This is a genomic window from Streptomyces albidicamelliae (assembly GCF_025642175.1).
In the GTDB taxonomy this organism is placed as follows: domain Bacteria; phylum Actinomycetota; class Actinomycetes; order Streptomycetales; family Streptomycetaceae; genus Streptomyces; species Streptomyces albidocamelliae.
The window spans coordinates 6,164,923-6,221,859 of sequence record NZ_CP106795.1 but is presented as its reverse complement, the minus strand read 5'-3'; the positions used below and the strand labels follow the sequence as shown (position 1 = coordinate 6,221,859).

Below are 56,937 nucleotides of genomic sequence, written 5' to 3'. Positions count from 1 at the left end.
GGGGTCAAGGCGGTACCGCCTTCGGTGGGTCAGCCGTGCGCCCGGTGGTACCGGTGAAGATCTCGTGCCCCTTGTCGTGGTGGCCGGCCTCCGCGGCCTCCTGGTGTGCTCCGCCGCTGGGCCACTCGGTGTACAGCAGTGCCCGAGTGCCGTCGGCGCTGTGCCGCAAGCGCGCCCAATCTTGCCCCGGGTGCCCGCCGTCCCTCGACCGGGCCGCGATCACGGCGTCCGTGTAGGCGCGCTGCCACTCGACTCCATGACGTCCAAGGCCGCGGTGAACAGGCAGCCGGGCGTGTGAGTCTCGTCGGCTACGGCGGGATCGAGGTACCGGCGGCATCGAGACGGCCCCGCGAGGGCGGCTGTCAAGCCTCTGCCCCGCAGGTTCGGGTCGTAGGCGGCGTCACCGGCTCCCTGTGCGCAGGGCAACACAGTGTCACCTTCGGTGGTCGGTGCTCAGGAACCAGGACAGTGCGGCGAGCCCGTGGCCTTGACCGTGGCGGCCTTCACCGCGCACCACATCGCCATCGCCCTCGCCGTCTACCGACCACAACAGCACGCGCATTCACTGCTGCGGCACGGTGCTCTCGCCGCACCAGCGGCCGGATCAACGACTGGGGCCGTGTCAGGGGATGCCTGGAGGGGAGGCGGCGGCGCCCGGGTTGGGAGCGTGCCGGCCGCCTCACCCTTTCGTGGCGGCGCCGCGGCCGGGGCCGGAGGTGAGCGACTGCTGGTGAAGCCCTTCGGACACGAGCACCATCTCTGCGCGCTGCAGCTCGGCCACGCGCGGGTGTGACAGCCCGCCGATACCGGCGGGCCCGCTCACCTCAGGCTGCGGCCGATGGACTGGACGATCCGCCGGTGCGCCGGTATTCGGCGTTGATGCGCTGGGCTTCCTCGAGCTGGTCCTCGAGGATGATGATCCGGCATGCGGCCTCGATCGGGGTGCCCTGGTCGACGAGCTCACGCGCGCGGGCCGCGATGCGAAGTTGGTAGCGGGAGTAGCGGCGGTGTCCGCCCTCGGAGCGCAGTGGTGTGATCAGTCGCGCTTCGCCGATGGCGCGGAGAAAGCCTGGAGTGGTACCGAGCAACTCGGCAGCCCGGCCCATCGTGAAGGCGGGGTAGTCGTCGTCGTCAAGACGACTTAGCGACTCGTCTGCTGTCATCTCACCTCTCTGTGGAACGCGTGGAGGGGCCTTGGTGCCATGTGGCACCAAGGCCCCGAAGGAAATGCAACACCATCTGCCGACCCTAGTGCTGCGTCGGCCTTCTGTTTCCGCCCAGCCGCCTGATACTCCGACGGGGGTGCGGGGATCGCGAATGCGTGACCGGAGACCACCTACCTATCGATGTCCTGCGGTACCCGGGCTCGTGTCTCCCGCCCGGGCGATCCTGATGGTGCTCGACTCCTCCGTTCTTCCCTCGGAACCAATCACTTGCAAACAGGGACTGCACACTGCTGGTACTGCAACCGCGTCAACCGCGGTCCTGCTCACGGCGGCCCCTCGTCACTTCAGGCCACCCGGTCCGGTCGTCAGTCCCGTCGCCGTCGTACAACAACCTGGCTTCGAAACTCCACCACCGCACCGTCATACGCGGACTGCTGCCCGGCAGTTCGTGTCTGCCGGGCCTTGCTCGATCTTGGCTACGAGAGAAACCATAATCACGAAGCCATCGAATGTCTACTCCAGCCAGCATAGATTTTCTGCGGCTCGACGAGGAGGTCTTCCGCTGTGCGGATCTGCGCATACTGGGGCCGTCCGCAGCGCAGGTCCCGGCACGGCGCGTCGACCGCGATTCTCGGCCCCCTCCGGCGAGCACGGTGGCTCGGGTGGGTTGGCGGGCGGGGCACAGGGCGCCCCGGAAGGGAAGCCGTATGCGCCCGTCTCGCTCGGTTGCGCCACCGTCCAAGCCGCCCGGGCGGGCCGGTGCATAGAATCCGATCCCATGCCGAAACCTGACGAGCTGCTCCTTGCGACAGCCGCCCTCGTGGAGTCCGGGCAGAGCAATCAGATGTCCCTGACCGTGGTCACCAGTGGTGCTGTCGTCACCGGTCGGCTGGCTCCGGAAGCCATCTGGAGGCAGCGGGTGTCCGAGGTGCTGACGGACTCCGCCGACCTGGGCGAGTTCTCCGCCGTCTTCGACGCCCCCGCGAAGAGGGACGGACCGCCCACGCATCTGCATTTCCACGTCGCCCGGATCCTGCAGGGTACGGTGGGGATCCCGGAGACAGGCGGGATGTACCGCGTCGCGATCGAGGACATCAGTGCCTGGACCGTGGGCGACTTCAGCTACTCCGACCACTGACCGACGGCACACAGTGAGGCCCCACCGGCGCGCTTCCGTTCCAGTGGTCGTCGCAACACCCCGGTTCAAGGGGTGCGATGGACTTCGAGTCCCGGAGGATCAGCGGCCTCAGGGGCCCAGGAGGTCGGACCGTGAGCGGGAGGACGCAAAACGCTCGACCGGGAGACCCCAGCCGAGCGCCTGCACAATCTGCTCGCGGCCTGATCAACTCACCGCGGTGTTGCTACGACCCCTGGAATTCGCCAACGCCGGTGGGGCCTCACTGCTCTGTTCGGCTCACACCTTCGCCGGTGCCGAAATCGCGGCGGTCCTGGCGGGTGATGCGACAGAGGGCGACGACGCCCAGAGCGTTGCCGTGTCCGTCGACCACGGGCGGGGTGCCGAGCCGGCGGCAGCGCATCGCACGCTCGGCTTCGGCCCTCGTGGCCGGCGGCGAGGCGAAGGGCCCGATGACGTCGGCGATGTCACGCAGGCGGATCCGGTCCGTGTACGCGGAACCGTCACGAACGGCCGTGAGCCGGTCCCGGGTGACCAGGCCGGTGCCCACACCGTCCTCGTCGCAGACGACCAGATGACCTGTACGGGCGGCGGCCATCACGGACAGTGCCACCTCCACGGTCATGTCCTCCCAGACCTGCGGTCCGGCCGCGTCCGCAGGATCGGCCGCCGTCTGCCGGGCGTTGGTACGTGTTGAGCGGAACTGCGTCTGGTCCAGCGTCAAAGGGTGCCTCCTGCGAAGTTGGGCCGGTTTCCTGATCACCAAGGCTCTATGCCGCCGCACCGCCGGTGGACTGCCGTACGGCCGCGCGACGGGCCGCCGAGAGGGGGCGGCGTCGGCCGCGTGAGGTGGCGCCGCGCTTCTTGGGGCGCTCGACCACCGGTGCGGTGATGACGACCGGGATGCCGGAGGGGGCCTGGGCGCCGGTGATGCGGTGCAGGGCCTCTTCGCCGACGCGGACCTGGGTGGTCTGCGGGACGATGCCGGCCGCTGCCATGAGGCGGGTCATGCTGCGGCGCTGGTTGGGGGTGACCAGAGTGACGACGCTGCCGGACTCTCCTGCGCGGGCGGTGCGGCCGCCGCGGTGGAGGTAGTCCTTGTGGTCGGTCGGCGGGTCGACATTGACGACGAGGTCGAGGTTGTCGACGTGGATGCCGCGCGCCGCGACGTTGGTCGCCACCAGCACGTTGACGTGTCCGGTCTTGAACTGTGCCAACGTGCGGGTGCGCTGTGGCTGTGACTTCCCGCCGTGCAGGGCGGCGGCCCGTACCCCGCTGTTCAGGAGGTGCTCGGTGAGGCCGTCGACGGCGTGCTTGGTGTCGAGGAACATGATCACGCGGCCGTCGCGTGCGGCGATCTGGGTGGTTGCCGTGTGCTTGTCCGCGCCGTGAACGTGGAGCACGTGGTGCTCCATCGTCGTGACCGCGCCGGCCGAGGGGTCGACGGAGTGCACGACGGGGTCGCTGAGGTAGCGGCGCACGAGCAGGTCGACGTTACGGTCCAGAGTGGCGGAGAACAGCATGCGCTGGCCTTCAGGGCGGACCTGGTCGAGAAGGGCGGTGACCTGCGGCATGAAGCCCATGTCGGCCATCTGGTCGGCCTCGTCGAGGACGGTGATGGAGACCTGGTCCAGCCGGCAGTCGCCGCGGTCGATGACGTCTTTGAGGCGTCCCGGTGTGGCGACGACGACCTCGGCGCCACCGCGCAGCGCGCTCACCTGCCGGCCGATCGGCATTCCGCCCACCACCGTGGCCAGCCGCAGCCGCACGGAGCGGGCGTACGGGGCGAGCGCGTCGGTGACCTGCTGCGCCAGCTCACGCGTGGGTACGAGGATCAGCCCCAGCGGCTGCCTGGCCTCAGCGCGCTGCCCGGCCGTACGGGCCAGCAACGCCAGCCCGAAAGCGAGGGTCTTGCCGGAGCCGGTGCGGCCACGGCCCAGTACGTCGCGGCCGGCGAGGGAATTCGGCAGGGTCGCGGCCTGGATCGGGAAGGGTACGGTCACGCCTTGCGAGCTGAGCGCGCCCAGCAGCGCCCCGGGCATGTCGAGATCGGCGAAGCCCTCCACGGCGGGGAGCGCGGGAGTGATCGTCCTGGGCAGCGCGAACTCCCCCTGGACCGCGGCGGGCCGGCGGCCGTAACCACCGGAACGGCTCGACCCGGCGGAGCGGCTCCTGGCCGACGAACCGAATCGGCTGCCACCCCTTCCGGATTCGGCACTGCCGTTACGGGTGCGGGTGAACCGGTCGTTCGTGCGTGTGCGGTTCATGCGGAACCTTCCTCGATGCGGCACATATCAAGGAATTCCCGCAGCGATCAGCAGCACAGAGAATTGCAAGAATGGACCGGTGAAATACGAAAGCGAATCTGGCCGACGAAAAATCCGTACGGACACAGGGCGCTGGAATGAGCGGCGCGAAGCGGACGCGATGTTCGGGAGTCCACCGCGATGAAGCCGTGAAGGGATGCGCAGGGATGCGTGCACCCCTGAAGGATGCTCCGTAAGCGGTGCGCCTGCGGGTTTCCTGGTGGGCGTCCGCAGGCGAAACCACTGCGGGAAAATGCGCGTAGCTGGGGCCCGCACCCCGAAGGACGCGGGCCCCAGCTACGAGTACGCGACAGTCAGCGTCAGGCGAGAACGATGTTCTCGGCCGTCGGGCCCTTCTGGCCCTGGGCGATGTCGAAGGTCACCTTCTGGCCCTCCAGCAGCTCGCGGAAGCCCTGGGCGGCAATGTTCGAGTAGTGGGCGAACACGTCAGGGCCGCCACCGTCCTGCTCGATGAAGCCGAAGCCCTTTTCCGCGTTGAACCACTTCACGGTACCAGCAGCCATGTCATTTCTCCTTTGGGGCAGTGCATCGGGATCCGCACTGCGCGGACCCCGTGTCGCCGCGATGATCACCCCGCCCGGAAAAAGAACCGGATAACAAAAGCGCCTCCGGTGGCACAGATACCGACCGGAGGGCACTTGAAGTTTTGGGAACCACAACTGCAACTGACATCGACAGTAGCACGCTGCAGCGGCCTGTGCACGGTGAAGAATCCCCCTGCACTTAATGCGATAGAGAATCTGTCTGCCTGTTCCGTTGAAATCTCAGCTCGCGGGCACAGATATTGACCCAGCCGAAGCGTAAGGTTTCGGGAATCATTGGATCCTGGGGCGGGACCGGACCTGGGCTCGCAAACCGAGGGGCTGAAGGTCGGTGAGCGCGTGGTGACCGCTGCGATCCCGGCTGTACCCGGGCCCCCTGTAGCAGGCACCTGGCACGTCCATGGATTCCGGCTCGACCGCTGGTTCGGCAACGCCTCGCCGGAGGACGCGCTGCACGCGCCAGCCCAGGTGCGCGGTCTCGTCGCCGATGAGGTGCTGAGCATCCCCCAGGCTCGAAGCCTTCGCAGAAGCCGTCGCGCTACCCGAAGCACCCGCACACGGCACCAAAGAAAGCCGCAGTTCAGAGGCCCTTTTCAGCAGGCTCCAAAATCGCCACGCACTCCACGTGGTGCGTCATCGGGAACAGGTCGAACGCCCGGAGCATCCGCACCTGGTAGCCGCCGTCGCGGAAGTACCCGAGGTCCCGGGCCAGCGCGGCGGGGTCGCAGGCGACGTACGCGATGCGGCGGGCGCCCAGGGAGGCGAGGTGGGCGACCGTGTTGCGGCCGGCGCCGGCGCGGGGCGGGTCCAGGACGATCAGGTCGACCTCCGTGATGCCGGTGCGCGGCAGCACGGACTCGACCTTGCCCTGCTCGATGCGGACGCGGGGGAAGTCGGCCAGGTTGTGCCGCGCGTCCTCCACCGCCCGCTTGCCGGACTCGATGCCGAGGACCGCGCCCTTCTCGCCGAGCCGGTCGGCGAGGGCGCCGGCGAAGAGGCCCACGCCGCAGTAGAGGTCGAGGGCCATCTCGCCCTTGCGCGGCAGCAGGCCCTGCATGACGGCCTTGACCAGGGTGTCGGCCGCCTTCGGGTGGACCTGCCAGAAGCCGCCGCTGCCGACGCGGTAGGTGTGGTCGTCGGCGCGCTCGCGGACGAACGCGCGGCCGTGGACGCGGTGGATGCCGCCGTCCTTCTCGTCGACGCGCATCACGGAGACGGGCCGGTCGAGCTCGACGAGCGGCAGCCGCGCGCCGGGCTTCGGCTCCAGGATCACCATGCGGTCCTGGGAACCGGTCGCGGCGATCGCCTCGACGGAGGCCATGCCGGCCCAGTCCCGGTCCTCGATGCCGAGTTCGCTGACGCCGGCCGCGGCGATCATGCAGTGGTCGATCGGCTCGACCTCGTGCGAGCGGTGGCGGCGCAGTCCGGCGTTGCCGTCGGCGTCCACCGCGTACTGCACGCGCGTGCGCCACTGCGGGACCTGGCCGGCGGGCAGCTTGTCGCCCTCGGCGGGCACCACCGTGCCGTCCCAGCCTGCCTCCTCGGGCGTGAGGCCCGCGAGCCGCTTGAGCTGCTCGGCGATCACCTCGCCCTTGAGGCGGCGCTGCGCTCCCGGCTTGGCGTGCTGCCAGTCGCAGCCGCCGCAGCGACCGGGGCCGGCGAAGGGGCAGGGAGCCTCGATGCGGTCCTTGGACGCCTCCAGGATCTCCACCGCGTCGGCGCGCAGGAAGCGCGCGCCCTCCTCGCCCTCGGTCACCCGGGCCACCACCCGCTCGCCGGGCAGCGCGTGCCGGACGAACAGCACCTGGCCCTCGGAGGTACGGGCGATGCAGTGGCCGCCGTGGGCGACGGGGCCGATCTCGACCTCGTACTCCTCGCCCACCAGAGACTTCGTAGGTTCTGCCTGCATGGCGGGGTGACTCCAGACGGAAGAGAGATCGAGGACGGCGACGGTACGGCCGCACACAGCTGGGCCGGACACAGCCCACCAGTCTACGGCCTCCCCCCGGCACCTCCGCCCCACCGACCGCCGGCGCCACGGGCAGGCCACACCGGAAGCCTCCGGCGCATGGGGCACACCCACTCCCGCCACCGCACCCCGGCACTCCAGGGCCAAGCCCCGCCAGCGAAGAACGCCCGCGCCCGGCCTCACCACCGGCAGACCGCCGACACCCCCAAGGGGACGTTCCGGAAGCCTCCGGCGCGTGGGGCACACCCACTCCCGCGACCGCACCCCGGCCTCCAGGGCCGAGCCCCGCCAGCGAAGAACGCCCGCGCCCGGCCTCACCACCGGCAGACCGCCGACACCCCCAAGGGGACGTTCCGGAAGCCTCCGGCGCGTGGGGCACACCCACTCCCGCGACCGCACCCCGGCCTCCAGGGCCGAGCCCCGCCAGCGAAGAACGCCCGCGCCCGGCCTCACCACCGGCCGACCGCCGACACCCCCAGGTAGGCCGCACCGGAAGCCTCCGGCGCATGGGGCACACCCACTCCCGCGACCACACCCCGGCCTCCAGGGCCGAGCCCCGCCAGCGAAGAACACCCGCGCCGCCCGGCCTCACCACCGGCCGACCGACGACACCCCCAGGGGGACGTTCCGGAAGCCTCCGGCGCCACCGTCGTCTCCGCGACCGCCCCCGGACCTCACAGCTCCGCGGCCGGGGCCGGCCCGCGACGAACCCTGCGGCCCGCCTCGACCGCCGGCGCCGGGCGCCGCCGCACACCTCACGCCCGGGTCTCGGCCCCCGAGTGCCCGATGGAGAAGCCCCGGATATCCGGCTGCGAAGCCCGCGGGTGCCCGACAGCAAACGCCCCGGGTGCGGACAGCGAACACCTCGGGTGCCCGACAGTAAACGCGCCAGGTGCCCGGCTGCGAAGCCGCCCGGTGCCGGGTGCGAAGGACGCACGAGCCCGGTCTCAGCCGCACATCCGGCCGCCGGACATCACCGTCGGGCCGGCGCCTCGGCGCCCCAGGAACCCGGGGCGCCGAGAAGCGCGCGCTCGGCCGCCCGGGACCCCGCGCCTCACTCCTTCGGCGCGGAGGACTCCTTCGGGCGTTCGGTCGCGGGGCCGCGCCGGACCGCGCCCGGGGCGTTCCATTCCTGGCGCTTGCGGGCCCGCTGCTTGGCCGCCTCGGAGGACTGCAGCTGGTAGGGCACCGAGGTCACCATGACGCCCGGTGTGAACAGCAGGCGGCCCTTCAGGCGCAGGGCGCTCTGGTTGTGCAGCAGGTGCTCGTACCAGTGACCGACCACGTACTCCGGGATGATCACCGAGACGGCGTCGCGCGGGGACTCCTTGCGCAGGCCCTTGACGTACTCGATCACCGGGCGGGTGACCTCCCGGTACGGCGAGTCGAGGACCTTCAGCGGTACGTCGATGCCGCGCCGTTCCCACTCGTCGCGCAGGGCCTTGGTCTCGGCCGCGTCGACGTTGACCGTCAGCGCCTCCAGGGTGTCCGAGCGCATCAGCTTGGCGTAGGCCAGGGCGCGGAGCGTCGGGCGGTGGATCTTGGAGATCAGGACCACGGAGTGGACCCGGGACGGGCGGACCATGTCGTCGGCGGGGCCCTCGGGGGCCGCGATCTCCTCGGCGACGCGGTCGTAGTGCTTCCGGATCGCGGTCATGGTCGCGTAGAAGATGCACATGCCCAGCAGGGCGACCCACGCGCCGTGCGTGAACTTCGTGACCAGGACCACGACCAGGACCAGGCCGGTGAAGAAGGCACCGAAGGCGTTGATCGCGCGGGAGCGGATCATGTGGCTGCGCTTGGAGGCGTCCTTCTCGACCGCGAGGTGGCGGTTCCAGTGCCGGACCATGCCGGTCTGGCTGAGCGTGAAGGACACGAACACGCCGACGATGTAGAGCTGGATCAGCCGGGTGGAGTCCGCGCCGTAGATGACCACGAGCAGGGCCGCCGCGCCGGCGAGCAGCACGATGCCGTTGGAGAAGGCCAGGCGGTCGCCGCGGGTGTGCAGCTGGCGCGGCAGGTAGCGGTCCTGGGCGAGGATCGAGCCGAGCAGCGGGAAGCCGTTGTAGGCCGTGTTGGCCGCGAGGAACAGCACCAGGGCGGTGGCGGCGGCCAGCAGGACGAACAGGAAGCTGCCCTTGCCGAAGACCGCCTCGGCGACCTGGGAGATCACCGGGTTCTGCACGTAGCCGGAGCCGACGGGGCTGCCGTTGTGGATCAGGTCGGTGGCCGGGTGCTCGGCCATGCGGACGTTCGTCGCCATGGCGAGGGCGATGATGCCGCAGAACATGGTGACGGCCAGCAGGCCCATCATCGCGAGCGTGGTCGCCGCGTTCTTCGACTTGGGCTTGCGGAAGGCCGGGACGCCGTTGGAGATGGCCTCCACGCCCGTCAGGGCGGCACAGCCGGAGGAGAAGGCGCGCAGGAGCAGGAAGACGAGCGCGAAGCCCGCGAGGCCCTGGTGCTCGGCCTTGATGTGGTAGTCGGCGGTCGGCGCGGACATGGTGTCGCCGAGGACCAGGCCGCGGAACGCACCCCACGCGATCATGATGAAGACGCCGCCGACGAACACGAACGTCGGGATCGCGAAGAGTTTGCCGGACTCCTTCACGCCGCGCAGGTTCATCAGCGTCAGCAGCACGATCACGGCGGTCGCGCAGAGCACCTTGTGCTCGACCACGAACGGGATCGCGGAGCCGAGGTTCTCGATGCCGGAGGCGATGGAGACGGCGACGGTGAGGACGTAGTCCACGAGCAGGGCGCTGGCGACGGTCAGGCCGGCCTTGGGCCCCAGGTTGGTGGTGGCGACCTCGTAGTCGCCGCCGCCGCTCGGGTACGCATGGACGTTCTGCCGGTAGGAGGCGACGACCGTGAACATCAGCACGACGACCGCGACGGCGATCCAGGGGCTGAAGTGGTACGCCGACACGCCCGCGATGGACAGGACCAGCAGGACCTCCCCCGGCGCGTAGGCGACGGAGGACAGCGGGTCGGAGGCGAACACGGGCAGTGCGATGCGCTTCGGCAGGAGCGTCTCGCCCAGCCGGTCACTGCGCAGTGCGCGCCCGATCAGAATCCGTTTGGGCACGTCGGTCAGTTTGGACACGAGAGAGGATCGTAAGCCTTCGAACAGGCTGCCGCCCAGTCGCCGTCCCGTATCTGCCCCACGAGTGAACTCAAGCATCACAGGAACTGCGGATTCCGCGGTCGGGCCGCCTTCCGTGCCTAGATGGCAAACCCCGCCTGTCACCGCACTTCGGAGGTTCCATGCCCGCGACTGCTGAGCTGATCGGCGCCACGGTCGCCCTCGTCGGCCTCGGAATCCTGACCCTGTGCAGCGTGCGCAGCATCACTCGACGGAAGGCCCAGCCGCTGATCACCGAGGGTGATCGACGCCGGTGACCGGGGACGCCCGCGCAGCGGGGCGCCCGGCCGCAACCGCCCGTGTACAGCTTTGGGCGCCGGTCTGAGACCCTGATGGCGAGCAGCAACTTTTGGACACCGGAAGGACGGTCGTGCACATCGTCATCATGGGCTGCGGAAGAGTGGGTTCCGCTCTTGCCCAGACCCTGGAGCAACAGGGACACACGGTCGCAGTGATCGACCAGGACCCCACCGCCTTCCGCCGGCTCGGCCCCGGTTTCGGGGGCCGCCGGGTCACCGGGGTCGGCTTCGACCAGGACACCCTGCGCGAGGCGGGCATCGAGGAGGCCGGCGCCTTCGCCGCCGTCTCCAGCGGTGACAACTCCAACATCATCTCCGCCCGCGTGGCCCGCGAGATGTTCGGTGTGGAGAACGTGGCCGCCCGCATCTACGACCCGCGCCGTGCCGAGGTCTACCAGCGCCTGGGCATCCCGACCGTGGCCACGGTCCGCTGGACGGCCGACCAGATGCTGCGCCGGCTGCTCCCCTCGGGTGCCGAGCCGCTGTGGCGCGACCCCACCGGCGGGGTGCAGCTCGCCGAGGTGCACGCCTCCGCGAAGTGGGTCGGTCACAAGATCAGCAAGATGCAGGACGAGACCGGTGTGCGGGTGGCGTTCCTGACCCGCCTCGGTGAGGCGATCCTGCCGACCTCGCAGACGGTGCTGCAGGAGGGCGACCTCGTGCACGTGATGATGCGGTCGGACGACGTCGAGAAGGTCGAGGCGGCGTTCGCCGAGGGCCCGGAAGAGGAGGGCGGTCACTGATGAGGGTCGCCATTGCCGGAGCCGGCGCCGTCGGCCGCTCGATCGCGGGCGAGCTGCTGGAGAACGGCCACGAGGTCCTGCTGATCGACAAGGCCCCGACCGCCATCTCGGTGGAGCGGGTGCCGCAGGCGGAGTGGCTGCTGGCCGACGCCTGCGAGATCACCTCCCTGGACGAGGCGGCGCTGCAGCGCTGCAACGTCGTCATCGCCGCGACCGGCGACGACAAGGTCAACCTGGTCGTCTCCCTGCTCGCGAAGACGGAGTACGGCGTCCCGCGCGTCGTGGCCCGGGTGAACAACCCCAAGAACGAGTGGCTGTTCAACGAGGCCTGGGGCGTCGACGTGGCCGTCTCCACCCCGCGCCTGATGTCCGCCCTGGTCGAGGAGGCGGTGAGCGTCGGCGACCTGGTCCGGCTGCTGCGCTTCAGCCACGGCGACGCCAACCTGGTCGAACTGACGCTGCCCGAGGAGTCGGCCCTGGCCGGCACCCAGGTCGGCGACGTCGAGTGGCCGCAGGACACCTCCCTGGTCACGATCATCCGCGGCACCCGCGTCCTGACCCCGTCCAAGGAGGACTCCCTGGAGCCGGGCGACGAGCTGCTCTTCGTGGCCGCGCAGGCCCGGGAGGAGCAGCTGGAGGAGCTGCTGTCGGTGCGCCGGGAAGGCGCCTGACACCGCGGCGGCGTTACGACGCCGAAGGGCGCCCCGGAGGACCCGGGGCGCCCTTCGGCGTGGTGGACGTGCTCAGCCGTGGCGGCGGGGACGTGCCTAGCCGTCCCGGCGGTGCCGTCCGGCGGTGGTCTCGCCGCCCTCGGCGGCGAGCGCGGCCTTGCGCTCCTCCTCGGCCTTCTCCTCCGCCTCCATCTCCGCGAACACGTCGATGGGCGCGGGCGCCTTGGCGAGGAAGACCCAGGTGAGCCAGACCGCCAGCAGGAACGGCGGGATCTTCAGGGCGACCAGGACCCAGCCGAGCTTGGTGGTGTCGGACCACCAGTACAGCGGGAAGAGGATCGCGCACTTGGCGAGCAGGATCAGGCCCCAGGCCCAACTGGCCTTGGTGTAGGCCTTCTTGCGGCCCGGATTGCGCGTGCGCCAGGAGAGGTTCTCCTTGAAGACCGGGCCGAGGATCAGACCGATCAGGGGCACCCCGGCGAGGGCCGTGACGATGTACGCCAGCGCCAGGCCCAGCGTGTAGAGCATGCCGGGCAGGTAGAAGTCCTTGGCGTTGCCCGTGAACATCGCGAACACGACGCCGAAGGCCACGCCGAACACCCCGCTGAAGGCGTGCTTGACGGTGTCCTTCATGGCCAGCCGGACCACGACCAGGATCAGGGAGACGGCCAGGGCGGCGATCGCCGCGAGGTGCAGGTTCTTGTCGATGGTGAAGATCGCGACGAAGAGCAGGCCCGGCAGGACCGTCTCGACCATGCCGCGGACCCCGCCGAACGCCTCGAACAGCGCGGCCTCGGTCACCGCGCGGGCATCGGCCGGCGGGCTCTGGCCGGTGTCTTCGGTCGGCTTGTCGAGGGACGTCACCGGCTACTCCCGTCCGAGGGGTCGCAGTTCGTATTTCGGGTTGAAGAGCACCCGGCGGCCGCGGCTCATGGAGATCCGGCCCGATGCGATCAGCTTGCGCCCCGGTTCGATGCCGACGATGGAGCGCCTGCCGAGCCACACCACGTCCAGCGCGGCGGAGCCGTCGAACAGTTCCGCCTCCAGGGCCGGGACTCCGGCGCGTGGCCGCAGGGTGACCGTGCGCAAGGTACCAGTTACCGTGACGATCTGCCGGTCACGGCAGTCACCGATCTTGGTGCAGCCGGTGGTCTCGGCGTCCTCGCGCAGCTCCTCGGACTCCAGGTCCTCCTGCGACGAGGAGAGCCGGTCGAGCATGCGCCGGAACCGGCCCGCCGGCTTTTCGGATCGAGGAACAGCACTCATACCTGAAGCGTACCGGGGCACACCGAGACCGCCGTAGCCAAGCTCACTTCTCGAACCGGTACCCCATCCCCGGCTCCGTGATGAAGTGCTCGGGGTGGGAGGGGTCCGTCTCGAGCTTGCGCCGCAGCTGGGCCATGTAGACACGCAGGTAGTTGGTCTCCGTCCCGTAGGAGGGGCCCCACACCTCCTGGAGCAGCCGCTTCTGGCTGACCAGCCGGCCGGTGTTGCGGACCAGCACCTCCAGCAGGTGCCACTCGGTCGGGGTGAGGCGGACGTCCTTGCCGCCGCGGTTGACCTTCTTCGCGGCCAGGTCGACGGTGAACTCCGCGGTCTCCACGGCCGTCAGGTCCTCCTCGCCGGGTCCGACCGGCTCGGCCCGGCGGACGGCGGCCCGCAGCCGGGCCAGCAGTTCGTCCATGCCGAAGGGCTTGGTGACGTAGTCGTCGGCGCCCGCGTCCAGCGCCTGTACCTTCTCGTCGGAGGAGTGCCGGGCGGACAGCACGAGGATCGGCACCCGGGTCCAGCCGCGCAGGCCCCTGATCACCTCCACACCGTCCATGTCGGGCAGTCCGAGGTCGAGGACGACCACGTCGGGGTGGCGGGAGGCGGCGAGTTCGAGGGCGGTCCTGCCGTCGGGGGCCGCGTCGACCTCGTACTTGCGCGCTTTCAGGTTGATCACGAGGGCGCGCACGATCTGCGGCTCGTCGTCGACCACGAGCACCCGGGTCATCGAATCTGCCTTTCCGGTTCGGTGAGGTGCCCCCCGGAGGGGAGTCGCTCGGGACGCGATCCCGCCGCGCGCAGGCTCAGCACCATGGTGAGCCCGCCGCCCGGCGTGTCCTCGGCGTTCAGGGTGCCGCCCATGGCCTCGGCGAAACCCCGGGCCACGGCGAGTCCGAGTCCGACCCCGGCGCCGCGCGGAGCGTCACCGTACCGCTGGAACGGTTCGAAGATGCGGTCCTTGGCCTCGTCCGGCACGCCGGGTCCGCGGTCGACCACTCGCACCTCCACCCGGTCGGCCATGGCGCTGGCGGAGACCAGGACGCGGCGCCCGCGCGGGCTGTACTTGACGGCGTTCTCCACGAGGTTGGCCACCGACCGCTCCAGCAGCCCTGGGTCGACGGCGACCATGGGCAGCGTCTCGGGCACCTCCAGGTCGACGCTGTCCTCGGGGACTCCGCCGAGCGCCATCGGGACCACCTCGTCGACGTCGATCTCGCGGATGAGCGGGGTGACGGTGCCGGTCTGGAGGCGGGACATGTCGAGGAGGTTGCCCACGAGGTGGTCGAGGCGGTCGGCGCCCTCCTCGATGCCCTCCAGCAGCTCCGCCCGGTCCTCCTCGGACCAGGCCACGTCGTCGGAGCGCAGCGAGGAGACGGCGGCCTTGATGCCGGCCAGGGGCGTGCGCAGGTCGTGGCTGACGGCGGCCAGCAGGGCGGTGCGGATGCGGTTGCCCTCGGCGAGCGTACGGGCCTGGTCGGCCTCCTCCCGCAGGCGACGGCGGTCGAGGGCGACGGCGGCCTGGGCGGCGAAGGCGGCGAGCACCCGCCGGTCCTCGGCGGGCAGCACCCGGCCGGTGAGCGCGAGGGCCATGTGGTCGCCGACGGGCATGTCCACATCGGCGTCCTCGGGGCGTTCCAGCACCGGACCGAATCCGGCGCGTCCGGCGCAGGTCCACGGCTCGACGTCGCCCGCCCGTTCCAGCAGGGCGGCCGACTCCATGCCGAAGGTCTCCCGGACCCGCTCCAGGAGTTCCTCGAGGCTGGTCTCGCCGCGCAGCACGTTGCCGGCGAGGAAGGAGAGGATCTCGGACTCGGCGCGCAGCCGGGCGGCCTGGTGGGTGCGGCGGGCCGCGAGGTCCACCACCGAGGCGACCGACATGCCGACGCCGAAGAAGATCGCGATGGCGACGATGTTCTTGGGGTCGGCGATGGTCAGCCGGTGCAGGGGCGGGGTGTAGAAGTAGTTCAGCAGCAGCGAGCCGAACGCGGCGGAGGCGAGGGCCGGCAGCAGGCCGCCGAGGAGGGCCGCGGCAACCGTGACGGCCAGGAACAGCAGCATGTCGTTGGCGAGGCCGAGGTCGACGGTGTTCAGCAGCACCGCGAGGACGGCCGGTCCGGCGAGGCCCACCGCCCAGCCCCAGATGATGCGGGCCCGGCCGAGGCGCGCGCCCCGGGCGACGGGCAGTCCGCGGCCCTTGGCGACCTCCTCGTGGGTGACGATGTGGACGTCGAGGTCGGGTCCGGACTCGCGGGCGACCGTGGCGCCGACGCCGGGCCCGAAGACGTACTGCCAGGCCTTGCGGCGCGAGGAGCCCAGCACGATCTGGGTGGCGTTGACGCCCCGGGCGAAGTCCAGCAGGGCGGCCGGTATGTCGTCGCCGACGACGTGGTGGAAGGTGCCGCCGAGGTCCTCCACGAGGGTGCGCTGGACGGCCAGCTCCTTCGGGGAGGCCGAGGTGAGGCCGTCGCTGCGGGCTATGTAGACGGCGAGGACCTCGCCGCCTGCGCCCTTCTCGGCGAGCCGGGCGGCGCGGCGGATGAGCGTGCGCCCCTCGGGTCCGCCGGTCAGCCCGACGACGATCCGCTCGCGGGAGCCCCAGATCTTGGAGACCCGGTGCTCGCTGCGGTACGCGTTCAGGTACTCGTCGACCCGGTCGGCGACCCACAGCAGCGCCAGCTCGCGCAGGGCGGTGAGGTTGCCGGGCCGGAAGTAGTTGGACAGGGCCGCGTCGACCTTGTCGGGCTGGTAGATGTTGCCGTGCGCCATACGGCGGCGCAGGGCCTGCGGGGACATGTCGACCAGTTCGATCTGGTCGGCCCGCCGCACGATCTCGTCGGGTACGGTCTCGCGCTGCCGCACGCCGGTGATGGACTCGACGACGTCGCCGAGTGACTCCAGGTGCTGGATGTTGACGGTGGAGACGACGTCGATGCCGGCGGCGAGCAGTTCCTGCACGTCCTGCCAGCGCTTGGCGTTGCGGGAGCCGGGGATGTTGGTGTGGGCGAGTTCGTCCACCAGGGCGACGGCGGGGGCCCGGCGCAGTACGGCGTCGACGTCCATCTCGCCGAAGCTGCCGCCCCGGTACTCCAGCTGTTCGCGCGGCACCTGCTCCAGGCCGTGCAGCATCACCTCGGTGCGCGGCCGGCCGTGGTGCTCCACGAACGCGACGACGCAGTCGGTGCCCCGCTCGGTACGGCGGTGCGCCTCGGAGAGCATGGCGTAGGTCTTGCCCACGCCGGGGGCCGCCCCGAGGTAGATCCGTAGCTTGCCGCGTGCCATGGCCTCATTGTCTTCCGCCGACTCCTGCGTGCGCAGCGTCGACCCTACGGCCAGCAATCACGACAAAAGGGGCAGGTGCGCGGGCCGCGGGCAACTTTGACGCATCTCTGATGAGTCCCCGGCGGCCGTCGGGGTTCAGGGCCCGGCGATCTCGCCGTCGTGCAGTTCCAGCACCCGGTCGGCGAGGTCGAGGAGGGTCGCGTCGTGGGTGGCGACCAGGGCGGTGACCCGCTCGCTGTGGACGACGGCCCGCAGCAGCTCCATCACGGCGTGCCCGGTCTCGGCGTCGAGCTGCCCGGTCGGTTCGTCGGCGAGCAGCAGGGCCGGGCGGTTCGCGAGGGCGCGGGCGATGGCGACGCGCTGCTGCTGGCCGCCGGACAGCTCGCCGGGCCGCTGGGACGCGTGGCCGGCGAGCCCGACGAGGGAGAGCAGCAGTTCGACGCGCTCCTCGCGCTCGCGCGGCTCGGCCCGGCGCAGCCGCAGCGGTACGCCGACGTTCTCGGCCGCGGAGAGGATCGGGATGAGTCCGAAGGACTGGAAGACGAACCCGATCCGGTCCCGGCGCAGCCGCAGCAGCTCGTTCTCGCCCAGCTCGCCGAGTTGCCGCCCGTCGACCTCGACCCGCCCCCGGTCGGGTGTGTCGAGTCCGCCGACGATGTTGAGGAGGGTGGTCTTGCCGGAGCCGGAGCGGCCCTTGACGGCGACCAGCTCGCCGCGGGGCACCTCGAAGGAGACCCCGCGCAGGGCGTGGACGGCGGCGGCGCCCCGCCCGTACGAGCGGTGGACGTCCTCGACGCGCACCATGGTCTCGGTGAGCACCCGGCTCATGTGGCCTCCCCCGCCGTCCTCGTGGACCGGGCGCCAGTATCGCCGCGGGCGCCCGGCCGATCAACGGTTCGGACAGGGGGCTCGGACAGGGGGCAGTCGGGGTTCCCGGGTGCCGTGAGGTCTTGACCCGTCAAGAGCGCGGGCATGCGAGAGGGCCGTACCCGCCACGGGGTACGGCCCTTTCGTTCGTCGTGCCTGTCAGCGGACCTCGGTGATCTCCGGTCCGCGCTGCAGCTGGCCCATGCCGCCGGAGAAGCGTGAGCCCTCCTCCTGCTGGACACCCTCCGGAACCATCTGGGCGTCGTTCGGCAGCTTCAGGACGATGGGGTCGCGGGGCGCCATCGGGCCCTCGCCGCGGACCACGACCGTGTCCCGGAAGATCTGCTCCAGCAGCCCGGCGGCCTGCGGCTGCACCGCGCCCTGCCCGGAGATCACACCGCGCAGGAACCAGCGCGGGCCGTCCACGCCGACGAACCGCACGACCTGGAAGCCGCCCGTGCCGTCCGGCAGCTGCACCGGCACCTGGGCGCGCAGCTCCCAGCCCAGCGGACCCTCGACCTCGTCGACGATGCCACCCTGCTGGGTGATCCCGGAGCCGATCTCCTCGCGGACCTCGCCCCAGATGCCCTCGCGCTTGGGCGCGGCGAACGCCTGGAGCTGTACGGCGCTGTCACGCAGGACCACGGTCGCGGCGACGATCGCGTCCCCGGCGACCTCCACCCGGAGTTCCATGCCGTCGACGCCCGGGATGAACAGCCCGCCGAGGTCCACACGGCCCTCGCTCGGGTCGCGCACCTCGGTGCTGTCCCACGGCCCGTCGGGCCGGGGCTCCGGCTCCAGCCGGACGCGCTCGCGCTCGGCCTCTTCCTCGTCCGCCTCGGTGTCGACGCTGTCGACGACCTGCTCGGCCTCGCCGGCCGCGTCCTCGGCGGCACCCTTCTTGTTGCGACGTCCGAACACGTCACTGTCCTTCCCGGTCGGATACGACCGAAGCGTATCGATTCCCACCCGTCGAACCGCCTTCGGCGGCCCGACCGCTTGTGCCGCTGTCGTCGCCCACCGCGGCATGGCCACCGGTGGACCCGAAGCCCCCTTCGGCCCGCGCGGAGCCGGGAAGTTCCGCCACCTCCTGGAAGCGGACCCTCTCGACCTGCTGGACGACCAGTTGGGCGATCCGGTCGAAGCGCTCGAACCGCACGGACTCGCGCGGGTCGAGATTCACCACGATCACCTTGATCTCCCCACGGTACCCGGCGTCAACCGTCCCCGGGGCATTCACGAGGGCGACACCGCAGCGGGCGGCGAGACCGGAACGCGGGTGCACGAACGCCGCGTACCCCTCGGGGAGGGCGATCGACACACCGGTGGGCAGTACGGCCCGCTCGCCGGGCGCGAGCTCGCGTGCCTCGGTGGTCCGCAGATCGGCTCCGGCGTCCCCGGGGTGCTCGTACGCCGGAAGCGGTACGTCCGGATCGACGCGCCGGATCTGCACGGGGAGTTCCCGGCGGGGCTCACGGCTCACGGGTTCACCTCGAAGGCACGGGCGCGCCGGACCTGGTCCGGGTCGCTCATGGCCGCCTGGATCTCCTCCTTGCGGCCGTGGTCGATGAAGTGGTCCACCTTGACCTCGACGAAGAGGGCGTCGGCGCGGACCGCGACCGGCCCGTCGGGGCCGCCGAGGCGCCCGGTGGCGGTGGAGTAGATCTTCCGCCCCGCGACGGCGGTGACCTCGGCCTCCAGGTGCAGGGTGGTGCCGACGGGCACGGGCCGCACGAAGTCGGTCTCCAGCCGTCCCGTCACGGCGATCGTCCGCAGCAGCCAGTTCAGCGAACCGAGGGTCTCGTCCAGCGCCGTGGCCAGCACTCCGCCGTGGGCGAGGCCGGGGGCGCCCTGGTGGGCGGACTGGACGACGAACTCGGCGGTCAGCGAGACACCGTCGCCGGCGCGGGCCTCCAGGTGCAGGCCGTGCGGCTGCCCGGGGCCACAACCGAAACAGTGTTCGTAGTGGGCGCCGAGGAGCTCCCCGGGCGCGGGCGCGTCGGGGTGCCGTACCGGTTTCACCGCGTCGGCGGGGGGCTGAAGAGCTGCGGAACTACCACTCACAGGCGCAGACCTTACCCGTCCGTCCGGCGCCCGCCACCGCGGTGCCCGGCGGGGCCGCGCGGCAGCCCCGCCCTGGTTCGGGGCCGCCCCGCGTCCCGTGCCAAGCTTGGCTCCATGCAGCTCTCCGCCACCCCCTACGAAGAACGCCTCACCGCCCCCCGCTCGTGGTGGCTGATCAGCTTTCTCGTGGGTGTCTCGTTCGCGCTCATCCTGCTGCCCTTCGGCACGCTGCCGCTGCTCGGCGGCCTGGTGGGCGGTACGGCGGCCGCGGCGGTGGTGGCCAGCGCCTACGGCTCCCCGCGCATCCGTGTCGTGGGTGACTCCCTGATCGCGGGCGAGGCGAAGATCCCGGTGTCGGCGCTCGGTTCCTCGGAGGTGCTGGACGCGGAGGAGGCCCGTGCCTGGCGCACGTACAAGGCCGACACCCGCGCCTTCCTGCTGCTGCGGGCCTACATCCCGGGGGCGCTGAAGGTGGAGGTCACCGACCCGGAGGACCCCACGCCGTACCTGTACCTGTCGACGCGGGAGCCGGAGAGGCTGGCCGCCGCGATCGAGGCGGCCCGGACGGCGAACGCCTAGAGCTCCTTCGGCAGCTCGCCGATCCCGAGCGGTTCCGCCGGTTCCTCCAGGGGCGGCAGCTCGGTCAGCTCGTCCCACGGAACCTGGATCTTGCGCAGGTCCTTGCGGATCCGTCCCGCGAGTCTCCTGGTGTCCCGCCGGTTCATGACGGCCCCGACCGCGGCTCCGACCAGGAACGGCATCAGGTTGGGCAGGTCGCGGACCATGCGCTTCATGATCTGCTGGCGCAGTTCGCGTTTCATCCGGCCGCCGAGGGCCGTGTCGTACGTCGACGGCTTCGTCACGTCGATCCCGCGCTCCCCCGACCAGGAGGACAGATACGCGGTGCTGCGGACCTTGAGGTTCCCCGGCGGGCGTACGCCGTAGACCTCGTGGAGTTCCGCGATGAGCTTCAGCTCGATCGCGGCGACCCCGGTGATCTCCGCGGCCAGTTCGGTCGGCATGGCGGGCGGCACCGGCAGCATGGCGGCGGCCCCGATCCCGGCGCCGACCGTCGAGGTCCCGGCCGCGGCACCCGCCACCAGCTTGTCGGCGATCTCCTCGGGTCCGAGACCCGGGAACTGTCTGCGCAGGGTGGCGAGGTCGCGTACGGGGATCCGCGGGGCGATCTCGATGATCCGGTCCGCGAGGTACCCGAGCCCCGCGCGAGCGCGGCTGCCGCCCTTACGGGCCCCTTCCCGGGCCATCTCCCGGGCCTTGTCACGCACCACCGCGGCCCGCCGCCGTGCGACGGGCGCGGGCTGCCCAGCCGGCGCCGACAGGTCTTCCCGGTCGGCCGCCGGTTCGAGCGAGGCTCTCTCAGCCGATGAGCCCCGCTCGTCGTCACGCGCGCCGTGCGGGCCGTCGGACGGCCCTTGGTCCGCTTTCCGTTTCCGCAAGGAGAAGCGGCGCTTCCGCGGAGGGGTCGAGCCAGTCACGGCCGACCCGTCCTCAGTCGCAGTCGCGGCAGATCGGCTGGCCGTTCTTCTCGCGGGCCAGCTGGCTGCGGTGGTGCACCAGGAAGCAGCTCATGCAGGTGAACTCGTCCTGCTGCTTGGGCAGCACCCGGACGGCCAGCTCCTCGTTCGAGAGGTCGGCGCCGGGCAGCTCCAGGCCCTCTGCGGCCTCGAACTCGTCGACGTCCACGGCCGAGGTGGACTTGTCGTTCCGCCGGGCCTTCAGCTCTTCCAGGCTGTCCGAGTCGACGTCGTCGTCGGTCTTGCGTGGAGTGTCGTAGTCGGTTGCCATAACGCTCTCCCCCTCTGGGTGTTTGCGGTGTCTCCAGCGCACGTAACGCGTGAGAGGCCGGACTTGTGCCCGACCTGAGGCGGAGATTTTGCCTCACATCAAGGTCTGTTACTCAATCGACACCCAACCCGACCCCCCGAGAGTGATCGGCTTGGTTGGCGGTGAGGACCGTACACGGTTTGAATGTCGCACCTCAAAGGCGCCTCACCGTGTACTTCCCGTGATCAAGAGCCCTGAAAACCAGGACTTTCCCGGCTTTCCACCTTCTGTCATGATCACGGAGAGTACCTGGCTGGAAATCCGCCCATGTGATTGATCACACAAGAGCAACCGCAAACGGCCCCCAGAAAATTCCGCGCAAAGCGAACATCCTCCGCGTGTGTCGGTCGCTGATCACAGCGGCAGGGTGACGCGCATCACCAGGCCGCCGCCCTCCCGGGGCTGTGCGACGACGTGACCGCCGTGCGCGCGGGCCACGGACCGGACGATGGACAGGCCGAGTCCGACCCCCTTGTCACTGCCCGTGCGCTCCGTGCGGAGCCGCCGGAAGGGCTCGAAGAGGTTGTCGACCTCGTACGCCGGCACGACCGGGCCGGTGTTCGAGACGGTGAGCACCGCCTGCCCGTGCTCGACCTCGGTGCCGACCTCGACCCAGCCGTCCTCCGCCACGTTGTAGCGCACCGCGTTCTGCACGAGGTTCAGCGCGATCCGCTCCAGCAACACGCCGTTGCCCTGCACGACGGCGGGCTTGCGCTCGCCGCGGATCTTCACGCCCTTGCTCTCGGCCTCGCCGTGCACCTGGTCGACGGCCTGGGTGGCGACCTCGGCCAGGTCGACCGGCTTGCGCTCCACGATCTGGTTGTCGCTGCGGGCGAGCAGCAGCAGGCCCTCGACCAGCTGCTCGCTGCGCTCGTTGGTGGCCAGCAGCGTCTTGCCGAGCTGCTGGAGTTCCACCGGCGCGTTCGGGTCCGACAGGTGCACCTCCAGGAGCGTGCGGTTGATCGCGAGCGGGGTGCGCAGCTCGTGGGAGGCGTTGCCGACGAAGCGCTGCTGGGCGGTGAAGGCCCGCTGGAGGCGCTCCAGCATGTCGTCGAAGGTGTCCGCCAGCTCCTTCAGCTCGTCGTCGGGGCCGTCCAGCTCGATACGGCGGGACAGGTCCGAGCCGGCGACCTGGCGGGCGGTGCGGGTGATGCGGCCGAGCGGGGACAGCACCCGGCCCGCCATCGCGTAACCGAACGCGAAGGCGATGACCGCGAGGCCGAGGAGGGCCAGCAGCGAGCGGCTGAGCAGGTCGTCCAGGGCCGCCTGGCGCTGCTGGTCCATGCAGTGCGCGATGGCGTCCTTGAAGTCCGACAGCGGCAGCTTGGTGGTGTTGATCGCCGGGCAGCTGTCGGACGAGATCTTCAGCTCCTGGAAGCTGACGATCTTGAACAGCGGCTGGTTGCCGGTGTTGATCGCCTGTGCGGCGAGCAGGTAGATGATCGACAGCAGCAGGATGCCGGCGATCAGGAACATGCCGCCGTACAGCAGTGTGAGCCGTATGCGGATGGTCGGGCGCAGCCAGGGGAAGGGAGGCTGCGGCCTCCTGGGGTCCCAGGTGGGCTTCGGCGGCGCCTGCGGGGGCGCGGGGGCGGCGGCCACGGCCGGTCAGATCCGGTAGCCGGAGCCGGGCACCGTGACGATCACGGGCGGCTCACCGAGCTTGCGGCGCAGGGTCATGACCGTCACGCGCACCACGTTGGTGAACGGGTCGGTGTTCTCGTCCCACGCCTTCTCCAGCAGCTGCTCGGCGGAGACGACGGCACCCTCGCTGCGCATCAGCACCTCCAGGACCGCGAACTCCTTGGGGGCGAGCTGGACCTCCTTGCCGTCGCGGAAGACCTCGCGGCGGTTGGGGTCGAGCTTGATGCCGGCCCGCTCCAGGACGGGCGGCAGCGGGACGCTCGTACGGCGGCCGAGGGCGCGCACGCGGGCGATCAGCTCGCTGAACGCGAAGGGCTTGGGCAGGTAGTCGTCGGCGCCGATCTCCAGGCCCTCGACGCGGTCGCTGACGTCGCCGGAGGCGGTGAGCATGAGCACGCGCGTGGGCATGCCCAGCTCGACGATCTTGCGGCAGACGTCGTCGCCGTGCACGAGCGGGAGGTCGCGGTCGAGGACGACCACGTCGTAGTCGTTGACGCCGATGCGCTCCAGGGCGGCCGCACCGTCGTACACGACGTCGACGGCCATGGCCTCCCGGCGCAGCCCGGTGGCCACGGCATCGGCGAGCAGCTGCTCGTCCTCGACGACGAGTACGCGCACGTCGCTTGTCCTTCCTCTGTCCACCCGCGCGACGCGATGTGGGCGCGTGCGGGCAGGGGTGTTCGTGGGATGTGACCTCCATCCTGCCCTTTTCGGCCATAAGTCGGCTGTAAGGCGGGGTCCGGGCCGGAGGAACCGTGCGGTGGCCCGGGAATACGAGATTTTCTCCTCCGGTTCAGGTTTCCAGGGAAGGGAGCGGGGGGAGGACGGCTTTACACCCCGCGATCACGCTCTGCATGTGCCGCAGCACCATGCGGTACCCCCCGATGCGCTTTCGCAGAGTGGGCGTGGGTGTCCGGCACCGTAGCCGCCCGGCAGGGCTGCGCCGGGCACCTGCGGCAACGTGATCGCCCCTTCTTGACGGCACACCCCCGTGCCACCTACCCACGACCCTGGACGAGGGGGCGCAGCATGGACGCTTTCACCGCAGGACTTCTGCAGCGCATAAGGGCGACCGAGACCGACCTGACGCGGGCTCGTGACGAGGGCGACGACTTCCTCGTCGAGGTGGAGCAGGCAGAGCTCGACGACCTGCGCCGCCTCGCCGCCGAACACGGTGTGGAGGTCGGCGCGACACGCGTCTGATCGGCACGAGAGCGCAAGAGGGGACCCCGGCGAATCCAGCGCCGGGGTCCCTTTGCGTGCGCGGTGCCGGTCAGTCGTGCCAGGCCCCGAAGTCCTCCAGCAGCCGCTGGAGGGGCTCGAAGACGCCGGGCGCACCCGCGACGGTGAGGTCGCGCGAGGGGCGCTCCCCGGGCCGTCCGCCGGTCAGCGCCCCCGCCTCCCGGGCGATCAGGTCCCCCGCCGCGTGGTCCCACGCGTTGAGTCCCCGCTCGTAGTACCCGTCGAGCCGGCCGCAGGCCACGTCGCACAGGTCGACCGCGGCCGAGCCGCTGCGCCGGATGTCCCGCAGCAGCGGGATCAGCCTGGCGGCCACCTCGGCCTGGTGGGCGCGGACCTCGGTGACGTAGTTGAAGCCGGTGGAGACCAGGGCCTGCTCCAGCGGGGGTGCGGGCCGGCAGGCGAGCGCCCGCTCGCCCTCCCACGCGCCCGTGGCCCACGCGCCGCCACCGCGCACGGCGTGATACGTCTCGCCGCGCATCGGCGCCGCGACGACCCCGGCCACGGTCTCGCCGTGGTGCTCGGCCGCCACCGACACCGCCCAGGTGGGCAGGCCGTACAGGTAGTTCACGGTGCCGTCGAGCGGGTCGATCACCCAGCGGACGCCGCTGGTGCCCTCGACGGAGGCGCCCTCCTCGCCGAGGAATCCGTCGTCGGGGCGGTGGCCGGAGATGAGATCGGTGATCAGCTTCTCCGCCGCGATGTCCATCTCGGTCACCACGTCGATCGGGCTGGACTTGGTCCGCGCCACGGCCAGGTCGGCCGGGCGGCCGTCCCGCAGCAGCTCGCCGGCGCGGCGGGCGGCCTCCTGGGCCAGGCCGAGCAGTTCCCGGTGCAGGGCGTCGGTCACGGGGCTCCTCACGCGTAGGGGCTGTCGGCGCCGGCGGCGGCCGGGCGGGGGCGCGGGCCGGGCAGCAGCCGACCGGGCAGACGTCGTGGCTCGGGCCGAGGGCGCCGAGGGCGCAGGGGGTGACCCGCTGCCCGCGCTCCACGGTGGCGCGCTCCACGACGAGTTCGCGGACCGCGGCGGCGAACCGCGGGTCGGCTCCCACGGTGGCCGAGCGGCGTACCGGCAGGCCCAGCTCCCCGGCCCTGGCCGTGGCCTCGGTGTCGAGGTCGTAGAGGACCTCCATGTGGTCGGAGACGAAGCCGATGGGGGCCATGACGACGGCCGGCACGCCGGCGCCGTGCAGCTCCTCCAGGTGGTCGACGATGTCCGGCTCCAGCCACGGGATGTGCGGGGCGCCCGAGCGGGACTGGTAGACGAGCCGCCAGGGGTGGTCGACACCGGTGCGCTCGCGGACGGCGTCGGCGATCAGCTGGGCCACGTCCAGGTGCTGCTCGACGTACGCCCCGCCCTCGCCGTGTGCCTCGGCCGGGCCGGAGGTGTCGGCGGCGGCGGTCGGGATGGAGTGGGTGGTGAAAGCGATGTGGGCGCCGGCCCGGACGTCCTCGGGGAGGTCGGCGAGGGCGCGCAGCACCCCGTCGGCCATCGGCTCGACGAAGCCGGGGTGGTTGAAGTAGTGCCGGAGCTTGTCGACCCGCGGCGGCTCCACTCCCTCGGCCTCCAGGGCGGCCAGGGCGTCGGCGAGGTTCTCGCGGTACTGGCGGCAGCCCGAGTAGGAGGCGTAGGCGCTGGTGGCGAGGACCAGGACGCGCCGGCGGCCGTCGGCCGCCATCTCGCGCAGGGTGTCCGTCAGGTACGGCGCCCAGTTGCGGTTGCCCCAGTAGACCGGCAGGTCCAGGCCGTGCTCGGCGAAGTCCTTGCGCAGGGCGTCCAGCAGGGCGCGGTTCTGGTCGTTGATGGGGCTGACCCCGCCGAACAGGAAGTAGTGCTGCCCGACTTCCTTCAGGCGTTCCTTCGGGATGCCGCGCCCGCGCGTGACGTTCTCCAGGAACGGGACCACGTCGTCCGGGCCTTCGGGGCCGCCGAAGGAGAGCAGGAGCAGGGCGTCGTACGGAGTGGCATCGAGCACGTCTGGCATGTCTTGATCCTCCCACCCTGCGCTGACAGGTGGGCAACAGCAGGGTGAAGAGTCGAGTTACGTATGGTTTAGTCCGGTTTTTCCAGCCGTGAATTCAGATGCGCTTAGGGTGCCCTTACTCGTAAGCTGTATCAGCTGCATTCGCGCCTTACGACCCGTCCCGGAGACCACGTGCCCAGCCCCTACAGAGCCCTGTTCGACGCGCCGGGCACCAAGGCCTTCTCCGCCGCGGGCCTCCTCGGCCGGATGCCGCTGTCGATGATGGGCATCGGCGTGGTCACGATGGTCTCCCGGCTCACCGGCCGGTACGGCCTCGCGGGGGCGCTGTCGGCCACCATCGCGCTGTCCGCGGCGGCGGTCGGGCCGCAGATATCCCGGCTGGTGGACCGGCACGGGCAGCGCCGGGTGCTGCGCCCGGCGACCCTCGTCGCCCTCGTCGCGGCGGCCGGCCTGCTGCTCGCGGCCCACTACCGGTGGCCCGACTGGGTGCTCTTCGTCTGCGCCGCCGGGATCGGCTCGGTGCCGAGCCTGGGCGCGATGATCCGGGCGCGCTGGGCGGCGCTGTACCGGGGCACGCCGAAGCTGCACACCGCGTACTCGTTCGAGTCGGTCGTCGACGAGGTCTGCTTCATCTTCGGCCCGATCATCTCCATCGGACTGTCCACGGCGTGGTTCCCGGAGGCGGGCCCCCTGCTGGCCGGGTGCTTCCTGGCGGCCGGCGTCCTGTGGCTCACCTCCCAGCGGGCGACCGAGCCGGAGCCGCACCCGCGCGAGCACCACGGCGGCGGCAGTGCCCTGCGCGCGCCGGGACTCCAGGTCCTGGTGGCCACGTTCGTGGCCACAGGCGCGATCTTCGGATCGGTGGACGTGGTCACCGTGGCCTTCGCCGACGAGCGCGGCCACCAGGGCGCCGCGAGCCTGGTCCTCGCGCTGTACGCGGCCGGTTCCTGCCTGGCGGGAGTCGTGTTCGGGCTGATGCGCTTCGCCGGGGCGCCGGAACGTCGCTGGCTGCTGGGCGTGGCGGCGATGTCCGTGAGTATGATCCCCCTCCTACTGGTCGGAAACCTGCCGCTTCTGGCCGTGGCGCTGTTCGTTTCGGGGCTGTCCATCGCACCGACGATGATCACGACGATGTCCCTCATCGAAGAGCACGTACCTCGCGCGAAGCTCACCGAGGGCATGACCTGGGTGAGCACCGGCCTCGCGGTCGGCGTCGCGCTCGGCTCCTCCGCGGCCGGCTGGGTGATCGACGCAGCCGGGGCGCGTGCCGGGTACGGGGTTCCGGTCGCGTCCGGGGCCGCCGCGATCGCGGTCGGTTTCCTCGGGTACCGCCGGCTGCGCAGGCCGGCCGCGGGTCGGGGAGGCACCGTTGAGCAGCACAGCGAGCGGGAAGAACGGCACCTGGCGTAACTGGGGCGGGAACGTCTCCGCCCGGCCCGCCCGGCAGGTCGCGCCGGCCTCCGTGGAGGAGCTGGCCGCCGCGGTGCGCCGGGCCGCCGAGGACGGCCTGAAGGTGAAGGCCGTCGGCACCGGGCACTCCTTCACCTCCATCGCCGCGACCGACGGCGTGCTGATCCGCCCTCAGCTGCTGACCGGCATCCGCGGCATCGACCGCTCGTCGATGACGGTCACCGTGGAGGCGGGCACCCCGCTCAAGAGGCTCAACACGGCTCTCGCGCGCGAGGGCCTGTCGCTCACCAACATGGGCGACATCATGGAGCAGACCGTCTCCGGCGCCACCAGTACCGGCACGCACGGCACGGGCCGCGACTCCGCCTCCATCGCCGCCCAGATCAAGGGGCTCGAACTCGTCACGGCGGACGGCTCGGTGCTCACCTGCTCCGAGAAGGAGAACCCGGAGGTGTTCGCCGCCGCCCGAATAGGCCTGGGCGCGCTCGGCGTCGTCACCGCGATCACCTTCGCCGTGGAACCCCTCTTCCTGCTCACCGCGCGCGAGGAACCGATGCCCTTCGAGCGGGTCCTCGCCGAGTTCGATCAACTGTGGGCTGAGAACGAGCACTTCGAGTTCTACTGGTTCCCGCACACCGGCAGTACCAACACCAAGCGCAACAACCGCAGTGCCGGGCCCGAGCAGCCCGTGGGCCCGCTCGCCGGCTGGTTCGAGGACGAGTTCCTCTCCAACGGCGTCTTCCAGGTGGCCCAGTGGGCGGGGCGGGCCGTCCCCGCCGGCATCCCGGCCCTCGCGCGCGTCTCCAGCAGGGCCCTGTCCGCGCGGTCGTACACCGACATCCCGTACAAGGTGTTCACCTCGCCGCGCCGGGTGCGTTTCGTGGAGATGGAGTACGCCGTCCCGCGCGAAGCCCTGGTGGAGACCCTGCGCGAGCTGCGGACCATGGTCGACCGCTCGGGGCTGCGCGTCAGCTTCCCGGTCGAGGTGCGCACCGCCCCGGCCGACGACATCGCCCTGTCCACCGCCTCCGGCAGGGACAGTGCCTACATCGCCGTGCACATGTTCCGGGGTACGCCCTATCAGGCCTACTTCACCGCCGCGGAGCGCATCTTCACCGCGCACGAGGGCCGGCCGCACTGGGGCAAGGTCCACACGCGGGACGCCGAGTACTTCTCCCGGGTGTACCCGCGTTTCGGTGAATTCACGGAGCTGCGGAACCGGCTGGATCCGGAACGGCTGTTCCAGAACGACTACTTGCGGAGGGTGCTGGGGGCGTAGGCGTCGCGGCGGATCCACTGGGCGCGGGGGACGGCCCGGAGGTGGAGGCGTCGCCGCCGGACGGCCCGGCCGTGGAACCGCTGGGCGCCGGGTCCGGACTTCCCCCGGTCTTGGCGCCGGTGCCCGCGGAGGGCGTGCCCCGGGAGAACGGCGTATTCGAAGGGACCCCTCTCTCATCGGACTTCGCGGGGGACGACGGCCCGGACCCCCGCGGGGCCGGGCTCCGTCCGGTGACGGCGTCGCTGACCGTCGTGCCCCCGCCGCCGCCGAAACGGTTGCCCGACACCAGTTCCCAGGTGCTGATGCCGGCCATCGTCACCCCGAACACCACGGCGGCGGCGACCACCGGCCGGCGCCAACCGCGCACCCGGGCGCGGTAGACGGTGCCCTCGGTGAAATCGCCCGGGGCCGGCGGCAGCTGTTCCCTGGGGCGGGGGGCGGTCTTCGCCTCGCGCAGCTGCTCCCCGGTCCGCTTGAAGAAGTGCTGGAAGACGGTGCCGCCACAGGTGGCGACGACACTGCCTTCCCTTCCCGTACATCACCGCTCATGCGCGCACATGACGGTGCACTCCCTGCGCTTGCCGATATAGGCCGGCCGTCTGCACCAGAAAGGGACGTACGGACGAAACCATTAGTTCCGTTTCCGGGGGTTCCGTGAAGTTCGCCACGTTCATGATCGACAAAACCGGTTGCGGACGGCCAAGTCGCACTCCTTGCCAGAAGTTGGGCGGCGCGCCAATCCACGGACATGGTCCGAATGGAGTACTGTTGCGAGCCCTGGGTCCGGCCTCCCACCAGGGTGCCCGTGGCCTTGCAGGACCGCCGGGAGGGGGCTAGTTGCACAGGGTGACGGAGTTGGTCACTTAGCGTTGCGAACAGGTAACCGTGCCATAACGGCGGTCCCGGGCCCGTGCCCGACACGCCGGGCAACTCGGCAAGGTTGTGGCAGGCTGCACCCGGGCAGGCCACACTCGACTAGCGGAAGCAGCGACGCACGTGACGTCGGCAGGCACCACCCGGGAGGTCCCCATGCCCGAACTGCGTGTCGTGGCCGTCTCGAATGACGGCACACGACTGGTGCTGAAGGCTGCCGACTCCACGGAGTACACGCTTCCGATCGACGAGCGGCTGCGTGCCGCCGTCCGTGGCGACCGGCCCCGCCTCGGCCAGATCGAGATCGAGGTCGAGAGCCATCTCCGGCCCCGTGACATCCAGGCGCGTATACGCGCCGGTGCCACCGCGGAAGAGGTGGCCCAGCTCGCCGGCATCCCCGTCGACCGGGTACGGCGCTTCGAGGGTCCCGTGCTGGCCGAGCGTGCCTTCATGGCCGAGCGCGCCCGCAAGACCCCCGTCCGCCGCCCCGGTGAGAACTCCGGGCCGCTGCTCGGTGAGACCGTCCAGGAGCGGCTGCTGCTGCGCGGTGCCGACAAGGACACCGTGCAGTGGGACTCCTGGCGCCGCGACGACGGCACCTGGGAAGTCCTCCTCGTGTACCTGGTCGCGGGCGAACCGCACTCGGCGAGCTGGACGTACGACCCGCCCCGGCGGCTCGTGCAGGCCGTGGACGACGAGGCGCGGTCGCTGATCGGCGAGTCCGACGACCTCGCCGTGCCCGAGCCGAGCTTCCCGTTCGTCCCGCGCATCGCCCGGCTGCCGCGCGAACGCACCATGGACCGCGCGCTCGACCGGGTCGACCGGGAGCGGCCCAGCCTGCCGGCGCAGCCGTCCGAGCCCGTCGAGGAGACCGCGGGCGAACGCGACTCGCTGACCAGCCTGTTGGAGGCCGTGCCGAGCTTCCGTGGCGACCTGGTCGTCCCGGAACGCCCGGCCGACACCGAGGACGAACCCGTCGAGGAACCCGCGGCGGAGGAGCCCCCGGCACCCGCCGCCTCGGCCGGTTCGGCCTACGCTGACGTGCTCATGCCGCGCTCCGTCGGCGGCCACCGCGACCGGCTCATCGGGTCGACCGACCGTCAGGCCGAGGCCGACGGTGTACGCCCCGGCCGCCGCGCGGCCGTCCCGAGCTGGGACGAGATCGTGTTCGGCACGCGCCGCAAGAAGCAGGAGTAACCGGCCACGGGACAACGCGAGGAGGGGGCACGCACGCGTGCCCCCTCCTCGTGCGTGCCCGCCGCCTCCTACTGCGGGTCGGCGCCCACCGCCACGGGCCTCGACGGGTCGGAGGACCACTCGGACCACGAGCCGACGTACAGCTCCGCGGGGACGCCGGCGACGGCCAGGGCGAGCACCTCGTGAGCGGCCGAGACGCCCGAACCGCAGTACACGCCGACCTGGGTGTCCCCGGAGACGCCCAGGGCCTTGAAGCGGTCCCTGAGCTCCGCCGCGGGCAGGAACCGGCCGTCGGGGCCCACGTTCTCCGTCGTCGGGGCCGACACCGCGCCCGGGATGTGACCGCCGACCCGGTCGATCGGCTCCACCTCACCGCGGTACCGCTCCCCCGCACGGGCGTCGAGCAGCACACCCGTGCGGGCGAGGGCCGCGGCGCCGTCCGCGTCCAGCAGCCCGGCGACGGGGGCCGGCACGAAGTCGCCCCGGCCGGTGCGGGCGTCTCCGTGGACAGGTCGCCCCGCCAGGACGGCAACCCGCCGTCGAGGACCCGCACGTCCGGGTGACCCGTCGCACGCAGCATCCACCACGCGCGCGCGGCCGCCCAGCCCTGTCCGCCGTCGTAGACGACGACCGGCCGGTCCGCCGACACGCCCGCACGACGCATCGCGGCGCCGAACTCCGCGAGATCGGGCAGCGGATGGCGGCCGTGCGCCCCCGCGCTCGCGGCGGCGAGCTCCCGGTCCAGGTCGACGAAGACCGCGCCGGGCAGGTGACCGGCCGCGTACTCGGCCCGTCCGTCGAAGGCCGGCGCACCCGCCGCCTTGGCCACGCTCAGCTGCCAGCGGACGTCCAGCAGCACGGGCGGGGTGGCTCCGGGGCGGAGCTCGTGGGCGAGTTCGGTCGCGGTGATGATGGCTCTCATGGCGTCCATCCATACGCCAGGGGTGGCCGCGGCGTCCAGGTCCGGCTACTCTGCTCGGCCGGACAGCCTCGATCACGAGGCGTATGGGATCGAGCACGGGCTGTGCCGCCGACGGACATCCGCCGGCCATCGTCAGGAAGCGGCGAACGACGGCAGTAGAGGCATCCTCCCGGGGACACCGCCGGGTCCCGGCGCGGCCGGCAGGCGGCGCGGCGGAGGATGCGGGCACCGGCACGGGCGTACACGCGGTCGGCGTGGACACCCGGCCGGGTAGCGGAAGCGACACGGCCGCCGGGAGGCGGCCGGGGAGAGAGTGATCGATGACCGAGGCACGGGAGTCGGCCGGTCCGCACGCGCGGCGCGCGCCCGGCACGCCCTGCTGGGTGAGCCTGATGGTGCACGAGCTGGCCGCCACCGAGGACTTCTACGGTGAGCTGTTCGGCTGGGAGTTCCGGCCGGGCCCGCAGCAGCTCGGCCCCTACGTGCGGGCGCTGCTCGACGGGCGCGAGGTGGCGGGGATGGGCCACCTTCCGGACCGCCGGCTGCCCGTCGCCTGGACCCCGTATTTCGCCTCCGACGACGTCGACCGGACCGCCGACACGGTACGGCTGTGCGGGGGCACGGTCGCGGTGGGCCCGCTGGACGCGGCCGAGGCCGGGCGGATGGCCATCGCCTCCGACCCGTCCGGGGCGGTGTTCGGGATCTGGCAGGGGTCCGCCCACTTCGGCACGGCGATCACCGGGGTGCCCGGCACCCCCGCCTGGAACGAACTGGTCACCTTCGAGACCGAGAGCGTCGCCAAGTTCTACGCGACCGTGTTCGGCTACGAGGAGGAACCGGTGGTGTCCGCCGACCTCGACTACGTCACGCTGCACCTCGGCGGCCGTCCGGTGGCGGGCCTGCACGGCATGGGCCACGCGCTGCCCCGGGACCGGGGCTCGTACTGGCGGACGTACTTCGAGGTCGCCGACGTCGACGTGACGCTGGGGCAGGTCGTCCGCCTCGGCGGCCGGGTGCTCCGGCCGGCCCACGACAGCCCGCACGGCCGGGTGGCGACGGTGGCGGACCCGGAGGGCGCCGAGTTCGACGTGCTCCAGGACCCGCGCTGAACCTTCCCGGCGAGGGCGTCCCGGGTCGGGCCGGAGGAAGCGTCCTCAGGCCGGTGAGACGGGCAGGACGTCCGGGGACAGGGCCGCCGCACGGGCCGACGCGGCGGTCATCCGGCGCCGGTGGTGGCGCCGGCACAGCACCTCGTAGCCGACCTCGCCCGCGGACTGGTTCACGTCGCCCACGACCACCTGGGCGCCCTCGACCACCATCTCGCCGCCTATCGTGCGGGCGTTGTGCGTGGCGCGGGCGCCGCACCAGCACAGGGCCTCCACCTGGAGCACCTCGATCCGGTCGGCCAGCTCCACCAGCCGCTGCGAGCCGGGGAAGAGCTTGGAGCGGAAGTCGGTGGTGATCCCGAAGGCGAACACGTCTATCCCGAGGTCGTCCACCACCCGGGCGAGCTGGTCGATCTGCCCGGGGGCGAGGAACTGGGCCTCGTCGGCGATCACGTAGTCGGCCCGGCGGCCCCGCGAGAGGTGGTCCACGAGATAGCCGTACAGGTCCTGGTCCTCGGCGACCTCCACCGCGTCGGTGACCAGGCCGAGCCGGGAGGACAGCTTGCCCTCGCCCGCGCGGTCGTTGCGGGTGAAGATCATGCCGACCAGGCCGCGCGCGGACCGGTTGTGCTCGATCTGCAGAGCCAGCGTCGACTTCCCGCAGTCCATCGTTCCGGAGAAGAACACCAGCTCGGGCATGAGGAGTTGAGCACCTTTCGGCGAGTCGTCGGGACGGGAGGGCGGTTCAGGAGCGTACTTCGAGCAGCGGGACCAGCTGCTCGGCGGGTGTCATCGAACCGTGGTTGCCGACCAGCGCCGACTCCTTGGGCTCCCGTTCGGAGGCGATGATCAGGACGTCGTCGTGCGCCGCCGCGATCACGTCGCCGAGCCGCGGGTACACCCGCTCGTCGATGTGCGGCCCGAACCAGCCGGCCGCGATCGCCTCGTCCCGCGAGGCCACCCAGAACTGCTCGCCGAGCACCTCGCGCCAGCAGGTCAGCACGTCGTTCTCGGCGCCCGGTACCGCGTACACGTGCCGGGCCCGCCCCTCGCCGCCCAGCAGGGCGACCCCGGCGCGCAACTCCCAGTCCGCGTCGAAGTCGATGCGGTGCTCCTCGTCGAACGGGACGTCGACCATGCCGTGGTCGGCGGTGACGTACAGCGCGCTGCGCGGCGGCAGTTGCTCGGCCAGCCGCTGGACGAGCCGGTCGACGTACATGAGCTGGCCGCGCCAGGTGTCGGAGGCGACGCCGTAGCGGTGCCCGGCGCCGTCCAGTTCGGCGTAGTACGTGTACACCAGTGAGCGGTCGCCGGCGGCGAGCTGCTCGGCCGCGAGGTCCATGCGCTCCTCACCGGTCAGCCGGCCGAGGAACGTGCCACCGCTGAGCGCCACCTTGGTGAGCGGGGTCTGCGCGAAGGTGGGCGAGGACACCTGGGCGGCGTGCACCCCGGCCTCGTGGGCCAGCTGGAAGACGGTCGGGTACGGCTGCCAGGGGCGCGGGTTCGTGTACGGCTGCCAGCGGAGCTGGTTCATCAGCTCGCCGGTGGCCGGGTTGCGCACGGCGTACCCGGGCAGGCCGTGGGCGCCCGGCGGGAGGCCGGTGCCGACGGAGGCGAGGAGGTCGCGGTGGTCGCCGGGTAGCCGGCGGTGAGCGGGCGGCCCGTGCCGCCGCGGGAGCTGCCGAGCAGGGAGGCGAGGAACGGCGCCTCGTCGGGGTGCGCCCGCAGCTGCTCCCAGCCGAGCCCGTCGATCAGGAAGACGCAGGCCCGGTCGGCCGGGGTCAGCTCCTCGATCGTGGCGGTGAGGCCGGGGACGCCCATTCCGGCGGCCAGGGTGGGCAGCAGGTCGGCGAGGGAGCCGCTGCCGTACTCGGGCAGCGGCGCGGACTCCAGGGCGAGCGGTTCCGGGTGGTCCCAGGCGGAGAGCTGGGACATCAGCGGCTGACGTCCGCGGTCGCCTCCGAGATGGCCTGCGCGAAGGCGAGCGCCTGGCGCACCGTCTCCGGGCCGTCGCCGGCCTCGCTGACGCGCAGGCTGAGGTCGTCCGCGGTGGAGCTGCCCGTGTAGCCGTGGTCGGCGTCGCAGTTGGGGTCGCCGCAGGCGGCGGGCTCCAGGTCGATGCGGCTGACCGCGCCCCAGCCGATGGTCAGCACGACCTCGCGGGGCAGCGTGCCCGGCGCGTACTGCTCGGGGTTCGCGACCACGCGGCTCACCACGACGGAGGAGATCCGGCCGAGCTTCACGGACTCGGTGGAGGTGGTGGCGTACGGGGTCGGGGACGTGGTGTCGGCGGCCTGCTCGTCGGTGTGGCTGACGATGAAGCGGTTGCCGGTGAGCACCAGCACCGTCACGTGCCGGCGCACCTCGTTCTGGTCGAATGTCGTCTCCTGGTGGACCAGGTACGACCGGATGGGCTCGCCGCCCACGGCGGCCTCCACCGCCTCGGCCACGAGGGCCGGGTAGTAGCCGCTGCGCTCGATCGCCGCACGCAGCCCCTGGGTCGTCGTACTGGTCTTGGCCATGGCGTCCATCTTAATCCGAGGGCAGGGGCACTCCGGGCCAGTCGCCCGGACCGGGCGGGACGGGCCCGGGCGGGACGTGGCCGGGGCGGAAAGGGCCGGGGCCGCCCGGAAGGACCGGGGCGAGCAGGCGGTGACCGGGAGCCGGCGGGCGGGCGGCCGAACCGGGGGCGCGGGGAACCGCGCGAGAGTGCGCCCGGTTCAGTACGCCGGCATCGTGCGGGGGCCGAGGTCGTCGCGGGCCGGCGGGGGCGCGAGGCGCACCGTGGCGCCGAGGACGCTCACGCCGTGCGGGGCGACGACGACCGGCTCCAGCGTGACGGCGACCACCTCGGGATGGTCGTCCACGAGCCGGGAGACGCGCAGCAGCAGTTCCTCCAGCGCGGGGGTGTCGACGGGGGTGGAACCGCGCCAGCCGAACAGCAGCGGCGCCGTGCGGATGGACCGCACCAGCGAGGTCGCCTCCCGGTCGGTGACCGGGACCAGCCGGTGCGCCGTGTCCTCCAGCAGCTGCGAGGCGGCTCCGGCGAGCCCGAAGGACAGCACGGCCCCGGCCGCCGGATCGATCACCGCGCGGACGACCGTGTCGACCCCGCGCGGCGCCATCCCCTGCACCACCGGCCGCAGCTCCTCCGGCTTCCCGAACAGTTCGGTCAACTCGGCGTACGCGCGGCGCAGTTGCTCCTCGTCAGCGAGGTCGAGGCGGACGCCGCCGAGGTCGGCGCGGTGCCTGAGGTGCGGGGCGGTCGCCTTCAGGGCCACCGGGTAGCCGAGGCTGCGGGCGGCCTCGGCGGCGGCGTCGGGGGTGGGGGCGGGCAGCGCGCGCCGCACGGGGATGCCGTACTCGCCGAGCAGCTCGCAGGTCTGCGCGTCGGAGATGGTGAGCCCCTCCCCGCGCGCGAGGAGCTCGCCGATCAGCCGGGCGGCGCCCTTCTCGTCGATGTCGTCGTACTCGGGCACCTTCCCGGGGTCGGCCGCCTCGCGCCGCCACTGCCCGTACCGCACGGCCTCGGCGAGGGCGCGGACCGCGCGCTCCGCGGCGGGATAGGCCGGGATGAGACGGGCGCCCTCCGCCGCGGGCGTCATGGCCACGGACGGTCCCGCGGCGGCGGCCGGCAGTCCTTCCGCCGCCGGGGGCAGGCGTACCGCGGGGTGGGCGCCGTCCGTGGCGCCGGATGCCTTCCCGGCGGCCTGCGGTGCGGTGCTCGCGGCGGCGGACAGCGCCTCCGCCAGCCCGCCGAGCTCCACGTGCACCACCAGGACCGGCTTCCCGGGGACGTCCGCCGCGGCGGACCGCAGCGCCTCCGCGAGCTCGGCGTCGCCGGGCGACGTCTCCCCGATGGCCGGGATCGCCGTCACCACGACGGCGTCGTTCGTGTCGTCCGCCAGGGCGGCGCTCAGCGCCCGGTGGAACTCCTCCGCCGTCGCCCCGGTCGTCAGGTCCAGCGGACGCGAGGGCCGCAGCCCCTCCGCGAGGCAGCGGTCGTACGTCAGCACGCCCAGCGACTCGGAGTTGCCGAGGATCGCCACCCGCGGTCCGGCGGGCAGCGGCTGCCGGGCGAGCAGCAGGCCCGCGTCGACCAGCTCGGTGATCGTGTCGACCCGGATCACCCCGGCCTGCCTGAGCAGCGCGGAGACGGTCGCGTGCGGGAGCCGGGTGGCCCGCACGGCGTGGCCCTGCGGCGCGGCCCCGGTCCCCTGCACCACGACCAGCGGCTTCGCCGCCGCCGTCCGCCGGGCGAGCCGGGTGAACTTGCGGGGGTTGCCGATGGACTCCAGGTACATGAGGACGACGTCGGTCTCGGGGTCGTCGTACCAGTACTGGAGGACGTCGTTGCCGGAGACGTCCGCGCGGTTGCCGGCGGAGACGAAGGTGGACACGCCGGTGACGCCGGTGACGCCGCCGCCGCGCCGGTGCAGCCGGGACAGCAGGGCGATGCCGATGGCGCCGGACTGGGCGAACAGTCCGATGCGGCCGGGGCGGGGCATCTCGGGGGCCAGGGACGCGTTCAGCCGGACGTCCGGTGCGGTGTTGATGACCCCGAAGGCGTTCGGTCCGATGATCCGCATGCCGTACGCGCGCGCGGCGCGGACGAGGGCGCGCTGCCGTTCGCGGCCCTCGGGGCCGCTCTCGGCGTATCCGGAGGAGAGCACGACGAGCCCCTGGACGCCGTGTTCCCCGCACTCGGCGACCACCGAGGGCACGTGCTCGGCCGGCACGGCGACGACGGCGAGGTCCACGTGTCCCTCGATGTCCCGCACCGAGCGGTACGCCGGCACTCCGTCGACCTCGTCGAGGTCCTTGGGGAAGGCCGTGTTCACGGCGTGCAGCCGGCCGGTGTAGCCGGCGTCCCGGAGGTTGCCGAGGGTGCTGCGGCCGACGCCGCCGGGGGTGCGTCCGACGCCGACGACCGCCACGGAGCCGGGCACGAGGAGCCGACGGACCGAGTGGGCTTCGGCGCGCTGCTCCCGCGCGCGCTGCACGGCGACGGAGCGGTCGGTGGGTTCCAGGTCGAACTCCAGGCGTACGACCCCGTCCTCGAAGCTGCGCTTCTGGGTGTAGCCGGCGTCCGTGAACACCTTGATCATCTTGGTGTTGGCGGGGAGCACCTCGGCGGCGAAGCGGCGGATGCCGCGCTCGCGCGCGACGGCCGCGATGTGCTCCAGCAGGGTGGAGGCGACACCGCGGCCCTGGTGGGCGTCCTGCACGAGGAAGGCGACCTCGGCCTCGTCGGCGGGGGCGGAGGCGGGCATCCCGTCGGCGCCGATGCGGTCGTAGCGTACGGTGGCGATGAACTCGCCGCCGATGGTGGCCGCGAGTCCCACCCGGTCCACGAAGTCGTGGTGCGTGAAGCGGTGGACGTCCTTGGCGGAGAGCCGTGGGTACGGTGCGAAGAAGCGGTAGTACTTCGACTCGTCGGAGACCTGCTCGTAGAAGCTGACCAGGCGGTCGGCGTCGTCGGCGGTGATGGGCCGGATGCGCGCGGTGCCTCCGTCGCGCAGCACCACGTCGGCCTCCCAGTGAGTGGGGTACTCGTGCCGCTCCTGCCGATCCGCCGAGGTCTGCATGGGCCCCAGAGTACGGCTCGCGTACGACAACGGCGCGAGGCAGTCTGTGGGGGACACCACGCCGGACCGAGGCCGCGGTCCGGTGCCGAACCGGAGGGGACCGAGGTCCGCTCCGGGCATGCTTCACGGTATGGGAAACTGGTCTAGACAACCCTGAAGACTGAAGGGCAGCAACACATGGCTGAGCGCCGCGTCAACGTCGGCTGGGCCGAGGGCCTCCACGCCCGCCCCGCTTCCATCTTCGTCCGAGCCGCCACGGCCACAGGCGTCCCGGTGACGATCGCCAAGGCCGGGGGCAACCCCGTCAACGCGGCCTCCATGCTGGCCGTCCTGGGGCTGGGCGCCCAGGGTGGCGAGGAGATCGTCCTCGCCTCGGAGGCCGAGGGCGCTGACGCCGCCCTGGACCGCCTGGCCAAGCTGGTCGCCGAGGGCCTGGAAGAGCTGCCCGAGACGGTCTGAGCACCTCGCGTCCGAACGCCGGAGCCGCGTCGCCTTTCCGGGCGGCGCGGCTTCGGCGTTATGGGCGGCGCGGCTTCGGCGTTACGGGCGGCCGTTTCGACAGCAAGGGTGACTCCGCCCGCTTTTGCGAAATCACCGAGCGAGGGAATTCGGGCAGCGAAAAACAGCCCCCACCGAATTCCCTCTCTTTGTATACGACGCCCGTGTTAATACCGGCGGCCCGTCGTGTTTACGGCATGTTGCGAAGTCCTCACACGCTCGGCGCCGCCGGAAAGGCGCAGACGGTGCGCGCCCGTCGCACGCTCGGCGTGCAGCGCCGTGACCGCCCGCGCGCGCTCGCCGTCGCCGCGTGCCACCGCGTCCACGATCGCGCCGTGCTCCGCCCAGGAGTCCAGCGGGCTCTGCGGGGCGTCCACCGCGTACATCCAGGCGATCTTGTGGCGCAGCTGGGTGAGCATCGAGGCCAGCGAGGGGCTGCCGGAGGCCTGCGCCAGCGTCTCGTGGAACCAGCCGCCCAGTGAGCGCAGCTCCCCGCTACCGCCGCTCCTGGCCCGCTCCTGCCCCAGCCGCACCAGGCCGCGCAGCACCTTGAGATGGGCCTCCGTACGGCGCTGTGCCGCCCGTGCCGCGCCGAGCGGCTCCAGCAGCAGCCGCATCTCCAGCAGGTCGGCGGCCTCCTGCGCGGTCGGTTCGGCCACGCACGCGCCCGCGTGCCGGCGGGTCACCACGAACCCCTCGGCCTCCAGGGTGCGCAGGGCCTCGCGGACGGGGACGCGCGAGACGCCGTAGCGGCGGGCCAGCACTTCCTCGGTGAGCCGGCCGCCGCGCTCGTGGACGCCGGCGACGATGTCGTCCCGGATCGCCGTGCACACCGAATGCGCCGGAACACGCATGACCGACCTCCGCATTAATCCCCGTGAAACGCCCGCAGGGGACGCCCGTTCCGTGACTCTATTCCAAAGAGGCCGAATTTCCGACGGCAGGCCGTAATCCATGGATATTTTTTGGCCGACGGCCCGTGCGGGGATCACGCGGAAACGGTGAAAGCCCCGGCTCGGTGAGCCGGGGCTTTCACATGTCCGCGTGGCGGCGTCAGACGTTCACGCCGTGGTTGCGGAGATAGGCGATGGGGTCGACGTCCGAGCCGTAGTCGGGGCTCGTGCGGGCCTCGAAGTGCAGGTGCGGGCCGGTGACGTTGCCGGTCGCGCCGGACAGGCCGATCTGCTGGCCCGGGACGACCTTCTGGCCCACCGTGACACCGATGGACGACAGGTGGCCGTACTGGGTGTACATGCCGTCGGCCATCCGGATCACGATCTGGTTGCCGTACGCGCCGCCCCAGCCGGTGGAGACGACGGTGCCGGAGCCGACCGCGTGGACGGACGTGCCGCTGGCCGCGTGGAAGTCGATGCCGGTGTGGGAGCCGGAGGACCACAGCGAGCTGCTGGCCTTGTAGGCGGTGGACACGTAGGAGTGCACGATCGGGGCGACGAACGCGTTCAGGCGCTTGCGCTCGGACTCGCGGGCGGCGCGGGCCCTGGCCTCGCGCTCCTCCTTGACCTTGGCGGCGGCGGCCTTGGCGGCGGCCTCCTCGGCCGCCTGCTGCTCGGCGGCCTGCTTCTGGGCGTCCGCCTGCGCGCTGATCTGCTCCGCGACGTCGTCGCTGACGGTCACGACGGGCGTGAGACCGGTCTGCTCCGCGGCGTTCTCGGCGGCGAGCGCCGGCGACGCGGCGAGGGTGCCGATGACACCCGTGGTGGTGAGGGCGGCGACACCGGCCGCCTGCGCGGTGGTGCGCTTGACCCGGCCGGGCTTGCGATGCTTCCCGGTGGCGCACATGAACGCCATGAAGTGGCTGGTCCTTTCCTTCCTTCTCGCCTACCGGGTTAGCTGACGGGTTCGGAGCAGGAAGGTCTCCTACGGGCCCCCTCGCTCACGCGCGGGCGCCCGATTCACCCCAGGGACGATGGGTCCCCGGCTCCCCTGGCTCGCGCCGTACGGGGACTCGGCGATGACTGTCCGGTGCCGCGGGCGCGGCGTGGTGCGTGACGAACAGCCTGGACGAACCTACGGAAGCCCGCTTTCAATCCTCAAACGGATCCGGGCTTTTGTAGCGCATCCCACAGGGCAGACAGGCAACCTCCGCCCCAAATCGGGCATCTGGTGAAGCGAGTGGAACGGCGGGGGCCCTGACGACCCGTAGGTCGGCAGGGCCCCACGCACGCGTGCCGTGCTCCGCGGCGGCGGCCGCTATTCGGCCGTGACGACGGTGACTTCGCCGATGCCGAGCGCCTCGACCGGCGCCTTGATCTGGGAGGCGTCGCCGACGAGGACGGTCACCAGCCGGTCCACCGGGAAGGCGTTGACGACGGCCGCGGTCGCCTCGACCGTGCCCGTCGCGGCCAGCTGCCGGTACAGCGTCGCCTGGAAGTCGTCGGGCAGGTGCTGCTCGACCTGGTCGGCCAGGGTGCTCGCGACGGCCGCCGCGGTCTCGTACTTCAGCGGCGCCACCCCGACGAGGTTCTGCACGGCGACGTCCCGCTCGGCGTCGGTCAGGCCCTCCGCCGCGAGGGTGCGCAGCACCTTCCACAGGTCGTCCAGCGCGGGGCCGGTGTTCGGCGTGTCCACGGAGCCGCTGATGGCGAGCATGGAGGCACCGGTGCCGTCCGGGGCCGACCGCATGACCTGCCCGAACGCCCGTACCCCGTAGGTGTAGCCCTTCTCCTCGCGCAGCACGCGGTCCAGGCGGGAGGTGAGGGTGCCGCCGAGGCAGTAGGTGCCGAGGACCTGGGCGGGCCAGACCCGGTCGTGCCGGTCCGGGCCGACCCGCCCGATGAGCAGCTGCGTCTGGACGGCGCCCGGCCGGTCCACGATGACCACGCGGCCGGTGTCGTCGGCGGTCACCGGGGGCACCGGCCGCGGCTCGCCCGGCGTGCCGGTCCACGCGCCGAGGGTGTCGCCGAGCAGCTCGTCCAGGTCGGTGCCGGTGAGGTCGCCGACGACGACCACGGTGGCCGTGGCGGGGCGGACGTGCCGGTCGTAGAAGGCGCGTACGGACGCCGCGTCGATCTTCTCGACCGTCTCCTCGGTGCCCTGGCGCGGCCGGGACATGCGCGAGGTCGCCGGGAACAGCTCCTTGGAGAGCTCCTTGGCGGCCCGGCGGGAGGGGTTGGCCAGCTCGTGCGGGATCTCGTCCAGGCGGTTGCGGACCAGCCGCTCGACCTCGCTCTCCGCGAAGGCGGGGGCGCGCAGGGCGTCGGCGAGCAGGCCGAGGCCCTTGGCCAGGCGGGAGGCCGGGACCTCCAGGCTGAGCCGGACCCCGGGGTGGTCGGCGTGCGCGTCGAGCGTGGCGCCGGCGCGCTCCAGCTCGGCGGCGTAGTCCTCGGCCGAGTGCTTGTCGGTGCCCTCGGAGAAGGCCCGCGCCATGATCGTGGCGACGCCGTCCAGGCCGGCGGGCTCCGCGTCCAGGGGCGCGTCCAGCATCACCTCGACGGCGACGACCTGCTGGCCGGGGCGGTGGCAGCGCAGCACGGTCAGGCCGTTGTCCAGCGTGCCGCGCTCGGGGGCCGGGAACGCCCACGGCCGGGCGTCGCCCGGCTGCGGCCGGGGGTGGAACTCCATGGTGGCGAGCTCGGTCACTTGGCCGTCTCCTCGTTCTCGTTGCCGGCCTCTACGGTCGCTTCGCGTTCCGGGTCCTCGGGGACCTGGGCGTCCTCGACGGTCTCCGGGGACTTCGGCTCGTAGACGAGGACCGCGCGGTTGTCGGGCCGCAGGCGGGCCTTGGCGACCTCCTGGACCTCCTCGGGGGTGACCTCCAGGACACGCTTGACCGCGGTGAGCGCGAGCTGCGGGTCGCCGAACAGGACGGCGTACCGGCACAGTTCGTCGGCACGGCCGGCGACCGTGCCTAGCCGGTCCAGCCACTCGCGCTCCAACTGGGCCTGGGCGCGCTCCATCTCCTCGGGCGTCGGGCCCTCCCCGGCGAACCGGGCCAGCTCCTCGTCGATGGCGGCCTCGATGACCGGCACCTCGACGTCACCGGAGGTCTTCACGTCCAGCCAGCCCATGGAGGGCGCCCCGGACAGCCGCAGCAGGCCGAAGCCGGCCGCGACGGCCGTACGGTCGCGGCGCACCAGCCGGTTGTACAGGCGGGAGGACTCGCCTCCGCCGAGGACGGTCAGCGCGAGGTCGGCCGCGTCGCACGCGCGCGTGCCGTCGTGGGGCAGCCGGTAGGCGGCCATCAGGGCGCGCGCCGGGACCTCTTCCACGAGGACCTCGCGCTTCTGCCCGCCGATGGTCTCCGGCAGCGAGCCGTCGCGGGGCTCGGGCTTGCCGTCGTGGGACGCGATGGAGCCGAAGTACCGCTCGATCCAGGCGAGGGTCTGCTGCGGGTCGATGTCGCCGACCACCGAGAGCACCGCGTTGTTCGGCGCGTAGTAGGTGCGGAAGAACTGGCGCGCGTCCTCCAGGGTGGCCGCGTCCAGGTCCGCCATCGAGCCGATCGGCGTGTGGTGGTACGGGTGGCCCTCGGGGTACGACAGGGCGGTCAGCTTCTCGAAGGCGGTGCCGTAGGGAACGTTGTCGTAGCGCTGGCGGCGCTCGTTCTTGACGACGTCCCGCTGGTTCTCCATCGACTCGTCGTCCAGCGCGGCGAGCAGCGAGCCCATGCGGTCGGCCTCCAGCCAGAGGGCGAGCTCCAGCTGGTGGGCGGGCATGGTCTCGAAGTAGTTGGTGCGCTCGAAGCTGGTGGTGCCGTTGAGCGAGCCGCCGGCGCCCTGCACCAGCTCGAAGTGGCCGTTGCCCTTGACCTGCGCCGAGCCCTGGAACATCAGGTGCTCGAAGAGGTGAGCCAGGCCGGTACGCCCCTTGACCTCGTGGCGGGACCCGACGTCGTACCAGAGGCAGACCGCCGCCACCGGGGTCAGGTGATCCTCGGAGAGCACCACGCGCAGACCGTTGGCCAGCCGGTGCTCGGTCGCTGTCAGGCCCCCGGAGCCTGCCTCGGCCGTGGTCGTGTGACCCATGGGCATGTACGTCCCTTCGCGAGCGGAGGCGGTCGTCGAAACCGCGGTTTTCCTGCCGTTCCTGCCACTGTATGCAAAGCGTGCGGGGCCTCGGCGAAGTTCCCGCTGGACGTACGCCCACAGCGGATCGCGTAGCCTGCGTCCGGCCCCCTCCGGGCGTCTTCCGGCGCGGGGCGGGTCCGCGGAGACCGGGTCGTGGCCCGGGTTGTCAGTACCGCGGTCCACAATGGTCCGCGACAGATCCGTCAATCGCTTCAGCAAGAGCGAGCCGGAGGGTGCGCGCCCCCTCGGTGAGCGACCAGATCAGGAGGAGCCGGCAGCGATGGCCCGCCGCAGCACGAAGACCCCGCCGCCCGACGATTCGTTCGAGGAGAGGATCCTCGACATCGACGTCGTGGACGAGATGCGTGGCTCCTACCTCGAGTACGCGTACTCGGTCATCTACTCGCGCGCCCTGCCGGACGCCCGTGACGGACTCAAGCCGGTGCACCGCCGCATCGTCTACCAGATGAACGAGATGGGCCTGCGCCCCGACCGCTCGTACGTGAAGTGCGCGCGTGTCGTCGGCGAGGTCATGGGAAAGCTGCACCCGCACGGCGACGCGTCGATCTACGACGCCCTGGTCCGCATGGCGCAGCCCTTCTCCATGCGCGTGCCGCTGGTCGACGGCCACGGCAACTTCGGCTCGCTGGGCAACGACGACCCGCCGGCCGCCATGCGGTACACCGAGTGCCGGCAGGCCGAGGCGACGAGCCTGATGACCGAGTCGATCGACGAGGACACGGTCGACTTCGCGCCCAACTACGACGGCCAGGAGCAGGAGCCGGTGGCGCTGCCGGCCGCCTTCCCGAACCTGCTGGTCAACGGCTCGTCGGGCATCGCGGTCGGCATGGCGACGAACATGGCGCCGCACAACCTGCGCGAGGTCATCGCCGCCGCCCGCCATCTGATCCGGTTCCCGAACGCGGACCTGGACGCGCTGATGAAGCACGTCCCGGGCCCCGACCTGCCCACCGGCGGCCGGATCGTGGGCCTCGACGGCGTCCGGGACGCGTACGCGACCGGCCGCGGCACCTTCAAGATGCGCGCCACGGTGGCGATCGAGACCGTCACCGCCCGCCGCAAGGGCCTGATCGTCACGGAGCTGCCGTTCACGGTCGGTCCCGAGAAGGTCATCGCGAAGATCAAGGACCTGGTCAACTCGAAGAAGATCCAGGGCATCGCCGACGTCAAGGACCTCACCGACCGCGAGCACGGTCTGCGCCTGGTCATCGAGATCAAGAACGGCTTCGTGCCCGAGGCGATCCTGGAGCAGCTGTACAAGCTGACGCCGATGGAGGAGTCCTTCGGCATCAACAACGTCGCCCTGGTCGACGGCCAGCCGCTCACCCTCGGTCTGAAGGAGCTGCTGGAGGTCTACCTGGACCACCGCTTCGACGTCGTCCGGCGCCGCAGCGAGTTCCGCCGCACCAAGCGGCGGGACCGGCTCCACCTGGTCGAGGGCCTGCTGACCGCGCTGGTCGACATCGACGAGGTCATCCGGCTGATCCGGTCCAGCGAGAACTCCGCGCAGGCCAAGGAGCGCCTGATGCGGCGCTTCTCGCTGAGCGAGATCCAGACGCAGTACATCCTCGACACGCCGCTGCGCCGGCTCACCAAGTTCGACCGCATCGAGCTGGAGGCGGAGAAGGACCGGCTCATCTCGGAGATCGAGGAGCTGACCCGGATCCTGGAGTCCGACGCGGAGCTGCGCAAGCTGGTCTCGGCCGAACTGGCCGCGGTGGCCAAGAAGTTCGGCACCGACCGGCGTACGGTCCTGCTGGAGGCCGGCGGCGCCCCGGCGGCGGCCGTGCCGCTGCAGGTCGCCGACGACCCGTGCCGGGTGCTGCTGTCCTCGACGGGTCTGCTGGCCCGTACGGCGACCGACGAGCCGTTCCCGGCGACGGCCGGCGCGAAGCGCGTCAAGCACGACGTGATCGTCTCGGCGGTCCCGGCCACCGCGCGCGGCGAGATCGGCGCGGTGACCTCGACCGGCCGTCTGCTGCGGATCAACGTGGTCGACCTGCCGCAGCTGCCCGAGCAGGGGGCCGCGCCCAACCTCGCCGGTGGCGCGCCGCTGGCGGAGTTCGTCTCCCTGGAGGACGACGAGACGGTGGTCTGCCTGACCACGCTCGACGAGTCGTCCCCGGGGCTGGCGATCGGTACCGAGCAGGGTGTCGTCAAGCGTGTGGTGCCCGACTACCCGTCCAACAAGGACGAGTTGGAGGTCATCACGCTCAAGGACGGCGACCGGATCGTCGGCGCGGTGGAGCTGCGCACCGGCGAGGAGGACCTGGTGTTCATCACGGACGACGCGCAGCTGCTGCGGTTCCAGGCCTCCGTCGTGCGCCCGCAGGGCCGTCCGGCGGGCGGTATGGCGGGCATCAAGCTCACCGAGGGCGCCAAGGTCATCTCGTTCACGGCGGTCGACCCGGCGGCGGACGCGGTCGTCTTCACGGTGGCGGGTTCGCGCGGCACGCTGGACGACTCGGTGCAGACGACGGCCAAGCTGACGCCCTTCGACCAGTACCCGCGCAAGGGCCGGGCCACCGGCGGTGTGCGCTGCCAGCGGTTCCTGAAGGGCGAGGACTGCCTGTCCTTCGGCTGGGCGGGGCCGTCCCCGGCGCACGCGGCGCAGAAGAACGGCACCCCGGTCACGCTGCCGGAGGCCGACCCGCGCCGGGACGGCTCGGGCACCTCACTGCCGAAGACCGTCGCGGTGGCCGCGGGACCGGTGCTCTAGGCCTCGTCCGGCTCGTCGCTACCGGCCGGGTACGGGTCGTCGCCGGGCTCCTCCTCGGAGCCCGGCACATAGCGCAGGACGCCCCACATGCCCTGCTCGTCGGCGTGCGGGGCGTCGTTCGCGCACGCCTGAAGCTCCTTGTCCAGGGCGCCGGTGTCGATGCCGGAGCCGATCAGTACCAGCCGGGTGAGGCGGTCGTCGGCGGACGGCCAGGGCTCCGGGTGGAAGCGCAGGAACCGGCCCACGGCGTGGACGGCGTACCGGTTGCGCGTGTCGTAGGGCCCGAAGTCGACGTACCCCTTGATGCGGTACAGACCCTGCGGACGGCTGTCCAGGAACCGCATCAGCCGGCGGGGATCCATCGGCGGGACGGAGACGAAGGACAGGCTGTCGTAGGCCGTGTGCATATGGTCTGCGTGGCCGTCGCCGCCGGGGACGTCGGCGCCGTGGTCGTGCAGGTCGTCGAAGGAGAGCTGCCCGACGCGCTCCTCGCCGGGCCGGCGGTCGAAGAGGAACTCGGGGTCGATACGGCCGTAGGTGGCGGGGACGACGGCGGCGCGGTCGGCGAGGGAGCGGACGAGGCCGAGGACCCGGTCGGCGTCGGGCGCCCGGTCGAGCTTGTTGACCACGACGAGGTTGGCGAGGGCGAGGTGCCGGTCGATCTCGGGGTGCGCGGCGCGGGTGCCGTCGAACTCGGCCGCGTCGACGACCTCGACGAGACCGCCGTAGACGATCCCGGGGTGTTCGCTGGCGAGCACCATCCGGACCAGTTCCTGCGGCTCGGCGAGCCCGCTGGCCTCGATGACGATGACGTCGATGCCGGCGCCGGGCGCGGCGAGCCGGTCCAGGTAGACGTCGAGTTCACCGGTGTCGACGGCGCAGCACAGACAGCCGTTGCCGAGCGAGACGGTGGAGTCGCCGAGGGCTCCGGCGACGGCCATGGCGTCGATCTCGATGGCGCCGAAGTCGTTGACGATCGCCCCGATACGGCTGCCTCCGCTGCGGTGCAGCAGATGGTTGAGGAGGGTGGTCTTCCCGGAGCCCAGGAAGCCGGCGAGTACGACGACCGGAATCTGCTGCGGGCGGCGGGCGTTGCCCTGACTGTTCCCCAACGGGCGACCTCTTTCCAACGGTTCCACACGGATCCCACCCGGCCGCGCACACCGGCGCACGGTCCGGCGCACGGCTGAGGATCGACTGCGCGACCAGGATACGAGCGGGAAGAAACGCGGCGAAGTGAACGATTGTTAGCACGCTTTGCGGGGCAGACGTTGGACAGGACACCGAGGTGTGCGACCCTGCTTCCCTCTGTGCGCCTCCTGGCCGCCTTCCCGCCGATCAGAGCCGCTCGGCACTCTGGGAGACGGCAAGCGCCGCCCTCCGCTCGCCGGTCCCCTGCTGTCGACCCACTGCGCACACCCGTCGACCCGCGTGCCGACGACCGGCGGACGGCTGCCCGAATCGGGGGTTGACATGGTCACACAGAGGACGGGGAACCGGGGGCTGAGCGCCGTCACGGCGGCTCTCGTCCTGTCGGTCACCGGCACCACGGCGTCGCTCTTCGCGTATCGCCGCACCGTGGAGACGCTTCTGCGGGCCAATGCCGAACTTCTGCGGCGCCTGGATCTCGTGGAGGAGCAGCGCCGTGAGGCCGTCCGGCGCGCGGACCGGGTCGAGTACCAGCGGGATCACCGCAATCTGCTGCTGACCGCGGTGGCGGACCCGGATCTGCTGCCGGTGCTGGACGCCTACGAGCGTGATCTGCCGCCGCAGGTGCAGAAGCAGTACCTGTTCGCCAACACCCTGTACGTCCATGCCCTGCACGGCTACCGGGTGGGCCTGCTGAACCGCGGCGAGCTCCTCGGGCACGTGCGCGTCCTGTTCCAGAACCCGACCATGCGGGCCTACTGGGAGGCCACACGGCACCACAGGGCGAGTCTTCCCTACGACTCCGACGAGGCGGAGCTCGGCCGTATGACGGATGACCTGCTCGCCGAGTTGGACGACGCGGACACGGACGAGTGGTGGGTCGTGGGCGACGGAGGGGCCGAGGACTGACGGGCCGCCGAAGGGGCGGCGGCGGGACCCGAGCAGGGCCCTGAACGTGTCGCACCACGGGGACCGCGTCCGCGCGCGGTACGCCACGGGACGGGACGGGGGACGGCACGCACGGTGCGCGTGGGAGCCGTGTGCAACCGATTCACTCACTCGGACACCGCGCTCAGCGCCCCAGCGACGATCATCGCGGGTAGGTTGGCCCCGCCTGCCGTGGCGCGTACCCCGACGACCCGGCGGGCCACACGTCGTTGCCACCCCGGAACCCACCCCTGTCGCCGGCGGCCGGCACGCAGACCGCCACTGACCGACCCAAGCAAGGACCGGGATCCGCGTGAAGATCGTGCGCCGTATCGGTGCGTCACCTCGTGAAAGAGGGAGCGTGACCGGGCAGACCTGCCCGGACATCTTTGAACTGCAGAACGGCGACTTCGCCGTGATCGGCACGGACCGCACGGCGGAGCTCGACGCCGAGCTACCCTCCGACGCGGCCCGCGCCGACTACGAGCGCATCGTGGTGATCACCCGCGACACCCTCCTGCGCGCGAAGGCGGACATTCCCGACGCGTAGTACGACCGTCGGCCCGGTGCCGGGACGGCACCGGGCCCGACCACAGGGCGCCCGGCCCGGACTCAGACGGGCGCGGGGGCCGAGAGTCGCGGCTCCGGGCCCACGTAGCGGGCCAGTGGGCGGATGATCTTGGGGTCGGTCGCCTGTTCCAGGATGTTGGCGCTCCAGCCGACCACGCGGGCCGCGGCGAAGGTGGGGGTGAACATCTCGCGGGGCAGCCCGCACAGCTCCATGACCACACCGGCGTAGAACTCGACGTTCGTGTGCAGTTCGCGGCCCGGCTTGAGTTCGGCCAGGATCGCCTCCACGCGGCGTTCCACCTCGACCGCGAACTCCACCCGCGGACCGCCGAAGGCGAGCGCCGTCTCCCTGAGCATCCGCGAGCGGGGGTCCTCCGTGCGGTAGACGGCGTGCCCGAAGCCCATGATCCGGTCGCCCGCGAGCACCCGCTCCCGGATCCAGGAGTCGATGCGCTCCGGTGTGCCGATGGCGTCCAGGGTGTCCAGAGCCCGGCTCGGGGCCCCTCCGTGCAACGGCCCCGACAGCGCGCCCACCGCACCGGTCAGACAGGCCGCCACATCGGCTCCGGTGGACGCGATGACCCGCGCGGTGAACGTCGACGCGTTGAATCCGTGGTCAATGGTGGAGATCAAGTACTGCTCGACGGCGCGCACCCGGCGCGGGTCGGGCTCCGAACCCGTCAGCATATAAAGGTAGTTGGCCGCGTAAGGAAGGTCCTCGCGCGGTTCGACCGGTTCGAGCCCCTGCCCCAGCCGGTGGAGGGCGGTCAGCAGGGTGGGTACGACCGCGCAGACGGCCAGGGTGTCCGACCGGCGCCGGTCGGGGTCGATGTCGTAGACCGGCCGGAGCCCGCGCGCCGCTCCCAGCAGCGACAGGGCCGTGCGCAGCCCCGCCAGCGGGCCGGAGACACGGCAGGCCGCGGCGATCGCGGGCAGTGCGGCGCGGACCTCCGCGGGCACCCGGCGCAGTCGCGAGGTCTCGGCGAGGAAGGCGGCGCGGCGCTCGGTGTCCGGGAGGGTTCCGTGGACCAGGAGATGCCACACGTCCTCGAAGCCGCGGGTCCGCGCGAGGTCCACGGCCGAGTACTGGCGGTAGTGGTAGAAGCCCTCCCGCCCCCGTACGTCACCGACCTCGGTCTCCGTGACGACGACGCCCGCGAGACCGCGCGGTGCGTCGACGAGCGGGGTTGCGGTCCTGTTGATGGCCATGGTTCTCCTCCCTGAACTTGATTCGACTGTCCATGCTTGACCAGGTTCCTGTCAATGTTGATTCAGTCAACGTGCGGCCGTCAATGGGTGCAGAGGCCGCTACGGTGACCCCATGCGCGACCAGGAACCCGCCCCCCACCGCCCCGCCGACAGACCGGCCGGACGCCTGACCACCAGGGAGACCGCCGAACTGCTCGGCGTGAAGCCCGAGACGGTGTACGCGTACGTGAGCCGCGGCCTGCTCAGCAGCCGCCGGGAGCCCGGCGGCCGCGCCAGCACCTTCGAGTCCAAGGAGGTCGAGGCCCTCGCCCGGCGCAACCGGCGCGAGGCGGCCGGGAGTCCGGGCGCGGGCGGCGACCTGTCGGTCCGCACCCGCATCACCCTGATCGAGCGGGACCGGTACTACTTCCGCGGCGTCGACGCCACGCAACTGGCCGCCCGGCACTCCTACGAAGAGGTCGCGGAATGGCTGTGGACGGGCCGGCCCGCCCCGGGCACGACTTTCACGGCGCCCACCGCCACCGTCGACATCGCCCGCCGCGCCGTGGGCGCCCTGTCCGAACACGCCTCCCCCGTCGACCGGCTGCGCGTGGCGGCGATCGCCGCGGCCGCTGAGGACCCGCTGCGCTTCGACCTCTCCGAGGCGTCCGTGCTGAACACGGCCCGGGTCCTCATCCCCACGCTCGTCGACGCACTGCCGCCGGCCCGGCACGGTCACCGGGACGAGGGCCCGCTGGCGCGGCGCCTGTGGGCCCGGCTGACCGGCCGGCCCGCCGACGAGGCGTCCCTGCGCGTCCTCGACACCGCACTCGCCCTGCTGGCCGACCACGACCTGGCCGCGTCCACCCTCGCCGTCCGGGTCGCCGCCTCGGCCCGCGCGCACGCCTACGCGGCCGTCTCGGCCGGGCTCGGCGTCCTGGAAGGCCCCCTGCACGGCGCCGCCAGCGGCCTCGCCCACCGGCTGCTGCTCGACGTCCTCGACCAGGGCACCGCCGTCCCGGTCATCGCGGACGAACTGCGCGCCGGCCGCCGCGTCCCCGGGCTCGGCCACCGGCTGTACACGGGCGAGGACCCCCGCGCGCGCGTACTCTTCGACCTCCTGGAGCAAGTCCCGCACGCGGAGCCCGCCCTGCTCGCGGCCCGCGACGTCGTCGCCACGACCGCCCGCCACACACCGCTGCACGCCAACGTCGACCTGGCCCTCGCGGTGTTCACCGCCTCGCACGGCATGCCCGCCACGGCCGGTGAGACGATCTTCGCCGTCGCCCGGACCGCGGGCTGGATCGCCCACGCCCTGGAGGAGTACGGCGAGCGTCCGCTGCGCATGCGCCCGAGCGGTCACTACGTCGGTCCGCGACCCCCGCAGCCCCTGCCGGAGTAGGACACCGGCCCGGCCGGAAGTCGCCCTGGGCGGAGTCAGGTTAGGCTCACCTCTGTGAGTAGGTGCGCGACCGTCTCCCGGAGTCTCGAAGAGCCCGTTCCCGGCACGGCGGCCACGGCGAGGACGTGGCTGCTGCTGGAGCAGTCCGGGCCGTGGGGTGCCAAGGCGCTCACTTCGAGCCACCTGGACCCCGCTCTCGGCCGTGCCCTGGAGGCCGCCGCCGAGGGCACCGGCGTCCGCGTCGCCCTCATCCGGCGCCCCGGACGGCACGCGGACCCCGGCACCCCGCAGCTCCGGCAGGTCTACGCCGCCCACACCGTCCCGGGACGCGTGTGGCTGCACGGCGCCACCACCCGCGATCCGCGGCGGCTGCTCGACCTCGACCTCGCCGCTCTCGGGGCGGGCGACCCGCGTTCCTTCGGCACGGCGCTCGGCGGACGCCCGCACCGCGGCGACCCGCTCGCCCTCGTGTGCACCAACGGCAAGCGCGACCGCTGCTGCGCCCTGCTGGGCCGTCCCCTCGCCGCCGAACTGGACGCGTCCGGAGTGCGCGGCGTCTGGGAGGTCACCCATCTGGGTGGACATCGCTTCTCGCCGACGGTGCTGGTGCTGCCGTACGGCTACGCCTACGGCCGCGCCGAGGCCCACACCGTCAAGGAGGCCCTGCACGGGGCCCAGGAGGGGCGTGTGGTGGTCGAGGGGTGCCGTGGCTGCTCCGCCTGGGAGCGGCCCGGTCAGGCGGCCGAGCTGGCCGTCCGGTCGGCCGCGCGGGAGTACCGCGCCGGCGAGCTGAGCGTCGTACGCACCGACGGCGCGGCCCCGCGCTGGGAGATCACCGTCGCGCACGCCGACGGACGCCGCTGGCGGGTCACCGTGGCGCAGGGGGCGTCCCTGCCGCCGCGCCCGGAGAGCTGCGACGCGTCCGTGCTCGGGACGCCCGCCCGGATGGACGTGGTGGCCCTGCGCGAAGTACGGCCGACGGCCCTGGCGAGCTGACCGGACACACCGTCCGGACCCGGCCGCGCCCCGTTCGCGGACCGGCCGGGAGATCCCCGCCACACCCTCTGGGGAGCGTCGGACCCCGCCACGTACCGTCGTGGGTATGAGCCCCAATCCCCCCGTACGCCGTCTGCGCCTCGGTCTGCCCCGGCGGGTGTTCTCGCAGGTGCTGCTGATGCAGGTGGCGATCGCCGCGGGGGTCGCGGTGCTGGCGACCGGCCTGTTCCTGGCGCCGCTGAGCAAGCAGCTGGACCAGGAGGCGATGCGGCGCGCGCTGGCCATCGCCGAGACCACCGCTCAGGACCCGCAGATCGCCGAGGGGATCCGGACCACCCCGCCCACCCGGGACGGCCCCGTACAGCGGGAGGCCGAACGGATCCGGAAGGCCACGCACGCGGAGTACATCGTGGTGCTGGACCGCACGAAGGTGCGCTGGTCGCACCCCACGCCCTCCGAGATCGGCCGGCCCGTCTCCACCAGTCCCAGGGCGGCCCTGTCCGGGCACGAGGTCATGGAGATCGACAAGGGCACGCTCGGACGCTCCGCGCGCGGCAAGGTGCCGCTGTACGACGCCCGGCACCACATCGTCGGGGCGGTCTCCGTGGGCATCGCCTACGACAGCGTGCGGGCACGGCTGATCAACGCGATCCCGGGGCTCTTCGCGTACGCCGGCGGCGCCCTCGCGGTGGGCGCGCTGGCGGCCTGGCTGATCTCCCGCAGGGTGCAGCGGCAGACCCGGGACCTCGCCTTCTCGGACATCTCCGCGCTGCTCGCGGAGCGCGAGGCGATGCTGCACGGCATCCGGGAGGGCGTGGTCGCCATCGACCGCGGCGGCCGTATCCGCCTGCTCAACGACGAGGCGCGACGGCTGCTCGGCATCGGCGACGAGGCGGTCGGCCGGATGCCCGACGAGGCGCTGGGCACGGGCCGCACGACGGACGTCCTGGCCGGCCGGGTGACCGGCACCGATCTGCTCACCGTGCGCGGGCAGCGCGTCCTGGTCGCCAACCGCATGCCCACGGACGACGGCGGTGCGGTGGCCACCCTGCGCGACCGCACGGAACTCGAACAGCTGGGTCGGGAACTGGACTCCACGCGCGGGCTGATCGACGCGCTGCGCGCCCAGGACCACGAACACGCCAACCGCATGCACACCCTGCTCGGGCTGCTGGAACTGGAGATGTACGACGACGCGGTGGAGTTCGTCGGCGAGGTGGTCGGCGACCACCGGGTCACCGCCGAGCAGGTCACCGAGAAGATCCACGACCCCCTGCTCGCCGCCCTGCTGGTCGGCAAGGCCACCGTGGCGGCCGAACGCGGGGTCGCGCTGTGGGTGTCGGAGCACACCCGGATACCGGACCGGCTGATCGACCCGCGCGGGCTGGTCACGGTCGTCGGCAACCTCGTGGACAACGCCCTCGACGCGGTCGCGGGTACCCCGCACGCGCGCGTGGAGGTCGAGTTGCGCACGGAGGGCCGTACGGTCGTCCTCAGGGTGCGCGACACCGGCCCCGGCGTTCCGGCGGACCAGCGGGAGCTGGTCTTCACGGACGGATGGACCACCAAGAAGCCGCCCGCGCACGGCAAACGGGGCATCGGGCTGCCCCTGGTGCGCCGCCTCGCCGAACGGCAAGGCGGGAGCGCGACCGTGGGGGCGGCCGACGGCGGCGGCGCGGAGTTCACCGTGGTGCTGCCCGAGGCGCTGACCGAGCCCGGGCTGGAACCGGCCCTCACCGGATCCGCCGAGGCGGGTGCGGTGTCCGCGGACGTCCCGGCAGGCCCGGAGGAGGCGCGATGATCGAGGTCCTGGTCGTGGACGACGACACGCGGGTGGCGCGGGTCAACGCCGCCTACGTGGAGAAGGTTCCGGGGTTCCACGTGGCGGGCGAGGCGCACACCGCGGCCGAGGCGCTGCACCGGGTGGAGTCCCTGCCGCGGCTCGACCTGGTCCTGATGGACCACTATCTGCCCGACGACACGGGGCTCGCGGTCGTACGGGAGATGCGCCGGCGCGGCCACCAGACCGATGTGATCATGGTGACCGCGGCGCGGGACGTGTCGACCGTGCAGGCGGCCATGCGGCACGGGGCGCTGCAGTACCTGGTGAAGCCGTTCGCCTTCGCCGGTCTGCGGGCCAAGCTGGAGGCGTACGCCGAGCTGCGGCGGACCCTGGACGGCGGGGGCGAGGCCGAACAGGCGCAGGTGGACCGGATCTTCCGGGCCCTGTCCGCGCCGTCGGAACCGGAGCTGCCCAAGGGGCACTCGCCCACGACCGCCGAACTGGTGCGCCAGGCACTGATGAACGCCGAAGGTCCGCTGTCCGCCCAGGAGATCGCCGAGCGGACCGGGGTGAGCCGGCAGACCGCCCAGCGTTATCTGAAGCTCCTGGAGCGCACGGGGCGGACCCGGCTGACCCTCAAGTACGGCGACGCGGGCCGCCCGGAACACCGTTACGTGTGGGCGACCCGCGGCTGAGCGGACCTGTTCTCGCGGGACCGGCCCTACTTCGCGGCCTCGACGAACTCGGTGGTGTACGTCTTGCTCAGGTCGACCTTGGCGTTCTTGATGTTGGGGTTGAACGACTTGAGGACCTTCTCCACGGTCTCCGGGCCGCCCTGGGGCATCACCCCGTCGTCGGTGAACATCGGCAGGGTGCTCTTGATCGCCTGTGCGTAGAGCGCCTTGTCGCCCTGCGAGTAGTCCGCGGGCATCTTGGCGGCGATCTCGTCGGCGCTGTGGGTGGACATCCACTTGAGCGTCTTGACGAATGCATTGGCCAACTTCTGGACGGTGTCCTTGTGTCCGTTCACCCAGTCCGTCTGCATGTACAGACTGGACGACGGGTACGGCCCGCCCAGCGCCTGCTGCGACCCCTCGGGGGTACGCATGTCGAGCAGGATCTTGCCCGCCTTCTTGTCGAGGATCGTCGCGACGGTCGGGTCGGTGGTCATGCCGCCGTCGATCGCGCCCTTCTGCAGCGCCGCGATGAACGTCGGGCCGGCTCCCACCGCGACCGGGCTGAACTCGCTGACGTCCACACCGTTCTTGACCGCGAGGTACTTGGTGAGGAAGTCGGTCGAGGAGCCGAGCCCGGTCACGCCCAGCTTGCGGCCCTTGAAGTCCTTCGGGGAGGTGAGGTCGCCCGCCGCCTTCGCGGACACGACCTCCACCTCGCCCGGCGCGTGCGAGAACTGCACCACCGACTCCACGGACTTGCCCTTCACCTGGAGGTCGAGGGTGTGGTCGTAGAAGCCGACCGCCCCCTGCACCTGACCGGAGACGAGCGCGGTCTCGGCCTGGACCCCGGCGGGCTCACTGAGGAGCTGGACGTTCAGGCCCTCGGCCTGGAAGTAGCCGAGACGCTGGGTGAGGATGGCCGGCATGTAGATGACCTTGTCCAGGCCACCGACCATGATCTTGACGCTCTCCCCCTTGCCACCGCCTCCGCCGCTGCCGGCGTCGGCGGTGGAACTGGCCGCGTCGTTGGCGCAGGCGGTGAGCGACGAGAGGGCGAGCAGTCCGGCGGCGGCCAGCGAGGCGTACCTGGCGGTCTTGCGCATGGCGGTTCACGTCCTTGTGAGAGGGCGGTGCGGGGAACGGAGAAGGGGAACGCGGGGCCGGCTTCAGCTGTCGGAGCCGGTCGGCTTCCAGCGGAAGATGCGGCGCTCGGCGAAGGTCAGCAGACCTTCGGCGACGAGGGCGACGACTGCGAGGATGACCATCGCGGCATAGACACCGGCCGCGTTGAAGGTGTTCTGCGACTGCGCGACGAGCAGGCCGATGCCCTTGGTCGCGCCGATGTACTCGCCGACGATGGCGCCGATCAGCGCGAAGCCGAAGCTGACGTGGAGGCTGGTGAAGATCCAGGAGGTG

48 protein-coding genes, 3 pseudogenes and 1 riboswitch (1 of these 52 only partly in view) are annotated in these 56,937 nt (G+C 71.9%); of the genes and pseudogenes, 18 read left to right on the top strand and 33 right to left on the bottom strand.

Going from position 1 to position 56,937, the window contains the following annotated elements; all coding sequences use genetic code 11:
• Positions 1-824: 824 nt before the first annotated feature.
• The gene (locus N8I86_RS28410) at positions 825-1,163 is read right to left on the bottom strand and encodes a MerR family transcriptional regulator (protein WP_184971319.1); all 339 of its coding nucleotides are present in this window, start codon (positions 1,161-1,163) and stop codon (positions 825-827) included.
• A 781-nt stretch (positions 1,164-1,944) separates the two neighbouring features.
• Here N8I86_RS28410 and N8I86_RS28405 point away from each other — a divergent pair.
• Positions 1,945-2,304: a hypothetical protein gene (locus N8I86_RS28405; RefSeq protein ID WP_073897618.1), complete on the top strand. Its 360-nt coding sequence runs from the start codon at positions 1,945-1,947 to the stop codon at positions 2,302-2,304.
• 259 nt (positions 2,305-2,563) lie between these two features.
• Here the strand turns inward: N8I86_RS28405 and N8I86_RS28400 are convergent, their stop codons facing one another.
• The 5 genes from N8I86_RS28400 to N8I86_RS28380 all read right to left on the bottom strand — a co-directional run bounded on the left by N8I86_RS28400 (position 2,564) and on the right by N8I86_RS28380 (position 10,245).
• Entirely contained in the window at positions 2,564-3,025 is a 462-nt protein-coding gene (locus N8I86_RS28400) for a CBS domain-containing protein (protein ID WP_263278997.1), read from the bottom strand.
• 46 nt (positions 3,026-3,071) lie between these two features.
• Positions 3,072-4,568 (bottom strand): DEAD/DEAH box helicase, encoded by a 1,497-nt coding sequence (locus N8I86_RS28395; protein ID WP_073897620.1) that lies wholly within the window; start codon positions 4,566-4,568, stop codon positions 3,072-3,074.
• A 359-nt stretch (positions 4,569-4,927) separates the two neighbouring features.
• A complete protein-coding gene (locus N8I86_RS28390; RefSeq protein WP_055531870.1) occupies positions 4,928-5,131 on the bottom strand; it encodes a cold-shock protein in 204 nt (67 codons plus the stop codon).
• Positions 5,132-5,750: 619 nt separating this feature from the next.
• Entirely contained in the window at positions 5,751-7,079 is a 1,329-nt protein-coding gene (locus N8I86_RS28385) for a class I SAM-dependent RNA methyltransferase (protein ID WP_263278996.1), read from the bottom strand.
• 1,114 nt (positions 7,080-8,193) lie between these two features.
• A complete protein-coding gene (locus N8I86_RS28380) occupies positions 8,194-10,245 on the bottom strand; it encodes an APC family permease (RefSeq protein WP_263278995.1) in 2,052 nt (683 codons plus the stop codon).
• A 161-nt stretch (positions 10,246-10,406) separates the two neighbouring features.
• Here N8I86_RS28380 and N8I86_RS28375 point away from each other — a divergent pair, with 161 nt between their 5' ends.
• From N8I86_RS28375 to N8I86_RS28365, 3 genes are all read left to right on the top strand, one after another.
• On the top strand, positions 10,407-10,541 hold the full coding sequence (locus tag N8I86_RS28375; RefSeq protein ID WP_260149011.1) for a hypothetical protein: 135 nt from the start codon (positions 10,407-10,409) through the stop codon (positions 10,539-10,541).
• A gap of 113 nt (positions 10,542-10,654) precedes the next feature.
• On the top strand, positions 10,655-11,326 hold the full coding sequence (locus tag N8I86_RS28370; RefSeq protein ID WP_073897623.1) for a potassium channel family protein: 672 nt from the start codon (positions 10,655-10,657) through the stop codon (positions 11,324-11,326).
• Entirely contained in the window at positions 11,326-11,997 is a 672-nt protein-coding gene (locus N8I86_RS28365; protein ID WP_073897624.1) for a potassium channel family protein, read from the top strand. Before N8I86_RS28370 ends, N8I86_RS28365 begins: the two co-directional genes overlap by 1 nt.
• A 96-nt stretch (positions 11,998-12,093) precedes the next feature.
• Here N8I86_RS28365 and N8I86_RS28360 read toward each other — a convergent pair whose 3' ends face one another.
• The 8 genes from N8I86_RS28360 to N8I86_RS28325 all read right to left on the bottom strand — a co-directional run bounded on the left by N8I86_RS28360 (position 12,094) and on the right by N8I86_RS28325 (position 19,476).
• On the bottom strand, positions 12,094-12,861 hold the full coding sequence (locus N8I86_RS28360; RefSeq protein WP_073897625.1) for a DUF3159 domain-containing protein: 768 nt from the start codon (positions 12,859-12,861) through the stop codon (positions 12,094-12,096).
• A gap of 3 nt (positions 12,862-12,864) precedes the next feature.
• The gene (locus N8I86_RS28355) at positions 12,865-13,263 is read right to left on the bottom strand and encodes an OB-fold nucleic acid binding domain-containing protein (RefSeq protein ID WP_073897626.1); all 399 of its coding nucleotides are present in this window, start codon (positions 13,261-13,263) and stop codon (positions 12,865-12,867) included.
• A 43-nt stretch (positions 13,264-13,306) separates the two neighbouring features.
• On the bottom strand, positions 13,307-13,993 hold the full coding sequence (locus tag N8I86_RS28350; RefSeq protein ID WP_263278994.1) for a response regulator: 687 nt from the start codon (positions 13,991-13,993) through the stop codon (positions 13,307-13,309).
• Positions 13,990-16,545, bottom strand: a complete 2,556-nt coding sequence (locus N8I86_RS28345; RefSeq protein WP_263278993.1) for a sensor histidine kinase — start codon at positions 16,543-16,545, stop codon at positions 13,990-13,992. Before N8I86_RS28345 ends, N8I86_RS28350 begins: the two co-directional genes overlap by 4 nt.
• Positions 16,546-16,680: 135 nt before the next feature.
• Complete coding sequence (locus N8I86_RS28340) at positions 16,681-17,373, bottom strand: ABC transporter ATP-binding protein (protein WP_263278992.1); 693 nt, start codon at positions 17,371-17,373, stop codon at positions 16,681-16,683.
• A 198-nt stretch (positions 17,374-17,571) separates the two neighbouring features.
• Entirely contained in the window at positions 17,572-18,333 is a 762-nt protein-coding gene (locus tag N8I86_RS28335; protein WP_073897630.1) for a DUF3710 domain-containing protein, read from the bottom strand.
• A 1-nt stretch (position 18,334) separates the two neighbouring features.
• Positions 18,335-18,895 (bottom strand): dUTP diphosphatase, encoded by a 561-nt coding sequence (gene dut, locus N8I86_RS28330; protein WP_073897631.1) that lies wholly within the window; start codon positions 18,893-18,895, stop codon positions 18,335-18,337.
• Positions 18,892-19,476, bottom strand: a complete 585-nt coding sequence (locus N8I86_RS28325; RefSeq protein ID WP_073897632.1) for a PaaI family thioesterase — start codon at positions 19,474-19,476, stop codon at positions 18,892-18,894. Before N8I86_RS28325 ends, dut begins: the two co-directional genes overlap by 4 nt.
• 114 nt (positions 19,477-19,590) lie before the next feature.
• Here N8I86_RS28325 and N8I86_RS28320 point away from each other — a divergent pair, with 114 nt between their 5' ends.
• A complete protein-coding gene (locus N8I86_RS28320) occupies positions 19,591-20,055 on the top strand; it encodes a DUF3093 domain-containing protein (protein WP_073897633.1) in 465 nt (154 codons plus the stop codon).
• Here N8I86_RS28320 and N8I86_RS28315 read toward each other — a convergent pair.
• From N8I86_RS28315 to N8I86_RS28300, 4 genes are all read right to left on the bottom strand, one after another.
• The gene (locus N8I86_RS28315; protein WP_263278991.1) at positions 20,052-20,972 is read right to left on the bottom strand and encodes a hypothetical protein; all 921 of its coding nucleotides are present in this window, start codon (positions 20,970-20,972) and stop codon (positions 20,052-20,054) included. The two genes, N8I86_RS28320 and N8I86_RS28315, sit on opposite strands and share 4 nt — an antisense overlap.
• Positions 20,973-20,985: 13 nt before the next feature.
• Complete coding sequence (locus tag N8I86_RS28310; RefSeq protein WP_005481602.1) at positions 20,986-21,282, bottom strand: DUF4193 domain-containing protein; 297 nt, start codon at positions 21,280-21,282, stop codon at positions 20,986-20,988.
• A gap of 393 nt (positions 21,283-21,675) precedes the next feature.
• Complete coding sequence (locus N8I86_RS28305) at positions 21,676-22,923, bottom strand: sensor histidine kinase (RefSeq protein ID WP_073897634.1); 1,248 nt, start codon at positions 22,921-22,923, stop codon at positions 21,676-21,678.
• Between the two features lie 6 nt (positions 22,924-22,929).
• Positions 22,930-23,583 (bottom strand): response regulator transcription factor, encoded by a 654-nt coding sequence (locus N8I86_RS28300; protein ID WP_003993508.1) that lies wholly within the window; start codon positions 23,581-23,583, stop codon positions 22,930-22,932.
• A gap of 411 nt (positions 23,584-23,994) precedes the next feature.
• On the opposite strand from N8I86_RS28300, the gene N8I86_RS28295 reads away from it, so the two are divergent.
• Positions 23,995-24,168 carry a hypothetical protein gene (locus N8I86_RS28295; protein WP_176985545.1) on the top strand — a complete coding sequence of 58 codons (174 nt, stop codon included), beginning with the start codon at positions 23,995-23,997 and terminating at the stop codon, positions 24,166-24,168.
• A gap of 70 nt (positions 24,169-24,238) precedes the next feature.
• Here N8I86_RS28295 and N8I86_RS28290 read toward each other — a convergent pair whose 3' ends face one another.
• Together N8I86_RS28290 and N8I86_RS28285 are read right to left on the bottom strand one after the other, a co-directional pair.
• Positions 24,239-25,054 (bottom strand): inositol monophosphatase family protein, encoded by an 816-nt coding sequence (locus tag N8I86_RS28290; protein ID WP_123439986.1) that lies wholly within the window; start codon positions 25,052-25,054, stop codon positions 24,239-24,241.
• Between the two features lie 8 nt (positions 25,055-25,062).
• Positions 25,063-26,189: pseudogene (locus tag N8I86_RS28285) on the bottom strand (ferrochelatase).
• 171 nt (positions 26,190-26,360) lie between these two features.
• On the opposite strand from N8I86_RS28285, the gene N8I86_RS28280 reads away from it, so the two are divergent.
• From N8I86_RS28280 to sepH, 3 genes are all read left to right on the top strand, one after another.
• Positions 26,361-27,599, top strand: coding sequence for an MFS transporter (locus tag N8I86_RS28280; RefSeq protein WP_073897637.1), 1,239 nt, complete (start codon positions 26,361-26,363; stop codon positions 27,597-27,599).
• Positions 27,559-28,878, top strand: a complete 1,320-nt coding sequence (locus N8I86_RS28275; RefSeq protein WP_263278990.1) for a D-arabinono-1,4-lactone oxidase — start codon at positions 27,559-27,561, stop codon at positions 28,876-28,878. Before N8I86_RS28280 ends, N8I86_RS28275 begins: the two co-directional genes overlap by 41 nt.
• Positions 28,879-29,907: 1,029 nt before the next feature.
• Positions 29,908-30,948: a septation protein SepH gene (sepH, locus tag N8I86_RS28270; protein ID WP_073897640.1), complete on the top strand. Its 1,041-nt coding sequence runs from the start codon at positions 29,908-29,910 to the stop codon at positions 30,946-30,948.
• 68 nt (positions 30,949-31,016) lie between these two features.
• On the opposite strand, the pseudogene N8I86_RS28265 reads toward sepH, so the two are convergent.
• Positions 31,017-31,870, bottom strand: a pseudogene (locus N8I86_RS28265) (sulfurtransferase).
• A 320-nt stretch (positions 31,871-32,190) separates the two neighbouring features.
• Here N8I86_RS28265 and N8I86_RS28260 point away from each other — a divergent pair.
• The gene (locus N8I86_RS28260) at positions 32,191-32,979 is read left to right on the top strand and encodes a VOC family protein (protein WP_073897643.1); all 789 of its coding nucleotides are present in this window, start codon (positions 32,191-32,193) and stop codon (positions 32,977-32,979) included.
• Positions 32,980-33,024: 45 nt separating this feature from the next.
• Here the strand turns inward: N8I86_RS28260 and N8I86_RS28255 are convergent, their stop codons facing one another.
• The 4 genes and pseudogenes from N8I86_RS28255 to N8I86_RS28240 form a co-directional block, all read right to left on the bottom strand.
• Entirely contained in the window at positions 33,025-33,675 is a 651-nt protein-coding gene (locus N8I86_RS28255; RefSeq protein ID WP_073897644.1) for a thymidine kinase, read from the bottom strand.
• A 46-nt stretch (positions 33,676-33,721) separates the two neighbouring features.
• Positions 33,722-34,911 (bottom strand): annotated as a pseudogene (locus N8I86_RS28250) (alkaline phosphatase family protein).
• Positions 34,911-35,498 carry a DUF5998 family protein gene (locus N8I86_RS28245; protein ID WP_073897907.1) on the bottom strand — a complete coding sequence of 196 codons (588 nt, stop codon included), beginning with the start codon at positions 35,496-35,498 and terminating at the stop codon, positions 34,911-34,913. The pseudogene N8I86_RS28250 and the gene N8I86_RS28245 overlap by 1 nt, the downstream one beginning before the upstream one ends.
• A gap of 198 nt (positions 35,499-35,696) precedes the next feature.
• Positions 35,697-38,564 (bottom strand): bifunctional acetate--CoA ligase family protein/GNAT family N-acetyltransferase, encoded by a 2,868-nt coding sequence (locus N8I86_RS28240; RefSeq protein ID WP_198960482.1) that lies wholly within the window; start codon positions 38,562-38,564, stop codon positions 35,697-35,699.
• A gap of 177 nt (positions 38,565-38,741) precedes the next feature.
• Between N8I86_RS28240 and N8I86_RS28235 the strand changes: the two genes are divergently transcribed.
• Positions 38,742-39,023: an HPr family phosphocarrier protein gene (locus tag N8I86_RS28235; protein ID WP_020942692.1), complete on the top strand. Its 282-nt coding sequence runs from the start codon at positions 38,742-38,744 to the stop codon at positions 39,021-39,023.
• Between the two features lie 206 nt (positions 39,024-39,229).
• Here N8I86_RS28235 and N8I86_RS28230 read toward each other — a convergent pair whose 3' ends face one another.
• The 4 genes from N8I86_RS28230 to N8I86_RS28215 form a co-directional block, all read right to left on the bottom strand.
• The gene (locus tag N8I86_RS28230) at positions 39,230-39,916 is read right to left on the bottom strand and encodes a GntR family transcriptional regulator (RefSeq protein ID WP_073897647.1); all 687 of its coding nucleotides are present in this window, start codon (positions 39,914-39,916) and stop codon (positions 39,230-39,232) included.
• Positions 39,917-40,115: 199 nt separating this feature from the next.
• Complete coding sequence (locus tag N8I86_RS28225; RefSeq protein WP_263278989.1) at positions 40,116-40,871, bottom strand: M23 family metallopeptidase; 756 nt, start codon at positions 40,869-40,871, stop codon at positions 40,116-40,118.
• Between the two features lie 13 nt (positions 40,872-40,884).
• A riboswitch (cyclic di-AMP (ydaO/yuaA leader) is annotated at positions 40,885-41,044 on the bottom strand.
• A 229-nt stretch (positions 41,045-41,273) separates the two neighbouring features.
• Entirely contained in the window at positions 41,274-42,662 is a 1,389-nt protein-coding gene (locus N8I86_RS28220) for a M16 family metallopeptidase (RefSeq protein WP_123439978.1), read from the bottom strand.
• Entirely contained in the window at positions 42,659-44,053 is a 1,395-nt protein-coding gene (locus N8I86_RS28215) for a M16 family metallopeptidase (protein ID WP_263278988.1), read from the bottom strand. Before N8I86_RS28215 ends, N8I86_RS28220 begins: the two co-directional genes overlap by 4 nt.
• Positions 44,054-44,369: 316 nt before the next feature.
• Between N8I86_RS28215 and N8I86_RS28210 the strand changes: the two genes are divergently transcribed.
• Positions 44,370-46,829 (top strand): DNA gyrase/topoisomerase IV subunit A, encoded by a 2,460-nt coding sequence (locus N8I86_RS28210; RefSeq protein ID WP_073897654.1) that lies wholly within the window; start codon positions 44,370-44,372, stop codon positions 46,827-46,829.
• Here N8I86_RS28210 and N8I86_RS28205 read toward each other — a convergent pair.
• Entirely contained in the window at positions 46,826-47,941 is a 1,116-nt protein-coding gene (locus tag N8I86_RS28205) for a CobW family GTP-binding protein (RefSeq protein WP_263278987.1), read from the bottom strand. The two genes, N8I86_RS28210 and N8I86_RS28205, sit on opposite strands and share 4 nt — an antisense overlap.
• Positions 47,942-48,302: 361 nt before the next feature.
• On the opposite strand from N8I86_RS28205, the gene N8I86_RS28200 reads away from it, so the two are divergent.
• Positions 48,303-48,887, top strand: coding sequence for a DUF6082 family protein (locus N8I86_RS28200; RefSeq protein WP_123439975.1), 585 nt, complete (start codon positions 48,303-48,305; stop codon positions 48,885-48,887).
• A gap of 331 nt (positions 48,888-49,218) precedes the next feature.
• On the top strand, positions 49,219-49,455 hold the full coding sequence (locus N8I86_RS28195; protein ID WP_073897657.1) for a hypothetical protein: 237 nt from the start codon (positions 49,219-49,221) through the stop codon (positions 49,453-49,455).
• Positions 49,456-49,517: 62 nt separating this feature from the next.
• Here the strand turns inward: N8I86_RS28195 and N8I86_RS28190 are convergent, their stop codons facing one another.
• The gene (locus N8I86_RS28190) at positions 49,518-50,684 is read right to left on the bottom strand and encodes a citrate synthase/methylcitrate synthase (RefSeq protein ID WP_263278986.1); all 1,167 of its coding nucleotides are present in this window, start codon (positions 50,682-50,684) and stop codon (positions 49,518-49,520) included.
• Positions 50,685-50,796: 112 nt separating this feature from the next.
• Here N8I86_RS28190 and N8I86_RS28185 point away from each other — a divergent pair, with 112 nt between their 5' ends.
• The 4 genes from N8I86_RS28185 (at position 50,797) to N8I86_RS28170 (ending at position 55,539) form a co-directional block, all read left to right on the top strand.
• The gene (locus N8I86_RS28185) at positions 50,797-52,065 is read left to right on the top strand and encodes a citrate synthase (RefSeq protein WP_263278985.1); all 1,269 of its coding nucleotides are present in this window, start codon (positions 50,797-50,799) and stop codon (positions 52,063-52,065) included.
• 54 nt (positions 52,066-52,119) lie between these two features.
• Positions 52,120-53,061 carry a sucrase ferredoxin gene (locus tag N8I86_RS28180; protein ID WP_263278984.1) on the top strand — a complete coding sequence of 314 codons (942 nt, stop codon included), beginning with the start codon at positions 52,120-52,122 and terminating at the stop codon, positions 53,059-53,061.
• A gap of 106 nt (positions 53,062-53,167) precedes the next feature.
• Positions 53,168-54,862, top strand: a complete 1,695-nt coding sequence (locus N8I86_RS28175; protein WP_263278983.1) for a sensor histidine kinase — start codon at positions 53,168-53,170, stop codon at positions 54,860-54,862.
• Entirely contained in the window at positions 54,859-55,539 is a 681-nt protein-coding gene (locus N8I86_RS28170) for a DUF7342 family protein (RefSeq protein WP_123439970.1), read from the top strand. Before N8I86_RS28175 ends, N8I86_RS28170 begins: the two co-directional genes overlap by 4 nt.
• A gap of 26 nt (positions 55,540-55,565) precedes the next feature.
• On the opposite strand, the gene N8I86_RS28165 is transcribed toward N8I86_RS28170, so the two are convergent.
• Together N8I86_RS28165 and N8I86_RS28160 are read right to left on the bottom strand one after the other, a co-directional pair.
• Entirely contained in the window at positions 55,566-56,624 is a 1,059-nt protein-coding gene (locus tag N8I86_RS28165; protein ID WP_073897665.1) for an ABC transporter substrate-binding protein, read from the bottom strand.
• A 63-nt stretch (positions 56,625-56,687) separates the two neighbouring features.
• Positions 56,688-56,937, bottom strand: partial view of an ABC transporter permease gene (locus N8I86_RS28160; RefSeq protein ID WP_123441274.1) — the 3' end only. Its footprint extends 614 nt past the window's final position; the window shows 250 of its 864 coding nt (coding positions 615-864); its start codon lies off the right edge, out of view; its stop codon occupies positions 56,688-56,690.

Bases quoted from the DNA above. Each gene is read 5' to 3' on its own strand.
- N8I86_RS28410 (WP_184971319.1), bottom strand. From the start codon at position 1,163: ATGACAGCAGACGAGTCGCTAAGTCGTCTTGACGACGACGACTACCCC.
- N8I86_RS28405 (WP_073897618.1), top strand. From the start codon at position 1,945: ATGCCGAAACCTGACGAGCTGCTCCTTGCGACAGCCGCCCTCGTGGAG.
- N8I86_RS28395 (WP_073897620.1), bottom strand. From the start codon at position 4,568: ATGAACCGCACACGCACGAACGACCGGTTCACCCGCACCCGTAACGGC.
- N8I86_RS28390 (WP_055531870.1), bottom strand. From the start codon at position 5,131: ATGGCTGCTGGTACCGTGAAGTGGTTCAACGCGGAAAAGGGCTTCGGC.
- N8I86_RS28385 (WP_263278996.1), bottom strand. From the start codon at position 7,079: ATGCAGGCAGAACCTACGAAGTCTCTGGTGGGCGAGGAGTACGAGGTC.
- N8I86_RS28375 (WP_260149011.1), top strand. From the start codon at position 10,407: ATGCCCGCGACTGCTGAGCTGATCGGCGCCACGGTCGCCCTCGTCGGC.
- N8I86_RS28365 (WP_073897624.1), top strand. From the start codon at position 11,326: ATGAGGGTCGCCATTGCCGGAGCCGGCGCCGTCGGCCGCTCGATCGCG.
- N8I86_RS28355 (WP_073897626.1), bottom strand. From the start codon at position 13,263: ATGAGTGCTGTTCCTCGATCCGAAAAGCCGGCGGGCCGGTTCCGGCGC.
- N8I86_RS28350 (WP_263278994.1), bottom strand. From the start codon at position 13,993: ATGACCCGGGTGCTCGTGGTCGACGACGAGCCGCAGATCGTGCGCGCC.
- N8I86_RS28345 (WP_263278993.1), bottom strand. From the start codon at position 16,545: ATGGCACGCGGCAAGCTACGGATCTACCTCGGGGCGGCCCCCGGCGTG.
- N8I86_RS28340 (WP_263278992.1), bottom strand. From the start codon at position 17,373: ATGAGCCGGGTGCTCACCGAGACCATGGTGCGCGTCGAGGACGTCCAC.
- N8I86_RS28320 (WP_073897633.1), top strand. From the start codon at position 19,591: ATGCAGCTCTCCGCCACCCCCTACGAAGAACGCCTCACCGCCCCCCGC.
- N8I86_RS28310 (WP_005481602.1), bottom strand. From the start codon at position 21,282: ATGGCAACCGACTACGACACTCCACGCAAGACCGACGACGACGTCGAC.
- N8I86_RS28295 (WP_176985545.1), top strand. From the start codon at position 23,995: ATGGACGCTTTCACCGCAGGACTTCTGCAGCGCATAAGGGCGACCGAG.
- sepH (WP_073897640.1), top strand. From the start codon at position 29,908: ATGCCCGAACTGCGTGTCGTGGCCGTCTCGAATGACGGCACACGACTG.
- N8I86_RS28260 (WP_073897643.1), top strand. From the start codon at position 32,191: ATGACCGAGGCACGGGAGTCGGCCGGTCCGCACGCGCGGCGCGCGCCC.
- N8I86_RS28255 (WP_073897644.1), bottom strand. From the start codon at position 33,675: ATGCCCGAGCTGGTGTTCTTCTCCGGAACGATGGACTGCGGGAAGTCG.
- N8I86_RS28245 (WP_073897907.1), bottom strand. From the start codon at position 35,498: ATGGCCAAGACCAGTACGACGACCCAGGGGCTGCGTGCGGCGATCGAG.
- N8I86_RS28240 (WP_198960482.1), bottom strand. From the start codon at position 38,564: ATGCAGACCTCGGCGGATCGGCAGGAGCGGCACGAGTACCCCACTCAC.
- N8I86_RS28235 (WP_020942692.1), top strand. From the start codon at position 38,742: ATGGCTGAGCGCCGCGTCAACGTCGGCTGGGCCGAGGGCCTCCACGCC.
- N8I86_RS28230 (WP_073897647.1), bottom strand. From the start codon at position 39,916: ATGCGTGTTCCGGCGCATTCGGTGTGCACGGCGATCCGGGACGACATC.
- N8I86_RS28225 (WP_263278989.1), bottom strand. From the start codon at position 40,871: ATGGCGTTCATGTGCGCCACCGGGAAGCATCGCAAGCCCGGCCGGGTC.
- N8I86_RS28215 (WP_263278988.1), bottom strand. From the start codon at position 44,053: ATGCCCATGGGTCACACGACCACGGCCGAGGCAGGCTCCGGGGGCCTG.
- N8I86_RS28210 (WP_073897654.1), top strand. From the start codon at position 44,370: ATGGCCCGCCGCAGCACGAAGACCCCGCCGCCCGACGATTCGTTCGAG.
- N8I86_RS28200 (WP_123439975.1), top strand. From the start codon at position 48,303: ATGGTCACACAGAGGACGGGGAACCGGGGGCTGAGCGCCGTCACGGCG.
- N8I86_RS28190 (WP_263278986.1), bottom strand. From the start codon at position 50,684: ATGGCCATCAACAGGACCGCAACCCCGCTCGTCGACGCACCGCGCGGT.
- N8I86_RS28185 (WP_263278985.1), top strand. From the start codon at position 50,797: ATGCGCGACCAGGAACCCGCCCCCCACCGCCCCGCCGACAGACCGGCC.
- N8I86_RS28175 (WP_263278983.1), top strand. From the start codon at position 53,168: ATGAGCCCCAATCCCCCCGTACGCCGTCTGCGCCTCGGTCTGCCCCGG.
- N8I86_RS28170 (WP_123439970.1), top strand. From the start codon at position 54,859: ATGATCGAGGTCCTGGTCGTGGACGACGACACGCGGGTGGCGCGGGTC.
- N8I86_RS28165 (WP_073897665.1), bottom strand. From the start codon at position 56,624: ATGCGCAAGACCGCCAGGTACGCCTCGCTGGCCGCCGCCGGACTGCTC.